Below are 56,884 nucleotides of genomic sequence, written 5' to 3'. Positions count from 1 at the left end.
CGCAAGGCCGCGTTCAAGGTGCCGCTGGCGGACGTGGCGAGCCCCGACAACCTCGCGCCGCGGGCGGGCAACGTCTTCACGACGAGCGCCGAATCCGGCGACATCCAGGTCGGCTTCGCCGGCCAGGGCGGGCGCGGCATCCTGAAGGCCGGCGCGCTCGAACAGTCCAACGTCGATGTCAGCACCGAGCTGACCACGATGATCGAGTCGCAGACGGTCTACACCGCCAATTCCAAGGTGTTCATGACCGGCAACGAACTGCTCGAAACTCTGATGAACCTGAAGCGCTGACGCGGACCATCGTCGCATCCGGGGGCGCCGGCCCGACACCGGCGCCCCCGTCTCGTATCGCGTCCCAGGAACCGACCGATGGGTCTCACCCTCGCGCTCAACACCGCGCGCGCCTCGCTGCTCGCGAACTCGAACCAGATCGCCGTCTCCGCGCGCAACGTCGCGGGAGCGAACGATCCCGGCTATTCGCGCAAGATCGCGACGCTGGTCGCCGGCAGCGCGGGCGGCGCCACGGTGACGATCACCCGCGCGGGCGACCCGGCGCTCTATGCCCGGACGCTCAACGCCTCGTCCGACGCCGCCCGCAGCGACGCCCTTCTCACCGGGCTGACGAAGCTCGCGCAGACCGTCGGCGACACCGAGGACCCGACCGCGCCGGCCGCGCGCCTCACGGCGCTCCAGGCGGCGCTCCAGGCCGCCGCCAACCAGCCCGACAACGCGCAGCTCGCCCGTGACGCGGTCGAGTCGGCCAAGGCCCTGGCGGGAAGCCTGAACCAGGCGGCGGACGCGGTCCACGCCGTGCGGGCGGAGGCCGATGCCGGCATCAACGCTTCGGTCAGCCGCATCAACGACCTTCTCGTCCGGTTCGATGCCGCCAACCGCGCCGTCACCAAGGCCACGGCCCTGGGCGGCGACTCCACCGACGCGCTGGACGACCGCGACCGCATCCTGACCGCGCTGTCCCAGGAGATCGGCGTGACGGCGGTTGCCCGCGAGGGCGGCGACATGGCGCTCTACACCGATGGCGGCGTGACCCTGTTCGAGCGCGGGCCCCGCTCGGTCGCATTCTCGGCCACCACCGTCTTTGCCGCGGGCACCGTCGGCGGCGGCGTGACGATCGACGGCGTGCCGGTGACCGGGGCCGCCTCGCCGATGCCGCTCGGCTCCGGGCGGATCGCCGGGCTCGCAGCCCTGCGCGACGGTGCGGCGGTCCGTTACGAGGCGCAGCTCGACGCCCTGGCCGGCGGCCTGATCGACGCCTTCGCCGAGACCGACTTCTCGTTGATCGATGAGGGTCCGCGGGCCGGCCTGTTCACCGCGGGCGGCCGCGCGCTGCTACCCACGGGCGCCGGACGCAGCGGCCTCGCGGCCTCGATTTCGGTCAACGCGGCGGTCGATCCGGCCCGGGGCGGCTCGGTCGCCCTGCTGCGCAGCGGCGGCATGAACGGCAGCGACTACATCGACCCTGCGGCGGGCGAAGACGCAGCCTATGCGGGCCGCCTTCGCGGCCTTCTCACCGGGCTGTCGGCGGCCCGGCCCGTCGATCCGTCGCTGGGCCTCGACACCTCCGCCGGCCTGCCCGACCTCGCCGCGGCCTCCGCGGGGTGGCTCGAAGCGCAGCGCAAGGAGGCCTCGACCGACGCCTCCTACCAGAGGACCCTTCTGACACGCGCCAATGAGGCGCTCTCGAACGTCGCGGGCGTGAACGGCGACGACGAGACCGCTCTCGCCCTGCAGTTGGAGCGCTCCTACAGCGCGTCGGCCAAGCTCCTCTCGGTCGTCAACGACCTCCTTAAGACCCTCTTCGACGCGGTGCGGTGATACGGCCATGATGACGACCGGCTTCATCTCGAGCCTCAACCTCTGGAACGCGCCGCGCACCGGCGCCTCACGGCTCCAAAGCGAACTCGCGACCGCGACCAAGGAGATAGCCACCGGCCGCTTCGCCGATGTCGGCGCGACGCTCGGCGGCGGTGTCGCCGGGGCCTTCAGCCTGCGGCGGCAAAGCGCCGTGCTGGCCTCGCTGACGCAGAGCAACACCGCGGCCACGTCCCGGCTCGCGGCGACGCAGGGCGCTCTCAACGAGATTCGCTCGGTCGCCGACGCGGCACTCAACGAGCTCACCGCGCTCCCCGCCAACCAGCGTGCGAAGACGCTCGTGACCTCCGCCCCCGGCCGCCTCGCGGCGCTGGCGGGGGCACTCAACACCAGCGCGAACGGTCAGTTCGTGTTCGGCGGCACGAACAGCGGAACGGCACCGCTGACACCCTACGAGGGCAGCCCGATCTCCGCCGCCAAGACGGCCGTCGATGACCTCTTCACGAATTTCTTCAACGTCGCACCGGGCTCTGCGGCGGCCTCCGAGATCACGCCGAACCAGCTCAAGGTCTTCCTCGACGGACCGCTCACCGGCCTGTTCACCGAGGTGAACTGGGGCCGGACATGGTCGGGCGCGTCGAGCCGAACCCTCGACAGCCAGATCTCGCTCACCGAGACCGTCACCACTTCGGTCACCGCCAACGCCGAGCCCTTCCGCAAACTCGGCATGGCCTACGTCATCGCCTCGGGGCTCGGCCTGTCCGGCCTCTCGCAGGAGGCGCAGAACGTGGCGACGAGCAAGGTCATGGAGCTTCTGGGCCAAGTCAGCGGGAGCCTCACGACGGTGCAGGCCGATCTCGGCCGCGTCCAGAGCCAGATCACGGAGGCGAACACACGCATGGCCAAGCAGACCGCGCTGCTAACCGGACAGATTCGGGATCTGGAGAGCGTCGATCCCGCCGAAGCCAAGAGCCGGGTCGATGCCATCACGACCCAGATGCAGATGTCCTACGGGCTGACCGCGCAGTTGCGCAGCCTCAGCCTGATCAACTTCATCTCCTGAACGCCCGCTTTTTTGAAACCGAGTACGGAGCGTCGGCCCCGATGTACCGCCTGTCCTATGCCGAGATCATGGAAGACGCGCCCGACCTCGGTCGCGAGCGCGAGCGCGACGCCTTCGACCGGGCGCTCGGCCAACTCCGCACGGCCGAAGCGCGGGGATCCGCAGCCGGTTCGGCGCGGAGCGCCGCGGTCGGCTCGATCCAGGATCTCTGGAACGTGCTGATCGCCGACTTGCTCGACCCCGAAAACGCCTTGCCCGAGGGTCTGCGCTCCGACCTCGTGGCGATCGGCCTGTGGAACATGCGCGAGGCCGGCGAAGTGCTGAGCGCACCCGAGCGCAGCCTCGCGGCCTTGATCGAGGTCAACACCTCGATCCGCGACGGATTGCAGTAGGGGGCGGGCCATGACGCGCGAAACCGGCCGGGCCGCGGCCCGCACCATGCACCTGAGCCTGAAAGCGGGCGAGCGCGTCTACATCAACGGCGCGGTGGTGCGCGTCGATCGCAAGGTCGCGCTCGAACTGATGAACGACGCCACCTTCCTGCTGGAGGGCCATGTCCTCCAGGCGGAGGAGGCGACGACGCCCCTGCGCCAGCTCTACTTCGCGGCGCAGACCATGCTGATCGCCCCGGCCCAAGCCGGCCCGGCGCGGTCGCTCTATGGCCGGATCGAGGACGGCATCCTGGCCGTGACGACCGAGCCGGCGATCCGGGACGGGTTGACGGCGGCGCACGCCCTCGTCGAGGCGGGCCGGGCCTTCGAGGCGCTGAAACTGATCCGCGGCCTCTACGCGACGGAGTCCACTTTGCTCGGCCCCTCGGCTCCCCTCCCCGAGGTACCACCCGCCGCCCTCGTGCCATCCGCCCGCTCCGGCCAACGCCGCCGGCCGCGGACCCGGCCGGCCCTCTCCTCCGACAAGGCCTGAACTTCCATGGACGTCAGCAGCACCGGCACGAATACCGGCACCACCAGCACGACCACCGCTGCGGCGGCGAAGGCGGCCACCTCGGTCGCCTCCAAGATGAACGCCGACACCTTCCTGACGCTGCTGATGGCCCAGCTTCAGAACCAGGATCCGACGAAGCCGATGGACTCGACGGAATATGTCGGCCAGCTCGCCACCTTCTCGCAGGTCGAGCAGGCCACCAAGACCAACCAGAAGCTCGACTCGCTGCTGACCTCGAGCTTCCTGAATCAGGCGGACGCGATCATCGGGCGGAACCTCACCTCGGCGGACGGCCTGACGTCCGGCACGGTACAGTCGGTTCGGGTCACCGGCGACGGCGTGATGGCCAAGCTCACCGACGGCCGCGAGATGCTGCTCGCCTCCGGCATCTCGATCAGCTAGAGCATCAGCCTGAAAGGCGGCCGCTGGCCGTCGGAAAAGCTGATGAAAAACAAGGGCCTAACGCATCGGCTCGAGCGGTGGGTTTCGGCCTTCGGAAAAAAGACGATGCGCCCTCTGAAGGCCGTCCCATGAACGAGGTCGACGCCCTCGAACTCGTCCGCTCCGCGATCTGGACGGTGCTGGTCGCCGCCGGCCCCTCCGTCGGCGCGGCGATGCTGGTCGGCATCGCGGTCGCCCTGCTTCAGGCGCTGACGCAGATCCAGGAGGTGACGCTCACCTTCGTCCCGAAGATCGTCGCGATCCTCCTGGTGATGCTGGTGACCGGCACCTTCGTCGGCTCGCAGATCTACGCCTTCGCCGAGATGACCTACGGCCGGATCGCGACGGGGTTCTGAGGCCAAGCCGCGTCATCAGAACCGTGTCCCGCCCGAGAAACGGAAGGCCTGCGTCTGGTCCTTGCCGACCCGGCCGTAATAGGTGCCGTCCGCCCCGTAGACACGGGTGCCCTCGTCCTTGGTGAGCGCGTAGGCGTAATCGAAGCGGATCGGCCCGAGCGGCGAGTTCCACAGGATCGAGGCGCCGATGGAGGAGCGGATCGTCGCCTTGTCGCGCACGTTCACGCATTCGGGCTCCACGCTGATCGCGCCGGCGCTGTAGCTGCAGCCGCCGGTCGGGCTGGTGCCGTTGATGAAGCCGTCGCCGTTCACATCGAAGCTGCGCTTGCCCTTGTAACCGAGCAGCGTGCCCGCATCGGAGAACAGGGCGCCCTTCAGGCCGAGATCCTTCGGGATGCCGGGCAGCGGGAACTGCACCTCCAGCGTGCCGCCGAAATAGGTCGAGCCGCCGAGTGCGTTGGAGCGCGCGTCGCCGGTGCCGACGTCGCGCGGGCCGATCCCGTTGACGGCAAAACCGCGCACCAATGACGGACCGAGAAAGAACTGGTCGGTGACGCGCAACGGGTTGCCGTCGGTCGCTCCCATATGGCCGCCCTGGAACTTGACGAAGCCGACCACGTCCTCGCCGAACTCCCGGTAGGCTCGGGCCTCGCCCGTCAACCGGTAGAAGTTCGAATCGCCTCCGAGACCGGCGATCTCGGGCTTCAGCTCGGCGTAGAAGCCGTTCTTCGGTGCCTGCAGGTTGTCGAGCGTGGAATAGGCCAGGGTCGCGCCGACGAGCGAGGTCAGCGTCGAGCCCTGCGCCGACTTGATGGCGATCGAGGCCTCGCCGTCATAGGTGCAGGCGGGATAGGCCGCCTGTCCCGCGGCATTGACCGCAGTGTAGCCGCTGATGGGGCTCGAGCAGTCGTTGTAGGGCTGGCTCAGCGTATTCGGCACCTTCAGGTCGGTGTTATAGATCGAGTAGCGGAAGGTGACGCCGAACTCATCCGTCACCGGCAGGCCGAGACGCAGTTGCGTGCCGACGACCGTGGTCTCGTAGCGCGAGTACCGCGCGAGGTTGCTGTACTTGTAGAAGCCGTCGATGCCGGCCGCCATACGGTAGCCGAGGAAGTACGGCTCGGTGAAAGAGAGATCGACACCGCGGGCATACTCGCCCGCCTGCACCGCGAGGCGCACGTACTGGCCGCGGCCGAGGAAGTTCGACTCGGAGACCGAGACCTCGCCGATGATGCCGTCCTGGGTGGAGTAGCCGCCCGCCACCGAGAACGAGCCCGTGGGCTGATCCTCGACGTCGATGTTCACCACCACCCGGTCCGGCGCCGAGCCCGGCTCGTTGGAGAAGCGCACCTTCTTGAAGAAGCCCAGTCCGTTCAGCCGGCGCTCGGCGCGGTCCACCAGCACGCGGTTGTAGGCATCGCCCTCGGTCAGATCGAGCTCGCGGCGGATGACGTAGTCGCGGGTGCGGGTGTTGCCGCGGATGTTGATGCGCTCGACGTAGACGCGCGGTCCGTCCTCGACCACGAAGCCGAGGGCGACCTGATGCGTGGCGCGGTCGCGCTGGCCGGTGGGACGCACCTGGGCGAACGGGTAGCCCTGGCGGTTGACCTCGTTGGTGACGCCGACGAGGGTCTTCTCGACATCCTCGGCGTTGTAGACGTCGCCGACCTGAGCGCGGATCTGTCCGTCGAGGGCCTCGCGGTCGATGCCGGCGATGCGCGGATCCACGGCCACCGCGCCGACGGTGTATTGCTCACCTTCCTCGACGGTGACGTTGATGACCCAGCCGGCATCCTCACCGGTCTCGACGTAGCGGGCGTCGGCGTTGACGACGCGGAAGTCGGCGTAGCCGTTCTTGAGGTAGTACCGGCGGACGATGTCGAGGTCGGCGGAGATGCGGTCGGGATCGTAGACGTCGGAGGTCTTGATGAACGAGAGGAAGTTCATCTCGGACGAGGACATCAGCCCCTTAAGGGTCGATTCCGAGTAGGCGCTGTTGCCAATGAAGTGGATCTCGCGGATGCCGGTCTTATCGCCCTCGTCGATGGCGAAGACGACGTCGGAGCGTCCGCTGGGCAGGTCGACGAGACGGTAGCTGACCTTGGCGGTGCCGCGGCCCGAACGCTTGTAGACGTCGCGGATGCGCTCGACATCCGCCGCGACCTGGGCGGGATCGAGGGGCGCGGCGCCCCGCGTGACGATGGCGGCTTCGAGCGTCGCCTTCTCGACTTTCTTGTTGCCCTCGAAGACGACACGGCCGGTCACGGCCTTCTCCCGCACCCGTACCAGCGTCCGGTCGCCGTCACGGGTCACCGAAACGTCCGAGAAGTAGCCGCTCGCCAGCAACTCGCGCCGCGCGTCGGCCGGGGCATTCTCGACGATGGCGCGGATCACCGCCGCATCGACCCGGCGGTTCCCCTCGACGGTGAATTCGGCGGCCTGCGCTTCAGCGGCCAGGGGCGCAACCGCTGCTGCGAGGAAAAGGCAACGGCGGAAACAGAGGGATCGGGGCACGGACAGGCTCAGGCAGGCCGGAGCGACCGCGCTCCTCACGCGATATTCGTGGGAATTTTTCACACGTCAACGCGACAAGCCCCGTCGGCGTGCGGCGGAGCACCCAGCTCAACGGAGCCGAGACGGACAGGCTTGACGGTAGGGGAAACGGTTGGGACCGGGCGGAGGAAGCTGTCGAGACTTGACCGCCCGGTCCCGCGCGAAGGCCTCGACCTTGGGAAGGACAAAAGCTTCGACAGAGAAGACCTTAGCACTCAGAGCGGACAACGGCAGCACCCGATTCGATGCCCTGCCATGCGGCGGATGACGGCAGGCTTCGAGAGTCACGGTTAAGAGCGGCTGCTGACCCTCGCCTACCCTTGCCCGCGGGCACCCATCCCCGCGCAAGCTTGTCGCGCCACAACCGCCTCGACCTTGAGGGAATCGGTTCACGTCATGGCGGTGAGCGAAGCGCTCGTCCTGGAAAAGCGGTCGCGGCGCGACTTCGGCTTCGCGGCCGGCATCGTCGCGATCCTGGCGGTGCTGTTCCTACCGGTGCCGGCGGTGCTGATCGATGTCGGGCTTGCCTTCTCGATCGCGCTGTCGGTGCTGATCCTGATGGTGGCGCTCTGGATTCAGAAGCCGCTCGAATTCTCCGCCTTTCCCACCGTGCTGCTGATCGCGACGCTGCTGCGGCTGGCGCTCGGCATCGCCACCACGCGGCTGATCCTGGCCAACGGCCAGAAGGGCGTGGACGCCGCCGGCCACGTCATCCAGGGCTTCTCGCAATTCGTGATGAGCGGCGATTTCGTCATCGGAATCGTCGTCTTCGTGATCCTCATCACGGTCAACTTCCTCGTCATCACCAAGGGTGCGACCCGTATCGCGGAGGTGGGCGCCCGCTTCACCCTCGACGCCATCCCCGGCAAGCAGATGGCGATCGACGCCGATCTCAATGCCGGGCTGATCGACGACAAGGAGGCGCAGCGCCGCCGACGGGAGCTGGAGGAGGAGTCGGCGTTCTTCGGCTCGATGGACGGCGCCTCGAAATTCGTGCGCGGCGAGGCGGTGGCCTCGCTCATCGTCATCTTCGTCAACGTGTTCGGCGGCGTCATCATCGGCACCACCCGCCACGGCATGCCGCTCGGCCAGGCCGCCGACGTCTTCGTCAAGCTGTCCGTCGGCGACGGCCTGGTCTCGCAGATCCCGGCCCTGATCGTCTCGCTGGCGGCCGGCCTCCTCGTCTCCAAGGGCGGCACCCGCGGCGCGACCGAGGAAGCCGTGCTCGGCCAGCTCAGCGCCTATCCCCGCGCGCTGATCGTCGCCGCCGCCTTGATGCTGATGTTCGCCATCGTCCCCGGCCTGCCGTTCCTGCCCTTCGTCACGCTCGCGGGCCTGATGGGCTTCGTGGCGATCACCATTCCGAGGCGCCAAGCGGCCCGGGCCGCCGCCGCGGCAGCCCAGGTGAAGCGGGAGGAGGAGAGCAAGCAGGCCGAGACCAAAGAGTCGGTCAAGGAGCAGCTGCGCACGCCGGAGATCGAGCTCTGCCTCGGCCGTCAGGTCGCCGCGCAGATCCAGGGCAACCACGCCGAACTGCACCACCGGGTCGCCAAGATGCGCCGCAAGTTCGCGCGCCAGTACGGCTTCGTCGTGCCCGACATCAAGCTCACCGACAGCCTCAACCTGCCGCCCAAGACCTACCAGATCCGCATCCACGGCACGGTCGCCGCGACCCAGGAGATGCGGCCCGGCGAGTTGCTCGTCGTCGTCGGCGACGGTCCGCGCCCCGATGTGCCGTCCGAGGAGGTGCGCGAGCCCGCCTTCGGCATGAAGGCGCTGTGGATCGTCGACGCCTATGCCGGGGAGGTGCGCCGCTCCGGCTTCGAGGCGATCGACGGCGCCTCGGTGCTGCTCACCCACCTCTCCGAGGTGATCCGCAACAACCTGCCCCAGTTCCTGTCCTACAAGGACATGCGGGCGCTGCTCGACCGGCTCGACCCCGAATACAAGCGGCTGATCGATGAGATCTGCCCGTCGCAGATCTCACATTCGGGCCTCCAGGCGGTGCTGAAGCTGCTGCTCTCCGAGCGGGTCTCGATCCGCAACCTGCACCTGATCCTGGAGGCGGTGGCCGAGATCAGCCCGCATGCCCGCCGCGCCGAGCAGATCGCCGAGCACGTGCGGATGCGCGTCGCCCAGCAGATCTGCGGCGATCTGGCCGAGGACGGGGTGCTGCACGTGCTGCGGCTCGGCGCCAACTGGGATCTGACCTTCCACCAGAGCCTGAAGCGCGACGCCAAGGGTGAAGTCATCGAGTTCGACATCGACCCGCGCCTCGTGGAGCAGTTCGGCCTTGAGGCCGGCGAGGCCATCCGCGAGCGGATGCGGCAGGTCCACGGATTCGCCCTCGTCACCGCCCCCGACGCCCGGCCCTACGTGCGGATGATCATCGAGCGAATCTTCCCGACTCTGCCCGTGCTCTCGCATCTGGAAATCGCCCGCGGCGTCGAGTTGAAATCACTGGGCACGATCTCGTGATTCCGGGCTTCGGCAGCTTGTTCGGCGGAGAGGCCTTCCTCGGCGTCTTCCTGATCTTCTGCCGGATCGGCGGCTGCCTCCTGATCGTGCCCGGCTTCTCCAGCCCGCGCGTGCCGGCGCAGGTGCGGCTCCTCATCGCCGGCGGCGTCTCGCTCGCCGTCACGCCGCTGCTGCTGCCGCTGTTCCAGACCAAGCTCTCGGGCCAGGCGCCGACCGAAACGCTGACCTGGGTCGCCAGCGAGACGATCACCGGGCTGCTCATCGGCCTGCTCGGGCGCATCTTCATCTTCGTGCTGGAAACCGTGATGAACGCGGTCTCGACCATGGTCGGCTTCGGCTCGATGCCGGGCACGCCGGTCGAGGGGACCGACGCCATCCCCGCGGTCGAATCGCTGATCGTCTTCGCCGCGGTCGCGCTGATGTTCGCCGCCGACCTGCACTGGGAGCTGTTTCGCGGCCTTGTCGATTCCTACGGCCGCATCCCGCCGGGCGAGGGCTTCGGGACGCAGACTGCGCTGGTGCGTATTGCCGACCAGATCGGCGAAGCCTTCACCCTCGCCCTGCGGATCGCCGCCCCCTTCATCATCTACGCGGTGGCGGTGAACCTCGCGGCGGGCTTCGTGAACAAGCTCACGCCGACGATTCCGGTCTACTTCGTTGCCACGCCCTTCGTGATGTTCGGTGCGCTGCTGCTGCTCTATTACCTGTCGAGCGAGTTCATGACGCAGTTCCTCTCCGGCTACGTCGCTTGGCTTCGCAAAGGCTGAGCGTCATGTCCGCCGCCGACATCGCCAAGCGCCTGAAGCGCGCCGAGCGCCTCACCGCCGTGCAGGAGCAGATGCGCCGCGCCGCCGAGTGGCAGCTCGCCGAGACCCGGCGCAATGCCGAGGCGGTCGAGGCGGACCGGGCGGCCTTGCTCGCGGCGGTCGGGTCCTCGGCGCACGGCCACCTGTTCCTGGAAGCCGCCAACCGCCGCCTGCGCGGGCTCGCCGCGCGGGCGACCGAACTCGAACGCATCGCTGCCTCCCAGGCGGACGACGTGCGCGAGCAGGGCCTTGCGCAGAAGCGCGCGGAGCTGAGCGCAGAGCGGATCGAGACGCTGCTCGGCCGGGAACGCGACCGGATCGACGCGATGGAGCGGCTCGACGGCCTCGCCCAGCGCCGCGATGCAAGCCTCCCGTAAGCCAGCGGATCTAGGATCGATCCATCCTCAGCGGCGTGCGCCCGGTTCGCGCCGCATCAAGGTTTGACGGCGCGATGAGCATCACCCCCCCTTCCGACATCGTGATGGACGTGGCGCGCGCCGCTGACCCGGCCCGCTATCAGGAGGCCGCGGCCAAGCTGTCGCAGCCCGGCGACCCGACCGCCTTCGCCAGCGCCGCCGACGAGGCCGCGCGCGAGGTGGGCCTGACCACGCACATGCCCCTCGACGTCCACGGGGCGCTGACAGGCCTGAAGAACGAGACCGCCCGGACCGGCTCCGCCGACCCTTACCGGAAGTTCGAGGGGCAGGTGATCCAGCAATTCGTCGAGGCGATGCTGCCCAAGGCCGAGACCGTCTTCGGCAAGGGCAATGCTGGCGGCATCTGGAAGTCGATGCTCGCCGAGCAGCTCGGCCAGCAGATCGCGCAGACCGGCGGCATCGGCATCGCCCGCATGCTGAACGCCGCCCGCCCCGCCAACACCCCGGTCACGCCCACGGGCACCGGCGTCGCGGGTAAGGTCTGACCCTCATGCTCCTCGAATCCCTGAAGCGGCTGGAGGCCACCGTCGAGGCCGAGACCGAGGCGCTCCATGCCAACACGGCCCTCGATCTCGACGCGGTCAACCGGGCCAAGAGCCGGAGCCTCCTCGAACTCACCCGCCTCGCCCGCGGCCTCGACGTGGCGACCCTCGACGCCGAGACCGGGATCGTGCTGGCGCGCCTGCGCGACAAGCTGATCCGCAATCAGGAGGCCGTCGCCCTGCATCTGCGGGCGGTGGAGGAGGTCGGCGAGACGCTGCAGGCCAGCCTTCAGGCGGCCGAGTCCGACGGCACCTATTCGGCCCGCTTGTCCGCACATTTGGGACGCGATTGAGCCATGCGCGTCCTCGTCTCCGGCCTGTGGATCTGCGCCGTCACCATCGCCTCCTGCTACGCGGCGGTGACCTTCGGCGGCGGGTTCTTCTCGAAATCGACCGAGCCCTATCTCGAAGGGCTGCAATATCAGAAGCTCGCGCCCATCAACATTCCGATGGTCGCCGAGGGCAAGGTGCAGGGTTACGTCATCGCCGTGCTGGTCTTCACCGCCGACGCCAAGCTGATGCACACGCTCCCCGTCGCCCCCAACGCCTTCGTGGTCGATGAGGCCTTCCGCCAGATCTACGGCGACACGACCATCGATTTCCGCAAGCTCGCCCGCTACGATATCAACGGCCGGCTGGCCCAGATCCGCGCCCGGGTGAACGAGCGCCTCGGCTCCGACGTGGTGAAGGACGTGCTGGTCGACGAGCTGAACTTCGTGGCCAAGCGCGAGGTGCGCTCGTAACCGCGCACGGGATCGCTCCGCTCGCCGTGATCGGTTGAACTGACCGCCGCGTCGAACTTGCGGTCGGCGTTGACCGCGCTCCGGCACCCGCTCATCCTGCCGCCGCCATGACCTGCTTCACCGGCCTCTCCGCTTTTCCGATCACCCCCGCCGCCCCCGACGGACGCGTGGATACGGCGGCGTTGCGCGCGCTGGTCGCCCCGCTCGCCGTCGCGGGCGTGGACTCGGTCGGGCTGCTCGGCAGCACCGGCACCTACGCCTATCTCTCCCGCGCGGAGCGCCGCCGGGCGCTCGATGCGGCTCTCGACGAGGCCGGTGGCCGAGTGCCGGTCATCGTCGGAATCGGGGCTTTGCGCACCGACGAGGCCGTGGCCTTGGCGCAGGACGCGCGGGCGGCGGGCGCCGCCGCCGGGCTCCTGGCCGCCGTCTCCTACACATCGCTGACCGACGAGGAGGTGTTCGAGCATTTCTCCGCGGTCGCGACGCAGGGCGGCCTGCCGATCTGCATCTACGACAATCCCGGCACCACGCATTTCCGGTTCACGCCCTCGCTGGTCGGGCGGCTGGCGCAGGTGCCCGGCATCCGCGCGCTCAAGAGCCCGGCGCCGGATTCCGACGCGGTGGCCGGCCAGCTCGACGCCCTGCGCCGGGCGGTGCCGGCCGAGTTCCGGCTCGGCTACAGCGGCGATTGGAACGCGGCCGAGGCGCTGCTGGCCGGCGGCGAGGCTTGGTACGGCGTCGCGGCCGGGCTGTTTCCGGAACCCTGCCTCGCGATCCTGCAGGCCGCTCAAGCCGGCGAGACCGCGCGGGCACGCGCCCTGAACGCGCGGATGCAGCCGCTCTGGGACCTGTTCAAGGAATTCTCAGGCCTGCGGGTCACTTACGCGGCCGCCCGCCATCTCGGCCTGTGCCGAACCGATCCGCCCCGGCCGATCCTGCCGCTGCCCGAGCCCGTCCGGAATCGGGTGGCCGAGGTCGTGGACCGGCTCGCGCTTGCCTGATCCGGCCGCAGCGGGACACTCGCGCTCGTGCGTCCTTAAAGGTCGATTCACGCAGAACTGTTTGACTCACTCCCAGAGTAAGTTCTGCGTAATCGAGTGCCATGCCCCCATCGGTCGCCGGCGCGCCGGACCTATCCGGCCTCATCGAGCTCTCGCGCGATCCCGCGCTGGATCTGAAGCCCGTGATCCTGCGGGTGCAGACCGACCTGTTCCTGGCCGCTCCGGTCCATGACCGGGCGATCCTCAGGGAGTTCGAATCCCTCGCCGCGGGGCTGATCCCGACGGTGGACGAGGAGACGGCGCGCATCGTCGCCGAGAAGCTCGAGGGATGCCCCGACGTCCCGGACGGCGTGCGCGCCGCGCTCGAAGCCCGCGGCTTTCCCATCGCGCTGCCGCCGGAGCCCGAGACGGAGGCGGAAGCCGACCGGGCGCTCGCCAAAAATCCCGGCGCGCTGATCGGCACCCGCGTACTGGACCGCCTGCTCGCCCGCGCCCGGACGGACGCGGATCTCGCCCGGATCCTGCTCGGCCGGCCCGACATCCCGCCCGCCGACCTCGCGCCGCTCTGGCTCTATGCCGGTCCGGAGCAACGCAGCGCGATCACCCAGGCCGTCGAGGCCACCGCCGCCCTCCGCCCCTGCCCGCCGGCCCCCCGCGCGCTCGCGACGAGTCTCGTCGAGCATTCCCATTCCCGCGACGTGCAGGCCTTCATCACCGCGCTCGGCCAGGGGCTCGGCCTGCCGCCGAACTATCTCGGCGCCGCCGTCGATCCGGTCGCCCGCTACGACCTGCTGACGCTTGCATTGCGCGCGGCGGATCTGCGCGAGGGCGAAGCGGTCTTCGTCTTCCTCACGCTCAACGACAGCGTCGCGCGCTCGGTCGATCGGGTGTTCTCCCTCGTCACGCTGTTTCGCGAGACGAGCCGGGCCACCGCCCGCGACCTGCTCTGCGCGATCTTCGGCGTGCCCGTGATGGAGCGCGCCGCGGGCGAGCACCAGCCGCTGCACGGCCCCGAAGCCAAGCGCGGCAGCATCGCGGCCGAGCGCCTGCGCACGGTGCTCCCGACGCGCCTGCGCCGGACGAGCTGACGCCGCGCCTGAACGCGAGAGCATCGCCCTGGATATCGGATCCAGGACGATGCTCTCGGCACTTGTTTTTGCATCATCTTTTTCCGAAAGCCGGCAACCACCGTTCGGGACGATGCTCTAACCCGCGAGCGGGAGGCCGTGCCGGCCTTCGCGGTCGTCGATCTCGACGATCCAGAGATCGGAATCGAAGCGGATCTCCCGCGCGAGGCGTTCCTCGACATCCGGGGCCGGGGCGGCGGTGAGGATCGGCGTGAAACGGCGATCGCCCGCGTCATCCGCCTCGATCAGCGCCTGGGGCGCCGGGCCGTAGAGGTCGGCGGTGCCGTCGAGACGGTCGATCTTGATGAAAATCGCTCCCGCCTCCGCCGAACCGCGTCGGCGCTGCACGGCGGGGATGTTCTCGCCGTTGAGGCGGCGCAGATGCGCGGAGACCCAGAAATCCGAGCGAAGGCGTGGCATAGGCGGTTCATAGGCGCCGATGGCCGCCGCGTCGATGGCGCGACGTCCCGACGCCCAGCGCTCCGCACGCGCGGCATCTGCGACCCGGAGACGCTTTACCCGCCCGCCTTGGCGGTCATCTCGCGGGTCAGGGCGCGCAGGGTGGGCCCGGCCGCCTCGCCCTTCACCGGCATCTTGCGGTCGCGCTCGAACCGCTCGATCGCCGCCTTCGTGCCGGGTCCCATCAGGCCGTCATCCTTGAGCGGACCGTAGCCGAGCTTGGTCAGGGCGCGCTGCGCCCGGATCACGGTCGGGTCCGGCTTCGGTCCCTCGGACTTGCCCGCCTCCGTCTTCGCCTCGGCCTTCGGGTCGGTCATGGCGGGCCTGGAGGCGGGCTTGCGCTCGGCCTTAGGCGTGACCGAGGCGGTCGTCTCGCCGGATCGGATCATGTCGGCGATGCTGTCGCGGACGGGCGCCGGCACCTCCCGCACGGGGGCGGGCTTGGGCGTCTCGACCGCGCGCACCTCCCGGACCGGTGCCGCTGCGGGCCGCGCGGCCACAGGCTTCGGCTCCACGGTCGGCAGGATCGGGGCCGGGTGCGGTCCGGCCTGGAGGCCCATGGCGTTGACGCAGACATAGACCGCCGCGCCGACGCCGAGGACCGTCCCGAACACGCCGCCGGGATAGCGCCGGCAGACTCGCCCGGCCCCCGTCGCCGCGGACAGGAGAGCGGCCTGCCAGCCGGACGCCGCAGGCCCGCGCGGGGCGGGCTTGCGGCGCGGGGCGGATTTGGCCGGGCCTCGGGCAACGCGCATGTCACCGGGGACCACGATCTCGCGCTGGTCCCGTCTGGCGGGCAGCTCGCGCATCAATTCGCTCCTTTACGTGGAACTAAAGCGCATTCCGACGAAGTGGTCACCGGTTCGTCGAAAGAATGCGCGTTAAAACAAGGCCTAGAGGCGCAGGCCTGATGCAAGCAGGTCGGCGCCTCTCGTGTTTCGCGGGGGTCGGTCACCCGGCGCGGCGCATCGGGGGGGTGGCGGAGAGCGGGGCGGGATCGAACAGGCCGGCCGGCCGCCGGATCGGCTCGGGCGCCGGCTCCGACATAGCCACCACCCGCACCGAGGTCCGGATCGGCGCAGGCTGGGCCTGCGCGGCGCCCTTGGCACCATTGCCTGAACCGTCCCGCGCGCCGGCCGTGGCGGTTTTGGCGCGGCTGCAATCGAGCGGCAGGGTCACGGTGACGGCGGTGCCCTTGCCCGGCGCGCTCTCGACGGAGACCGCGCCGCCATGCAGCCCGGCGAGGCCGCGCACCACCGAGAGGCCGAGCCCGGTGCCCTCGTGGGTGCGCCCGTAGCCGCCGCCGACCTGGAAGAAGGGGTCGCCGAGCCGCGGCAGGTCGGCCTCGGTGATGCCGATGCCGTCGTCGCTCACCACGATGTCGAGATAGGCCCCGCCCCGGCGCACCATCACCTCCACCCGGCCGCCGCGGGGCGTGAACTTCACGGCGTTCGAGATCAGGTTGATGAGCATCTGGCGGCAGGCGCGGGCATCGGCGACGAGGGCGCAGCCGGCGGGCACGGGCGCGCTGGTCAGGGTGATGCCCGAGGCATCAGCCTTGAGCCGCATCAGGTCGCAGCAGCCGCGGATCAGCGCTTCGACATCGACCGGCTCCGGCTGGAAGTCGAAATGCCCGCCGCGAATGCGCGAGATGTCGAGCAGCGTGTTCACCACGTCGAGCAGGTGGCGCCCGGACTGGGCGATGATGCCGGCATATTCGCGGGAGCGCTCCGGCGAGAGGCTCACCGCGCCCTCCCCGCCCAGCACGTCCGAGAAGCCGATGATGGCGTTGAGCGGGGTGCGCAGCTCGTGGCTGACGGTGGCGAGGAAGTGGGTCTTCACCTCGTCGGCACGCTCGGCCTCGGCACGGGCGCGGTCGAGTTCCTGCGCGTGGCGGCGGTGCTCGGACACGTCGCGGGTCACGGCGACGACGGTCGAGCCGTTGGCGCCGGCCAGCCCCGCCTCGATCCGGTGGGCCCGCATCTCGGCGAAGATCGTGCGGCTGCCGTCGCCGCGGGCTGCGTCGAGGTGCAGGCGGAACGGCACCGTGGCCGGCGCGCCGTGGGCGGCGACGTCGCTGATCGCCTGGAGCAGGGCCGGACGGTCGCCGATATGCACCCGGTCGAGCAGGCCGTGTCCGCGCAGGCGGCTCGCCTCGGCCCCGACGAAGCGGGCGGCCGAGCCGCTCGCCTCCAGCACGCGGCCGTTGGCGTCGTGCCAGGTCACGAGGTCGTCGATGGCCGAGAGCAGCAGGCGGTCGCGGGCCTCGTTGTCCTGCATCCGGGCGCGCCACTCGCCCTCGCGGCGCATGTGCTCCATCGCCTGCGCCGCGATGTGGCCGATCGCGGTCACGGCGAAGACCGGCATGACGATCGCGTTGGGCCAAGCAAGCGTGAGGCTTCCCACCGGCAGGTAGCCGCTCAGCGCGATGGCGAAGGCGCCGACGACGGCGATGACGGAGGCCGCGATCGTCGCCCGGCGCGAGCCGGAGATCATCGCCTCCAGCGGAACCGCGACGAGCCAGATGGAAGCGGCCGAACTCGCCCCGCCGGTGAGCGCGGCGAGGCAGACGACGATGCCGGTCAGGCCGAGCGAGGACAGGGCATGCGCGACCCATAGCGAGCCGGTGCGCGACAGGATGACGGCCGCCAGAAGCGGGAGGAACAGGCTGGCGATGGCGATCGCTTCGAGGCCGCTCGGGACACCGCGCCAGACGAGGTAGGGCGGCAGGCCCGCCATCATCACGGCGCCGGTGGCGAGCCGCGAGATCAGGAACCGCTCGTGGCGGAAGCGCACCCCCGGCTCGGCCAGCGCGGAGGCATGAACCAGCCCCGCGAGGCGGGAATCGAACAGGGAGGCAAGGGCACCGTCTTTACGCAACACCACCACGCACAGCGCAAGCCTTGACCCGGAACACGGGTGTCTTGCGCCCCTCGACTGCTCGTTACGATCTCGAGGAAACCGTCGCAGAGGCGGTTTAAGCGAGGATGAAAAGGGTCGCTCACTTGCCGCCGACCGCCGAGCCCGCCGCCCCGGTTCGAGGCGCCGATCCCCGCTTTTCACAAGGCCCGAGCGGGGGCGGAAGCGCCGCGCCGCAGAGGGTGGACAGGGGGCCGAGAGGGCGTGCGCCCTAGTGAAAAACGCTTCGTTCACCACGTCGGCGGTTTCGGTTCATCCGGTTCATCCGGCGGTGCCGCCGGGATGGCAGGATCGGGCGATCGACCTTCCGTCGGCCCTGCCGGCGAAGCCGTGCCCCCTGGAACCGGACCGATGTCGTTTCTCTTGCGCGCCGCTCTCGTGATCGGCGCACTCTCCTATCTCGCACTTCAGCGCCAGGGCGGCCCCGATCCGGCCCGGCCGCGAGCCGCCGGGACCGGGATCGTATCGGGCGACGCGATGGATCGCCTGACCACGGGCGGCATCGGCGCGCTCGTGGAGGCCGTGAATGCGCTGCCGCCCGAGGCGCGGGAGGACATGGTGCGGGCCGGGGCGGCCGCCGTCGCCCGGCACGTGAGCGGACAAGTCACGGGGCAGGCCGCATCCCCGCGGCCCTCCGCCGACACGCTCTCGGCCAGCGACCGCCAGCCATCATGGCGGGGACCCGCATCGCCCTGAGCGCGGTTCTGGCCCCACGAGGCGGTGCTCCTATAACGGACGGACGCCACCGGCCGGGGAGGAGCGACGATGTTCGGCTTCGGGAACGAGTACGAGGGCTTGGCCTTCTGGCTGCCGCTGGTCTGGGCCGGCCTGCTGGCGCTGGCGGTGGCGATGTACGTCGTCATCGACGGGTTCGACCTCGGCGTCGGCATCCTCTTCACCGCCGCGCGGCCCGGGAACTGGCGCGACCGGATGATGCTCTCGGTGGCGCCGATCTGGGACGGCAACGAGACCTGGCTCGTGCTCGGCGGCGGCGGGCTGTTCGCGGTGTTCTCGCTGGCCTACGCGATCCTGCTGCCGGCGCTCTACCTGCCGATCATCCTGATGCTGATCGCGCTGATCTTCCGCGGCGTCGCCTTCGAATTCCGCTTCAAGGCCGAGCGCTCGCAGGTGGTGTGGGACAACGCGTTCCACTACGGCTCGCTGGTCGCCACCTTCGCGCAGGGCATGGTGCTCGGCGCCTTCGTCCAGGGCTTCCAGACGGAAGGCCGGGGTTTCTCAGGCGGCACGCTCGACTGGCTCACCCCCTTCAGCGTCATGACCGGCATCGGCCTCGTCTGCGGCTACGGGCTGCTCGGCGCGACATGGTGCGTGATGAAGACCTCGGGCGAGCTGGAGATCTGGTCGCGGATCAAGGCGCGGCAGTTCCTGATCGGCACCGTCCTCTCGATGGCGGTCGTCAGCGCCTGGGTGCCGTTCCTCGGGCTGCATATCCAGTGGCGCTGGCTCTCCTGGCCGAACGTGCTGTTCGTGGCGCCCGTGCCGCTGCTGACGGCGTTCGTGTGCTGGCGGATCTGGCGGGCGATCGAGGACGGGCGCGAGGTGGCACCCTTCCTCCTCTCGATCGCCCTGTTCCTGCTCGGCTTCCTCGGGCTGGCGATCAGCCTGTTCCCGTACATCGTGCCGCCCAAGCTCACGATCTGGCAGGCGGCCAACGCCACCTCGGCGCTGCAATTCGCCCTCGTCGGCTACGCGGTGGTGATGCCGCTGACGCTGGCCTACACGGCCTACGCCTACTGGGTCTTCCGGGGGAAGATCGAGGAGAACCCGAACGCGGCGAGCTACCATTGAGCGCCCGGCGCCTCCTCTGGTTCGCCGCCCTCTACGGCCTGAGCCTCCTCGCCTTCACGGCGCTGGTCTATTTCATCCGCGCCATTGCGCGGTGAGACGAGCACCGGCTCAAAAGCAGAGGAGAAACGCTCCCCGCAGCCAGAGCCCCACCCCCTCGCGGGCCCACAGGAGCGCTCCGGCGAGCGTCAGCGCGCCGAGAAGGGCGAGAACGACGAGTTCGTCCCGAACGCTCATACCGGCCTCGCCCGCTGCGCCAGGGGCACGTCGCGGATCGGCAGGTTGAGGAGACCGGCCAGGAGCGCGATGCCGATGGAGAGGGTCCAGGCCGCGTCGTAGGAACCGGTCTGGGCGAAGATGAAGCCCGCACCCCACGCGCCGAAGAAGGCGCCGACCTGATGGCTCATGAAGACGATGCCGAACAGGGTCGAGAGGTAGCGCACGCCGAAGATCTGCCCGACGAGGCCGCTCGTCAGCGGGACGGTGCCGAGCCAGAGGAAACCGATGGCGCAGGCAAACAGCGTCGCGGTGAGCGGGGTGAAGGGCAGGACGACGAACAAAGCCATCACCGCCGCGCGGGCGAAGTAGATCCACGACAGCACGTACTTCTTGCGCAGCCGGTCCGCGGCGACTCCGAAGGCGTAGGAGCCGAGGATGTTGAACAGGCCGATCAGGGCCAGCGCGCGGGCGCCGATCCCCGGATCGAGGCCGGCATCGGTCAGCACGGCCGGCAGGTGGGTCGAGACGAAGGCGATGTGGAAGCCGCAGACGAAGAAGCCGGCATTGAGGAGCCAGTAGCCGCGATGCCCCGCCGCCTGCCGAAGAGCGGCGCCGAGCGGGATCGCATCCGGTGCCGCGGTCGCCGGCACCGCGCCGGAGGCGGCCTTCCGGGCGATGCCGAGGGCGAGCGGCAGCATCAGAGCCGCGAGCCCGGCGCCCGCGAGCAGCGCCCCGCGCCAGCCGAGGCCGTCCACGGCGATCTGGGTGGCCGGGACGAGCAGGAACTGCCCGACCGAGCCGCCCGCCGTGACGATGCCCGCCGCCGCACCCCGCCGTCCGGTCGGCATCAGCGGCACGACCGCGCCGAGCACGACGACGAAGGTGACGCCGGTCATGGCCAGCCCGAGCAGAAAGCCGAGCGTGACGGTGAGGCCGAGCGCCGAGGAGACGAAGGCCGCCAGCGCGAGCGCGAGGGCATAGAGGAGGCCGCCCGCGGCGGCGACGCGTCCGGGCCCGTAGCGGTCCGCCAGCGCCCCCACGAAGGGCTGGGCGAGCCCGAAGATCAGGTTCTGCACGGCCATGGCGAGGCCGAAGCTCTCGCGCCCGACGCCGAGATCCAACTCGACCGGCCGCATGAACAGGCCGAACCCCTGGCGGATGCCCATGGCGATGGTCACGATGACCGCGCCGCAGGCGAGCGCGATCCACGGGGCGGGTCGATGAAGGGACGAGGAGGCGATCACGGTCACGGATCCGGGGGAGTGTCGGCCCGGATGATAGCCCGCATCCCAGGCTTCGCAGAACCGGGCCGTGCCGCATACCCGATCACACGAGGGCAAGGACATGAGGGCAAGCGCGGGCGATGGGGCTCGAACGTGTCGCCTGGGTCACCCGTCAGCCCCGTTCGCGTTCCCCCACCATTGCATGCGTAGCCTTGCCGGCCCCCGCTCCGCTAAGGTCCGCCTCATGATGGATGATTTCCGGCAGGCGGCGAACGGTTCGCGATGACGGCGCAGGGACCGGACAGGCCGGGCGAGGACGGGACCGAGACGCGGGCCGCAGCGCGCGAAGCCGCGCGGGCGGCCGCCTTGCTGGCGCGCCAGCTCGGCCGTCTCGCCGGGAGCGCGGGACGCAGCGCTTGGCGCAGCGGAGCCGCCGCCGCCAGGGAGGCCGCGAAGGGGGCTAAGCCGGTCCTCGCGCGCACCACGGACCGCCTTCGCTCGGACGGTCCACCGGCCACACCCGTCGCGCCCCCGGCGCCGGTGGACCGGTCGGACACACAAAGCCAGCCCTTCACCCACCCCTCCGCTCGCCCACCCCGCCGCCGTCGGCCCTGGGTGATCGGATTGGCCGTCGTGATCGGCCTGCCGCTGGTGATCCTGGCCGGATACGTCTTCGTCGCCTTCGCCTCCCTGCCGCCGCTCGGCGGGGTGGCGCCGGAAGCCAACCAGCGCGCGCTCGTGGTCGAGTCCGAGAGCGGGCGCGCGTTCGCCACCCGTGGCGCGTTCCAGGGCGAACGGCTGACCGAGAAGACCCTGCCGCCCCGGCTGGCCCAAGCCATTGTCGCGATCGAGGACCGGCGTTTCTACAGCCATTGGGGCATCGACCTGCGCGGCATGGCCCGCGCCGTCTGGCGCAACGCGACCGGCGGCGGTGTGCGCGAGGGCGGCTCGACCATCACTCAGCAATACGCCCGGCTTACCTCGCTCACCCAGGAGAAGACGCTCAAGCGCAAGATTCAAGAAGCCTTCCTGGCGCTGCGCTTGGAGAGCACGCTGACGAAGCCCGAGATCCTCGTCGGCTACCTCAACACCGCCTATTTCGGGGCCGGCGCCTACGGAGCGGACGCGGCGGCACGGCGCTATTTCGGGCATGGCGCCGAGAAGCTGACCCTGCCGGAGGCAGCGATGCTGGCGGGCCTCGTCCGCGCGCCCTCGCAGCTCGCCCCGACCCGCAATTTCGGCGGCGCCAAGGAGCGGGCCGACCTCGTGCTCCAGGCCATGGTCGAGACCGGCGCGATCAGCGGGGCCGAGGCCGACAAGGCGCGGGCGGAGAAGCTCACCCTGCACACGCCGCCCGAGACGCCACCGGGCACCAACTACTTCCTCGATGCGGTATCGGGCGACGTGAAGCGGCTGACCGAGGCGGCCGGCGACGTCACCGTGCGCTCGACCCTCAACCTCGACCTCCAGAGCCTCGCCGAAGGCGTGCTCGCCCGCCGCCTGGACGGCGAGGGGGACAAGAAGAAGGTCGGCCAGGGCGCGCTGATCGCGATGGCGCCCGACGGGGCGATCCTCGCCATGGTGGGGGGCCGCGACTACGAGGACAGCCAGTTCAACCGCGCGACCCAGGCCAAGCGTCAGGCCGGCTCACTGTTCAAGCTGTTCGTGTACCTAGCCGCCTACGGCAAGGGCTTCTTCCCCGACAGCGTGCTCGTGGATCGCCCGACCCAGATCGGCGAGTGGGAGCCGCAGAACTCGAACAACCGCTTCCGCGGCGCCCTGCCGCTGCGCCAGGCCTTCGCGCTCTCGGTCAACACCATCGCGGCACAGCTCGGCGAGGAGGTCGGCCTGCCCGCGATCATCGCCGAGGCCCGCCGCCTCGGGGTGCAGTCGGATCTGCCCGAGGTGCCGAGCCTCGCGCTGGGCTCGGCCGACGTTTCGCTTCTCGAAATGACCCGCGCCTATGCCGGCGTGCTCGGCCCCGGCGTGCCGGTGGAGCCCTATCTCGTCCGCACGATCCGGGGGAACACGCCGCAGCCGCTCTATCAGCGCGCCGCGCCGAAGCCCGGTGCGGCGATGGACGGGCAGGTCCAGTCGATGATGCTCGACTCGCTCCAGGCGGTGGTGGAATCCGGGACCGGCAAGGCCGCGCGGGTCAACGGCCTCGCGGTCGGCGGCAAGACCGGCACCAGCCAGGACTATCGCGACGGGTGGTTCGTCGGGCTGACCCCGGACATGATCGTCGGCGTCTGGGTCGGCAACGACGACAACACGCCGATGAACAAAGTGACCGGCGGCGACATCCCGGCCCGCGTCTTCCACGATTTCGTGGAGCGGGCGCAGAAGGTCTTGAAGGGCCGCAAACGCCCGACCCCTTCCGCCGCACGGGCCGAGCCGACCCCGGCCGCCGCCGTGGCGCCGGCCCCGACGCCGGCCGCGGGCGAAGTCCGCGGCGTGCCCGAGGTGGTCGATACCGGCACGCTGGCGATCCGCGGCCGCAAGGTGCGGCTGCTCGGCGTCGTCGGCGAGGGCGGCGCGCTCGCCCGCCAACTCGCACGCTACCTGCGCCGCCGCGAGGTGATCTGCTCCGGCGATCCGGCCTCCGTGCGCTGCCGCCTGGACGGCGACGACCTCGCCTCGCTGATCGTGACCGCGGGTGGGGCGCGGGCCGCCGAGGACGCGCCGAGCGACCTCGTCGAGGCCGAGGATCAGGCTCGGGCCGAACGCGCCGGGCTGTGGCAGCGCGAGCGTTAGGACGAGCGCCCTCCGTCAGTCGAGGCAGCCCGTAGCGAAGGATGTCCACCGCCCGATAAACGGATCGGGAGGGCAAAAACACGCAAGACGCCCAGCGGTTCCTCCAAGATTACGAATATTCCCAATGTCGATCTAGAGTAATACGCATCACGCGATCGTGAATTGACGAAAGTTGGGTAACTTCGAGAAGCCTTACGCCGAGCAACGTCCGATTAAGGTGTCGCCTTCAGCAACCGACCCACGAAACACACGTGGGACGACATCGATGAAGCTAATCGACAATGCCGGGATCCTGGTGAAGGTCGCGGTTCCCCTGGCCCTGATGGCGGCCACGACCGTCGGAGTCATCGTCTACGCCCGAGGTGCCCTGCACAGCGTCACTGAGCAGACCCAGCAGGTCATCGACGTGCAGGCGGCGCGCCAGGAGAACATCCTCAAGGCACAGCTCAAGATCAACGAGGCTGCGATCCACAACAGGACCACCATCATCGAGACCCGTCCCGAGGTGATGGCGCGATACAAGGCCAGCCAGGAAGCGGCCGCCTCCGCCGCCTACACGGCCATCGACAACCTCATCGGCCTCGCGGACACATCGGAACGCCGGGCAACCAACCAGCAGATCCGGGAGACGGCGGAGACGTTCTTCGGCCATCTTGCCCGCTCGACCGAATTCGGCCTCGTCAACAACACCCAGGCCGCGCTCAAGGTCGTGCAGGAGGACTCCGCGCCGATCCGCGAGAAACTGAACGAACTCGTCCTCGCCCGCGTCGCCTTGATCGGCAGGGAGATGCAGGCGAAGAAGCAGGCCGCCGCCGACGAGGCGAGCCGCACGATCACCCATCTCATGGTGGGCTCCGGTCTCGCCCTGCTCGTGGCCATGGCGCTCGCCGGCAGCATCGTCGCCTTCGGCATTGTCCGTCCGCTCGGTCGGCTCGTTACGGTCCTGCGGCGGATGGCGCAGGGTGACATCGACGCCAGCATCGCGGAGGCGAAGCGGGGCGACGAGATCGGCGCGGTCGGCCGCGCCGTCGAGGGCATCCGGGAGATGGTCGCGCAGAAGGCCGCCGAGCAGGCCGAGATGCGCCGCATCGCCGACGAGGCCGCCGCCGCCGAGCGCAAGCGGACGATGATCGAGTTGGCCGACCGCTTCGAGACGGCCGTGGGCGGCATCGTCGGCATGGTCTCGTCCTCCGCGACCGAGCTTCAGGCCACCGCCTCGACCATGACCGCGACGGCGACCGAGACCGCCACCCAGGCGACCACCGTCGCCGCCGCGGCGGAAGAGGCCGCGACCAACGTCAACACCGTGGCCTCCGCCGCCGAGGAACTCGGCAGCTCGGTCGCCGAGATCGGCCGGCAGGTCGCGGGCTCCACCGAGCTGGCGCAGGCCGCCGTCACGCAATCGGACCGGACCGCGCATCTCGTGCAGGAACTGAACTCTGCCATGGGCCGCATCGGCGACGTGGTCGGGCTGATCTCTTCCATCGCCGGACAGACCAACCTTCTGGCGCTGAACGCCACCATCGAGGCCGCCCGTGCCGGCGAGGCCGGCCGCGGCTTCGCGGTGGTCGCGGCCGAGGTCAAGGAACTCGCCAACCAGACCGCCCGAGCGACCGGAGAGATCTCGGCGCAGATCGGGCAGATCCAGGGCGTGACCGGTCAGGCGGTCGCGGCGATCGGCGACATCGCCGGCCGCATCCGCGACATCGACACGATGGCGACCGCCATCGCCGCGGCGGTGGAGCAGCAGGGCGCGGCGACGCAGGAGATCGTCCGCAACGTCGCCCAGGCCTCGACCGGCACGTCGGAGGTGACGGGCAACATCGCGGGTGTGGCGGGTGCGGCCGAGGAGACGGGCGCGGCGGCAAGCCAAGTGCTCGGCGCCGCGGGCGAGCTGTCGCGTCAGTCCGAGTCCCTGCGCGCCCAGGTCTCGCAGTTCCTCGCCACGGTGCGGGCGGCGTAGGCTCCCACCGGGATCCCAAAGGGATCATTCCTTTAGCGGGGTGCCGGGGCGGCGCCCCGGCTTCCCTTCCAGGGCTCTGCCCAGGACCCGCGAAGGGGCGGGCTCGCCCTTTCGAAACCCCAAAATCCTACCGGAACGGCGGTTCGTCGAAGCTGCGGAGCTTCCTCGAATGCAGGCCCGCCCGGTCGGCGCGCAGGGTATCGAGCGTGGCGAGCCCGATCTTGAGATGCTCGGCCACCGCCCGCTCGTAGAAGGCGTTGGCCGCGCCCGGCAGCTTGATCTCGCCGTGCAGCGGCTTGTCGGACACGCAGAGCAGCGTGCCGTAGGGTACCCGCAGGCGATACCCTTGAGCGGCGATGGTGCCGCTCTCCATGTCCACCGCGATCGCCCGCGAGAGGTTGATGCGCCGCCGCTCCTGGCTGAAGCGAAGCTCCCAGTTGCGGTCGTCGTAGGTCACGACCGTGCCGGTGCGCAGGCGCTGCTTCAGCGCGTCGGCCCGCTCGCCGGTGACGGCCGCCGCCGCCGCTTGCAGGGCGATCTGCACTTCGGCCAAAGCCGGCACCGGAATCTCCGGCGGCACGAGGTCGTCGAGGATGCGGTCGCGGCGCAGGTATCCGTGGGCGAGCACGTAGTCGCCGATGGTCTGCGACTGGCGCAATCCGCCGCAATGCCCGACCATCAGCCAGCAATGCGGGCGCAGCACCGCGAGGTGGTCGGTGATGGTCTTCGCATTGGAGGGGCCGACGCCGATATTGACGAGCGTCGTGCCCTGGGGCGCCCCGTCCGGCCCACGGCCGACGAGGTGGTAGGCCGGCATCTGGTACTTGTGCCAGGGTGAGGCGGCGATCAGCGCCGCCGGATCGGCCGAGGCGGCCTCGGCCTGCTCCACCACGATCCCGCCGGGCAGCACAAGCCGCTCCCCCTCCCCCGCCGCCAGACGCTCCAGCCCGTGACGGACGAAGCCATCGACGTAGCGGTGATAGTTGGTGAGCAGGATCCAGGGCTGGATCTCGCGCCAGTCCGAGCCGGTGTAATGCACGAGCCGGCGCAGGGAGTAATCGGTGCGCACCCCGTCGAACAGGGCGAGCGGGCGCGGATCGCCCGCATTCTCCAGCCACAGACCGTCGGCGACCTCGTCGCCCACCACCGAGAGGAGCGGCGTCGGGAACAGGGTGGCGAGATCGCTGGTGCTGACCCCGCTGCCGCCGAGATCGGTGCCGGGCTCGACGATGTAGGGGTAGGGAATCTCCTGGCCTGACAGGCCGACTTCGATGCTGGCACCGTAATCGCGCACGAGCGGCCGCAACTGCTCCAGGAGATAGGCGCGGAAATAGCCGGGCTGCGTCACCGTGGTGGCATAGAGGCCGGGCGCCTGGAACTTGGCGGTGGCCCGGTTGAGCCGCGGCAGCGGCCCCGCGGGCTGGTAGGTCAGGCGCAGCTCAGGGTAGCGGAACTGGAGCCGTTCGGTCGCGTCCGGCGGGATGCGGTGTTCGAGGTAGCGCGCCAGGGCCGCCTGGAGCGCCTGGGTCGCGCCCGCATGCAGCGCCTCGAGCCGATCCACGGCCGTCTCCGCGTCGGCGACGGCCTCCATCGGCCGCAACTCGTCGATGACCATGTGCCCTCCCCGCTGACCGCAAGACGTCTACACCGCGCGACGCAGCGAGACGAGCGAGCGGCCTTGCAAGGGCTCTGCCTGCCTTGCAGAGCCGCTGCGCCGGAGCGACAAGGCATGCGTCGCCAAACGGGGAAGCGAAAGCGGATGAACGAGGATGTCGAGCGGCGCCCCGGCGAGGAGGCGATCCCGCTGCCCGCCGACTACGATGCCGGCCTCTACTTCATCGGCCGGGTGCGCACGCCGTGGAAAGACCGAAGCGAGTGCCCCAAGAACGGCACACAGACGGACACGGTCTGCACCCTCGAAGTCGATGCCGTCTACCGGCCCGCGCTCCAGAACCTGGAGGGCGCCACGCACCTGATCGTGCTCTATTGGATGGACCGGGCCGCGCGCGACCTCGTGCGCCAGCAGCCGCGCCACGCGCCGGGCAGCCGCGGCACCTTTTCGCTGCGCTCGCCCGCCCGCCCGAACCCCATCGCGCTCGCCGTGGTCGAGCGGCTCGACATCGCCGACGGCACCGTCCGCGTGCGCGGGCTCGACTGCATCGACGGCACGCCGCTGCTCGACATCAAGCCCTACTTCGCCTCGACCGACAGCCGGCCGGAGGCGCGGGTCGATCGCGCCGGCACGGAGAAGCCGACGGCGTCCTGATCCGGCGGGATCGGACCTCCTACCCCTGCGTCTTCCCCTGCCCCGCCGCTCCGGTTCCCGGCGCCGCGGTCAACCGGGCCAGGGCGCGCAAATAGATCGGCTTGACGTGGGTCTTGTAGGTCCGGCGGGCGACGCCGCGACCATGCCGGAACCACGTCTCCGACAGGGCCGTCAACCGGCCGCGCAGGGAGCCGCCGGGGGAGACGTCGATCAGGAGATCGGCGATCGCGCGGCGGTCCGGCCAGATCTGCGCCAGCGCTGCCGAGGTGTCCCGGTTGCAGGAATCGATGGTGTCGATGGTCCCGTCCGCGAACACCGTCTCGGTCATCGCCTCCATCAGCAGCGAGCCGGGCCCCCATTTCGCGTAAGCCTCGTCATAGGCCATCTTCCAGCCGAAGGCCGTGCGGCCGGATCGCAGCCAGATGTTCATCGCGATGGCCCGGCCGTCGAGACGCAGGGCCTCGACGCCGGCGCAGCCGTCCCGCGCCAACCCGGCGATCATCGACTGGGCGAAGGCGCAGAGCGGCGGCGCGTTGCGGATCGCCCGTCCGCGCCGACTCTTGCGGCCCTTCCAGCCCGCGGCCTCCAGATCGAGAAATTCCTGGAATGCCGTGCTGACCTCCTCCGGCTTGCGGATGCTGACGTGACGCAACTCGCCCTGCTCCGCGAGCCGCTTGCGATGCCGCCGCAACTCCGCACGCCGCTTCGAGGAGCTGGATGAGACCGGCGCAGTCTGTCCCGCGACCGGCGCATCGAGCCGGGCGCGCTGCCGGCGCTCGATCTCGACGATTCGGAACCCCCGCCGGCCGGCCGCGCCGACGAGGGCGGCGTAGACCGCCCCGTCCATCGCGATCTGGTTGGCGCAGATTAGCTTCGGCAAGGCAGGATGCTCGGCGACGGCATCGAGCATCGCCGACAGGGCCTCGACCGCATGGTCGCGATCGAGCACCGGCGAGCCGAGGAAGGTCAGCGAATTGCACGGGGCTTCGAGGGTCTGGATCGGCAGGCGCGACGAGGGCCGCCCGGTCACGAGGAGCCAGACACCGATCAGCTCGGCCTCTTCCCCGTTGCGGCGGGACCAGGCGAGGAGAACGTGCAACGGCGTCTCGGTCGCCGTGTACATCGCACCCGCGACGGCGGGCTCCATGAACACGTTCGGCTCGGTGCAGCGCCGGACCAGCCGGCGCCATTCCGCGGCGAGGGAGCGAAAGCGCGGCGCGGTCGCCACTTCGACGGAAAGGGCCGGCCGCTGCGAGACCGCATCGGGCACAAACGACGGGGGGGCGGGCTCAGCCGCAGGCAGGCTCGCGAAGTCGCCGCTCGAATCCATGGACGGCCCCTCTTCCTCGGTCTCGTCGCTGCGCCGGCCCTGCATCCGCAGGCCGGCTTACGCGGTGGTCACATCGTTGCCCGCCGAGAACGACAGCAAAGCCGCGCGCAAAGCACGCGCCTTTGAGGGGGATATCCCGATGCGCAGACCGGCCCTGATCGGACGCGAGGTCGCTCTCCGGCGGATCGGGGCGCGCCTCACAGGAGCTGCCCGCCGGCGAGACGGTAGCGGCCGATCGCGCTCTGGAACGCCGCCCAGCCCGAAATCGCCGGATCGCGGACGATGTAGCGGAGATAGGCCCGCTCGGCGCGGTTCAGGCGCCAGGGCGTGAGCAGGTTCCCGCACAGGCGGCGCGGCGAACGAAGCTTGAGCGTGTCGGAAGCGGCAGGGCCTCCCTCCCCCTGACGCAGGCGGCAGCCGAGGGTGACGAAGTTCAGGCCCGCCAGCATCGCCACCTCCATGTGGTACCAGAAGCGCGGGTTGCATTCGATGAAGGCGATCTCGCCATCGGGCCGGCGCCGGATATCGAAACCGATCACCCCGTCGTAGCGGAAATGCGCGACGAGCCGGCTTGCATGCGCATCGATGTCCGGAACACGGATCTCCTCCAGCTTGGTGAGGGTCCGGCGATAGGAGAACGACGCGAAGATCTTTCCAGCTTCACAGAGATAGAACGCGCTCAACTCCTCGCCCGGCACGTAGGCCTGACAGATGATCGGTGCGTAGTTTAGATGCTCGGGAAGTTCTTCGGCGGAATCGATCCGCCGCACGCCGTAGCCGCCCGACATGGCCGCCGGCTTCAGGATCAGGGGAAATCCGAAGCGGGCGAGGTCCGGATCGCGGCGCAGATCCGCCATCGTCTCGAACCGCCGCGTCAGGGGGACGGGAAGATCGAGGTCGGCGCAAACGCCGGCGAAGCGCCATTTGTCGTCGAGGGCGTCGAAGGTGTGCTGATCCGGCACGGGATAGTACGGCGCCCCGATCTCGGCGCCGTGGGCCGCCAGAAGACGCGTCGTCCGGCTGCAACTCGGGAGCACCATATCGATCTTGTGGACGGCGCAAAGTCGGCGAATATCGGCAAGATCCGATTGCCGAATATTGGCAAAATCTCCTATAAAATCAATAAAAATCTCGCAAAATCGCGAGCGCTTCAAGAGATACGCATCATTTGCACCTAAAACATAGACTTCATCAAAGCATTCGCCCGCACATCGCAAAACTCGATATTGGATGCGCGGGCCATTGGCTAAGACAAGCGCGCGCTTCATCACAATGCCTCATGTCCGACCAATCCCCAGACAACCAGAGAACGGACTAATATTTGATCTTCGATTGGCGGTCTTGGAGCATCTATGTTTACGCGCAATGCATCGTCAACAACCAATCGCCAGCAAACTCAACTTTTCATAATAGTTCTATACTGATGGGCGGTCCGGAAAAATCGGATTAGGACCGAATTGCCGCTTCTAGATTTTTTCGAACTCGACGAGCGGCCGGGCGATGGTCCCGTCTCAGCGCTGCGCCAGCCTCTCCAGGGTCAGCGGGTCGGGCCGTCCCTCGAAGAACGTCGCGAGTGCGCGGGTAAAATCCGGATCGTTCGGATCGGCCTGCGCGAACAGAGTCATGGAGGAACGGAACTTCATGTCGTCGGGCGCGCCGAACAGGGCGTGGGCCGAGCGGTCCTCCCAGGCATTCGCAGCCCGCGTGCAGGTCCGCAGCCGTTCGCCGAGCATCGGGTGGGCGAGATAGGCCCGCGCCTCGGCCAGCGAGCCGATCGCATAGCGCCGGGCCATCGGGCTGGAGCCGAGCCCGGCGATCTGGGGAAAGATGAACCACATCCAGTGGCTCCGCTTGCGCCCATTCTTCAGCTCCGCGAGCGCGCCCTCGTAGAGGCCGTCCTGTGCTTCCACGAAGCGGTTCAGGTCGAACGCGTCGTCCGGCATCGTCTCTGTCCTGTGGCGACGTCTCCGTGGCTGGGCAAACCGGGTGCGCGGACCGGCGTTCCTCAGGCAGCGGCCGCCATCGCTTCGAAGACGAGGGCATGGCGCGCGGCCAGGGCGTCGACATCGCTGCCGTAGCCGCCGCCGATCACGGCGCAGAGCGGAATCCGCTGCGCCCGCGCAAGGCCGACCACGTACCGGTCGCGGGCGAGCAATCCCGCATCGGTGAGGCAGAGGCGGCCGAGCCGGTCGTCGCGATGCGGATCGACGCCGGCATTGTAGAAAATGAGGTCCGGCGCGAAGTTCTGCACCAGCGCGGGCAGGCGCGCCTCCAGCACGGCAAGGTATTCCGCATCGTCGAGCCCGTCGGGCAGGCCGATATCGAGGTCGCCCGGCACCTTGTCGTGCGGATAGTTGCGCTCGCAGTGGATCGAGAGCGTGAACAGGTCGGGCTCGCGGGTGAGACAATCGGCGGTGCCGTCGCCCTGATGCACGTCGAGATCGACGATCAGCGCCCGGGTGATCGCACCCGCGCGTCTCAGGGCGAGGGCGGCTACCGCCACGTCGTTGAACACGCAGAAGCCCGCCCCGCCGGCCCGGCGGGCGTGGTGGCTGCCGCCGGCCGTGCTGCCGGCGAGCCCATGGCTCAGCGCAAGGCGCGCAGCGCGCAGCGTCCCCCCGGCCGAGGCGCAGGCGCGGGTGGCGACGGACTCCGTCACGGGCAGGCCGATCGCCCGCTCGATCGCCCGAGGCACCTGCGCCGTGAGCACCGCGGCGACATAGGCCGGATCGTGCGCACCCGACAGCAGGGCCGCGTCGGCGGGCTCCGGCGTGACGAAGCCGTCCGGCACGAGGCCGCGGGCGCGCAGGGTTTCGGCGAGCCGGCCGTATTTGCGCATCGGAAAGCGGTGGCCCTCCGGCAATTCGGCCTCGTAGGCCGGATGAAACACGATCGGGATCAAGGGAACGGCCCGGAACGGCGTTTGAAGTGTCACACGCCTGATAAGGCGGCGCTGCTAGGGGCGTGATGGGACGCGCCGTCGCGCCCAAAGACACCCTCGACGGGAGACGCCGCGCATGATCGCCCTGCCGGAGAGCGGCGCGCTCGCCGCCCTCGCGCTCTGCGCGGTTCTCGTCGCCGTCAACCTCGCGAGCCTCGCGGTGGCGGCCCTGCGCATCGGGCGCAAAAGTCGAGACAAGCACCACGACGAGAGCACGCCATCCGCCTTCCCGGCGGGCGCCCCCGTCTCGGTGGTGCGGCCCCTGCGCGGCCTGGAGGCGTTCAGCGAAGAGACGCTGCTCGCGAGCTTCCGGCTCGATTATCCCGCCTACGAGTTGATCTTCTGCGTGGCGGAGGCCGGCGACCCGATCCTGCCGCTGCTGGAGCGGATGCGGGCGGCGCACCCGCAGACCCCGTCGCGAGTGATCCTCGGCGACGAGCGCATCGGCGGCAATCCGAAGCTCAACAACTGCGTGCGGGGCTGGGATGCCGCCCGGCACGATTGGGTGATCCTCGCCGATTCCAACGTTCTGATGCCGCCCGACTACATTCAGCAGATGCAGGCGGCGTGGCGGACCAGCAGCGGCCTCGTTTGCTCGACGCCGATCGGCGCACGTCCGGAGAACTTCTTCGCCGAAGTGGAATGCGCCTTCCTCAACACCCTGCAGGCGCGCTGGCAATATGCCGGCGAGGCGCTGGGCCTCGGCTTCGCCCAGGGTAAGAGCATGCTCTGGAACAAGCCCTTCCTCGAAGCGCAGGGCGGCATCCGCGCGCTGAACGCCGAGATCGCCGAGGACGCCGCCGCGACCAAGCTCGTGCGCGCGGCGGGCAGGCGGGTGCATCTCGTCGCCGCGCCCTTCCAGCAGCCGCTCGGTCATCGCGCCCTGTCGGAGGTCTGGTCGCGGCAGGTGCGCTGGGCGCGGCTGCGCCGGGTCACTTTCCCGCTGTTCTTCGCCCCCGAGATCGGCATCGGCGCCCTGCTGCCGCTGGTGCTGACCGGCCTCGTGGCGGGGACGATGGAGGTCGCGGTCTGGCTCGTCGGAGCCGGCGTGCTCTGGTACGGGGCGGAGATCGCGCTGGCCGCGCGCGCCGGCTGGCACCGCTCGCCGCGGATGCTCGCCGCCCTCCTCGTCCGCGACGCCCTTCTGCCGGCGATCTGGGCGAGCGCCTGGGCCCGCACCGCCATCGTCTGGCGCGGAAATGCCATGGACATTCGCACCCGCGACGCGGCCTCGCTGGAAACGGGGCCGAGCGCCGCCTGACCGCCGCGGCCTTCATGAAGGGACGGCAGGGCGCAGCCTCCGCGCGGACGTGACGCGGCGCTGACGGGCGAATGGATGCGCCCGACCCGGCGACCGCCTGCGGCCGTGATCGCGGGCCTTTCTCGGCATCTGCGCGTATCGCGGCGACCCATGCCGCAGCGTTCTTCGCCGCGGCGATTTCTGCCGGAATATCCTCGGCCACAGAATCTGCGTAACCCGGCGGCCATCGCCATCACTTGCGACAGCAACCCGATACCCCGAGAAACAGTTCTTACCAATCCATCATATCGCTGAATTAGAACCAACAATACGATCATTTATACTTTAAAATATTCGACACTCACGGTTCAGTTACCGAAATATCCGCGCGCCACCTATCGGGAAGAAGCCTGTTGCCAACGGGGCTTGCGACTCGCGTTGAGCGGCAGATCTGTTAAAAAAGCAGTAAGCACGCGAATTCGCCGTGTGGTCAGGGGAAACACATTGCGATGGCTTGGATGCCGTTCCGAAACGTGCTGCCGACGTCATCCGCCTCACGCGACCGGGACGCAGAGCAACAGCCGCGCAACCCGCAGCCGGCCCCCTCGCCGCGGCTGCCGAAGGCGGTCGTCCCCGACCTGATGGAGGGTGGCAGGCGCTCCCGCTCGGCGCCCGAGTCCGCTCCGACGAACCTCGACGCCATCGGCCAAAGGGACGAGGTCGTCCGGCAGCGCATCGACGCGATGCTCGGTCGCCTGGACGACCTGCGAAGCCTGCAGGACGACTTCGCGCTGATCCTGCAACCGCTGGCGAGCATCAGCAGCGAGCTGTCCAAGGCCAGCGTGCGGATCGCCGAACTTGAGAACACGCTGACCCAGGAAGTCGGCGCCAACGGCAACCTGCGCGACGAGGTGGCCGATCTCTCCGCGAAGCTGTCGCGGATGAACAGCGAACTCGCGGATTCCCAGGTTCACGCGAAGCGAACCCTGGAAAGCCTGCGCGAGCGCGATGGGGCGGTCGAGGCGCACCAGATCGATCTGCGCGACAAGGTCTCGGCGATCGAGAACCTGGAGCGCCAGCTCTTTTCCGAAGTCGAGCAGAACAAGGCGCTGACGAGCGAGAGCCGGGCACTGCGGCAGGAAGCGCAGGCCGCCGACAGCGCCCTGGCGCGTTCCGAGCACGAGCTGAACAACGTCCGCGAGCGGAACAGCCTGCTGGAGGTCGAGGGACGCCGGCTCCAGCTCCTGAGCGAGGAGCAGGCGACGCAACTCGCGGATCTGGATGCCCGCCACCGCGACCTGACGAGCACCGCCGAAGCCGACCGGCAGCGCCTGCGTATCGTCGAGACCCAACTCGCAACGGAAATTTCCGTAAGGGAGCGGAACGAGGCGCAGCACGAAACGGAGCTGTCCGCGCTCCGAAACGACCGCGCCAGCCTCGCGATGAAACTCGAAGCCGCCCTGAACAGGGCGACCTCGACGGAACAGTTGCTGGTGCAGGCTCGCAACCAGTTGCGGGACAAGGACGAGGAATTCCGTTCGGTCGATCGCAATTTCAAGGAGGCGACCATCGCGCGCAGTACGCTGGAGCGCCGCCTCGAAGCCCTGCAAGCCGACCTTTCGCGCCAGACCGAGCGGTTCTTGGAGATCCAGCGCATTCGCGGCGAACTCGACAGCCGCTGCGACATGCTCAACAAGGCTCTCGCGGCCAAGGATGCGGCGATCGAGCAGACGACGAACCGCAACGCGGTTCTGAACGACCGCATCGAGCACCTGACCCACCGGCACGAGGCCACCCGCGCCGATCTCGACGCCTCGAACCGCAGATTGATGGAGGAATTGCAGAACGAGCGCTCGGAGCGCGCGTTGCTGCAAGGTGCCCTCGACATCGCGCGCGAAAGCCGGGTCACACTGCAGAAGCAGCACGATGCCCTGAAACGCTCGGGCCGCCCGTGGCGGGAGCAGGTGAACGAAGAGCTCGACGAAGAGACCGCGCATGCCTCGACCGACGAGGTGAGCAACGTTCGGCCGTTCAGCTCCACGGGCAAGTCGGCCTAATTCGCCGTTCCTCGGCAAAGAAGACTCGGAAGGACGTTTGAATGTCAGAACAGGCCGTGAAAGACGCCGCCCCTTCCTCCGGCAATTCCATTCTCATGCGGGCTTGGCAGGCCAACGTGACGCGACCGGGAGACAAGATCATCAATTTCTCGCCAGCCACCTCCGACACCGCATCTGCCTCCGACGGGGGCGCGGCCTCGCTGCCGCAGCGTGATTGGGTCTCCGCGATCGACCTCGTGCAGGAAGCCGCCGAAGCGATCCGGATCAGCGAAGAGCGCGCCGTCGATCTCGAGAACCAGCTCCGCAGCGTCATCAGCCAAGCTGAGGACGAGGTGCGGCAGCTCCAGAAGACGCTCGCCTCGAACCAGCTTCTGCTGAGCCAGGCCGAGGACCGCGCCCGCCGCGCCGAGGCGCGCGCTAAGGAGGCGGAAACCTGGCTAGTCCGCATCTACGATGCCGTGTTCACGGCCTTCGGTTCGAAGAACAAGCCCGTCCCCGCGGAAACCGGCGACAGCGGTCAGGACGCGCCGTAAGGCGTGAACGCGTTCCGATGGACCTCGACAGCCCATATCCGAGCACCAGTGAGAGCGGCCTGCCGATCCGGCCCTCCGAGTGGGCCATGTTCGATCTCGATGTCAGGCTCGACGACGCATTGGGTCTGGTGAAGCAGGCTGCGGACACGATCCATGATTTGCAGCGCTGGAAGGAGATGATCGAGCCGCAGGCGATGAATCTGATCCAGAGCGTGCAGCAGGAGCGTGTCCGGTGGCAATCGGAACGATCGGCGCTGATGAAAGAAATCAGCGAGTGCCGGCTGACGATCACCGCGACGAAGATGGCGTTGCGAACGGCGTTGTCGGAACAGGAGATCCTGTCGCAGCGCTGTCATGAGGCGAAAGCGGCGGCGGCCTCGTCCGAGACGCGCGCCTGCGCGGCGGAGGAGCTGCTCGCCTTCATCTACAAAACCTTCAACGTCGAGCTGAGCGAACATCCGGCATCAGGACGCATCGCTCACATGCCCTTCGATCCGGCCGGCCAGCGGCCCTCGCCCAAGTGACAGCCGTCGGCTCTTGGCGCGCCCCGTTGCCGGCCCAGAAGGGCTGAGCGGCGCCTGACGAGCGCCGCGGGCACGCAAGCGGCAACGCTCTTGCTTGGCCCCCTGCCCCATAGGCCCCGTTCGGACGCCGTCTTTTGGGCCGGGACCGCGGAGTTGCACGATGCCGACGCCTTCGACCACGCTCGATAAGAGCCTCAACGCCTTCCATCTCTGGGGCATCGCCGTCGGGCTCGTGATCTCGGGCGAGTATTTCGGGTGGAGCTATGGCTGGGCTCAAGCAGGCACCCTGGGCTTCCTCGTCACCACGCTGTGCGTGGCCGCGATGTATGTCGCCTTCATCTTCAGCTTCACCGAACTCACCACCGCGATCCCACAGGCCGGCGGCCCGTTCGCCTATGCGCTCCGCGCCTTCGGGCCTACGGGGGCGGCGGTGGCCGGCTACGCCACGCTGATCGAGTTCGTGTTCGCGCCGCCCGCGATCTCGCTCGCCATCGGCGCCTATCTCAACGTCCAGTATCCGGGGCTCGACCCGAAGCACGCCGCGCTCGGCGCCTACCTGCTGTTCATGGGCCTCAACATCGTCGGCGTGCGCATCGCCGCCACCTTCGAGCTGTGCGTCACCGTGCTGGCGGTGGCCGAGCTTCTGGTCTTCATGGGCGTCGTCGCTCCGGCCTTCCGCCTCGACAACTTCACGGCCGGCGGCTGGGCCGGAGAGGACAGGTTCGGTTCGGCGGCCATCGGCGGCATCTTCGCCGCAATCCCCTTCGCGATCTGGTTCTTCCTCGCCATCGAGGGTGTGGCCATGGCCGCCGAGGAAGCAAAAGACCCCAAGCGCACCATCCCCATCGCCTACATCACCGGCGTGCTGACACTCACCGCACTCGCCTTCGGGGTAATGCTGTTCGCGGGCGCCGCCGGGGATTGGAAGAGCCTGTCCGATCTCAACGATCCCCTGCCCCAGGCGATGAAGCGGGTGGTGGGCGAGTCGAGTGGCTGGCTGCACATGCTGGTCTGGCTCGGCCTGTTCGGCCTCGTCGCCTCGTTCCACGGCATCATCATGGGTTATGCCCGGCAGATCTTCGCACTCGCCCGCGCCGGCTTCCTGCCCGCCGTCTTCGCGCGGGTGCATCCGCGCTTCCAGACGCCGCACATCGCGACGCTGGCCGGCGGCGGCGTCGGCATCGCCGCGATCTACAGCGACAACCTCATCAACGTCGCCGGCCAGTCGCTCACCGCCAGCATCGTGACGATGGCGGTGTTCGGCGCGCTCACCATGTACGTCACCAGCATGGCCGCGCTGTTCCGCCTGCGCCGAGCCGAGCCGGATCTGGCCCGGCCCTATCGGGCGCCGCTCTATCCCTACGCTCCGGCCTTCGCGCTCGGGATGGCGGTCATTTGCCTCGTGGCGCTCGTAGCCTACAACCCGCTGATCTTCGCGATCTTCGCCGCTGTGATGGGTGTGGCCGTGCTACTGGTGCGGCTCGTGGCCAAGCCTGCGGCTCCGGCGACGGTTTCCGCCCTCGATCCGGCGATCTAGAGCATCGGCTTTTCCGAAAGCCGGTGACCACCTTTCGGGACGATGCTTTAAGTCCGACCCCATGAACATCGCCATCCTCGAGACCGGCCATCCGCCCGAGCGGCTCGGCGGGCGCTTTCCCTCCTACGGCGCGATGGTCGAGGCGCTGATCGGCGACGGTCACGCCTTCACGGGATTCGACGTGACGGCAGGCCGCTGGCCCGAGGCGCCGGAGGCGTTCGACGCCTTCGTCATCACCGGCTCGCCCGCCTCGGTCTACGACGCGACCCCTTGGGTCGAAGATCTGCTGGCCTTCCTGCGCGGCCTCGACCGCTCGAAGAAGCTCGTCGGCCTCTGCTTCGGGCATCAGGCCCTGGCGCAGGCCTTCGGCGGGCGAGTGGAGCGGTCGCAGCGCGGCTGGGGCCTGGGGCTTCACGCCTACGAGGTGTTGGAGCGCGCGCCCTTCATGGACAGCTCTGACACGATCGCCATCCCCGTAAGTCATCAGGATCAGGTCGTGGCCTTGCCGCCCGGCGTGCGGGTGCTCGCAGGCAGCAGGTTCACGCCCTACGGCGTGCTCGCCTGGAGCGACCGCCCCGTCCTCTCCTTCCAATGCCACCCGGAATTCGCCCCGGACTATGCCCGCGCGCTCACAGACGGACACAGAGCGGGGGCGAGTGACCCGGCTTTGGTTCCGGCAGCTTTGGCCTCGCTGGAAGCGCCGCATGACAGCGCTCGCGTGGCCGGCTGGATCCGGCGCTTCCTGAACGCGTAGGCCTGTCCCGGCATCAATGTGGGGGTGCTGGTGCGGGTAGAGGGAATCGAACCCCCACGCCTTTCGGCTGGCGATTTTGAGTCGCCCGCGTCTACCAATTCCGCCATACCCGCGACGCACGCGCCTCTTGGCACAAGCCGGGGCGACGGGCCAGAGCGAATCTTTCCCGCATCGGATGTGACCCTCGCCTCCGTGGCGCATCTGTGCTGAAAGGGCACCGCTCGCCCCACCCCAACGAGGCCCCATGATCCGCCGGCTCTACGAGTGGATACTCGCGCTCGCCGCCAAGCCGTCCGCGCCCTGGGCGCTCGGAGCGGTGGCCTTCGCCGAGAGTTCGTTCTTTCCCGTCCCGCCGGACGCGATGCTGGTGCCGATGGCGGTGAGCCGGCCGGACCGGGTGTGGCTCTACGCGACCATCGCGACCGTTGCCTCGGTGCTCGGGGGGCTGCTCGGCTACGCCATCGGCGCGCTGCTGTTCGATTCGGTCGGGCTGTGGCTGTTCAACCTCTATGGGCTCGCCGACAAGGCCGAAACCTTCCAGGCCTCCTACGCCACCTATGGACATTGGGTGATCCTGCTGAAGGGTCTCACCCCGATCCCCTACAAGCTCGTCACCATCACTTCGGGCTTCGCCCATTACTCGCTGTTCTGGTTCACGCTGCTCTCGGTCGTCACCCGCGGTGCGCGCTTCTTCCTGCTGGCGTGGCTGCTCGGGCGCTACGGCATCGGCATCCGCGCGGTGCTCGACCGGCACCTCAACGTGGTGGCGGGGCTGTTCGTGGCGGTCGTGATTCTCGGCTTCGTCGCCTTCAAGGTGATGCTGTGAGCCGCATCCCCCTGCGCGCAGCCGCGTTGATCGTCGCGTTCGGCGCCGCTCTGACCGTCGGCGGCGCCCTCGTGTTCGAGCACGGCCTCGGCTACGTGCCGTGCAAGCTCTGCCTGACGGAGCGGGTGCCCTACTACCTCGCTGTGCCGCTCGCGCTCTGCGCCGTCCTGCTCCCGCCGCGGCTCGCGCGCTTCGTCCTCGGCCTCGTGGCCCTGGTGCTGATCTACGGCGCCGGCCTCGGCGTGTATCACGCGGGCGCGGAATGGGGGTTCTGGCCCGGCCCCAGCGATTGCGGCGGCGGGTCCGGCGCCGGACCGGCAGACGTGTCCGACTTCCTGAAGAACCTCGAAACCGTGCGGCCGGTGGATTGTACGGCCGCCGCGTGGCGCTTCCTCGGCGTCTCGCTCGCCGGCTGGAACGCGCTGATCGCTGCCGGCCTCGGCCTTCTCGCCGCCGCGGCCGCGCTCCTCGCTCAGCCGTCGAGGGGCCCGCACCAGCCGGGCAGGTAGCCGGCATCCGGCGCCTTGGCGAGGCGCAGCGCCCGCTCGAGCGCCTGGGTGAAATCCTTCTCGATCAGCTTCCGCTTCAGGTTGCGCCGCAGGTAATCGGCCCACAGGAACTCGCTGAACGGCGTCGTGTCCTTGGCAAACCCGCCGGCCCGGCGCAGCTCACCCGCGAGGCTGCGGAACGGGTCGTCGGCAAGATCCGCGATCGCCTTCGGGACGTCGTCGAAGCCGACCCGCTTGCCGCCTGCGTCGTAGGGGTGGACCCAGGCCTTGTGGTCGGCCACCGTCCAGAAGGCATCCTTGTCGAGCTTGTGCAGGTCGGCGACCACGGTCACCAGCACGTTCTCCTCGCCCTCTTCCTGCAGGGCGCGGGCGAGGTGGTGGTGGTCGATGACGAAGTGCTTCTTCTTCGGCCCCAGCAGCACCGGGATCATATGCGAGCCGAGAAAGGCCGCCTTCTTCTCGGGGTCGTGCGCCCGCCAGCGGCGGCGCTTCTCCTCGACCTCGCGGTAGCCCACCGTGATCTGCGTCGGGCGTAAGTCCGCAATTGGCACGGAGATGAGCAGGGGTTCGCGCGATGCCATGAAGTCTCCCGTTCGTTTCGAGCGCGCCCGGAGTCGGGCCGGATCAGACATGCCGTCCGATTCACCCTCCGAAACGCGGAAGCCGGCTTCGTACAACGTTGCAGATGGTCGGCAACGGGGCCGGCAGCTCACGGAACATCAGTCGATGCGGAGCGGAACGCCTTTCGCCCGGTGCCGGACACATAAGTCAAGCCTCACATATCCGTGAGTCTGGATTTCGGCTTTCTCATCCCAAATCTGAAAGTGCCGCGGGGAAAGAGGCGGCATCGGTATTTTCATGCCGTTGTCCCGGGCACGTGTTTGCCCGAAAACACAACAGACGCGCATCGCGTTGCCGGGTGATTATCCGGCAGAAAGCCTCGTTCCGGAAGCCGGCGGCCGATTTTCGGGACGATGATCGAGCCCGGCACCAGGACCACAGGCATGTCAATCGTCCAGACCGGCAGCGAAATCTCGGCCTGCCCGCGCCCGCACGCACCTCGGCCCTTGATCGGCCTCGACCTGCTCCGCTTCGGCGCGGCCTGCCTCGTCGTGCTGTATCACCTCGCCTGCACCGCCTGGATGGTCCCGTCGAGCGAGGCGGCAGTCCTGGTCGGGCAGCCGATCCCGTTTCCGGCGCTTCTGTTCCTGAGTGCCCAGGGCTGGGTCGGCGTGCCGATGTTCTTCGTGATCTCGGGCTACGTCATCGCCTATTCCGCCTCCCACGCGAGCGCATCGCGCTTTCTCAGCGGACGAATCTTGCGCCTCGTGCCGGGCATCTGGTTCTGCGCCAGCGTCTCCTTCGGGCTCGCGCTGCTCTTCGACCCGGAAGCCAACTGGGTCCTGTTCGAGCGCTACGTCCGCACCCTCGTCCTGTTTCCGGTCCCGCGCTGGATCGACGGCGTCTACTGGACGCTCGGGATCGAGATCATGTTCTACGCTCTGGTCTATGCTCTGCTGTTCCTGAACCGATTCGAACGGCTGGAAACGGTGATCCTGGCGGTGGGCGTCATCAGCGCGCTCGCGTGGTGCCTCGCGGCGACGCCGCTCTGGCCCGACCTCGACCGGATCATCAGCACGCGGATCGCCAAGCTCACCCTGCTCACCCATGGCTGCCATTTCGCCATCGGCGTGCTGCTGTGGAGCGCGGTGCGCAACGGCCTGACGGCGCCACGCCTTGCCGGCCTCGCCGTCTGCCTGACGGGGGGCCTCCTGCAGATCCGCTACGATGCCGGCTTCGTCGGCGCCCTGCTCGGCGTCGACGGGAGCCCCGCGACGCCCTGGCTCCTCTACGCCGTGTTCATGCTCCTGTTCTGCCTCTCGATCCGCGCGAACACCGCGCTGACCGAAGCCCTCCCCAGACTCGGGCGGCGGTTCCGCGATCTCGGCCTCGCGACCTATCCGCTCTACCTGCTGCACACCTTCGTCGGCGGCGTGGCGATGCGCTTCCTGTCCGCCTACGGACTGCCGCCGGCCGCGATCCTCGCGGGCGGCATCGGGGTGGCCATCGGAACGTCCCTCCTGGTGTCGCGGCGGATCGAGCCGCCCTTGCGCGCGGGTCTCGGACGCGCCCTCCAGATCGTCGGCGCACGGCTCCGCAGTCGCGTGCCGACGCCCAAGGTGCTCACCCGCTGAGGAGCAACCGGCGCCGGGATGCCGGCCGCTCAGCTCTCGCCGTAGCCGCCCATGGCGCAGACCGTGGCCCATTCCGCCTCCGTCACCGGCTGCACCGAGAGGCGGGAATTGGTGACGAGGGCCATGTCCTTGAGCGCCGTCGCCGCCTTGATCGCATCGAGGGTCACCGGGCGCGGCATCGGCGCCAGCGCCCTCACATCGACCATGCCGAAACGGCCGCTCTCGTCGGTGTGGTCGGGATGATAGGGCTTGATGACCTCAACGATGCCGACGACGGCCTTGCCCTCGTTGGAATGGTAGAAGAAGCCGCGCTCGCCGACCTGCATCGCCTGCATCTGCTTCTTGGCGAGGTGGTTGCGCACCCCGTTCCAGAAGGTGCCGCCCTCCCCCGCTTCGACCTGCTGGTCCCAGGACCAGGTCGAGGGTTCGGACTTGAACAGCCAGTAGGCCATGGCGCGGGACGGCTCCGTCGGGAAAGGCGCCCTCGCTTATCGAAAATCCGGCCGCGCTTGAAGGGCGCGCACCGCTTCGCTTTCAACCCATCGGCGGATGCTCACGCCGTCTCCGCCTTGAGTGGCCGCGAGAGCAGGCGGGTCATCGCCGCATCAACCGTCAGCGCTCCGGCGACCACAGCGGCGACGGCCTCGGCCACAGGCATCTCGACCTCCCGCGCCCTTGCGAGATCGACCAGCGCCTGCGCGGTGAAGGCGCCTTCCACGAGCTTGCCGCCTGCGGCCTCCTCGGGCGAGGCGCCCTTCCCCAGCCGCTCGCCGAAGGCGAAGTTGCGCGATTGCGGCGAGGAGGCGGTGAGCACGAGATCCCCTAAGCCCGACAGCCCCATCAGCGTCTCCGCCCGGCCGCCATAGGCACGGGCAAAGCGCATCAGCTCGGCGAAGGCGCGGGCGATCAGCGCGGCGCGGGCGCTCTCGCCGAGACCGCGGCCCGCGACGATGCCGGCGGCGATCGCGAGCACGTTCTTGCCCGCTCCGCCGACCTCGACGCCGCGCACGTCGTCGGTGTGGTAGAGCCGGAAGGCCGGCCCTGAGAGCAAACCGGCCAGATGCGCCGCCAGCGCCCCGTCCGTCGCGGCGAGCGTCACCGCCGTGGGCAGGCCGCGGGCGACGTCGGTGGCGAAGCTCGGCCCCGACAGCACCGCCACCGGCGAACCAGCCGGCAGAACGTCTGTCGCCACTGCGCTCATGAAGGCGTCGCTTCCCCGCTCGATCCCCTTGGCGCAGAGCACCAGAGCGGCACCGGGCGCCAGCGAGGGTGCGAGCGCGGCCAGCACGCCGCGCAGGGTCTGTGCCGGCACAACGAGCAGCACCGTACCGGCCTGCCCCAGCGCGGCGGCCTCGGCCGTGGCGCGCACGCCCGGATGCAGGACGACACCGGGCAGGTAACGCGCGTTGGCGCGGGCCTGCTCCATCTGCGCCGCGGCTTCCGGATTGCGCATCCAGAGCGTGACCGGGCGTCCGGCCGCGGCGGCAGCGTTGGCCAAGGCCGTGCCCCAGGATCCGCCGCCGACGACGGCGACGCTCTCGTCCTGCCGCTGTGTGCCTGACTTCATGTCTGCCTCCACCGGGAACTCGCTGCGGACCCGCTGCCACATCGTCAGGTCCGCGATAACGACCTGTCGGCGCAAGAGCGAGCACCGATCCGCGATCGTCCGGTGGCGGGGCTCCATCCCACCGGAATGCACCCGCTCGACGGCGTCGAAAGCGAACCTCGGAACTGAACCGTGACAGCCGCGACGGGCCGCAGAGTTTGGTGCTGTGTCCGAGGCCGGAAGATCTTCGTCATACAACCTCAAGCAAGTCCGGCATTCATCCTCGCGGGTTGCGTGAACTCAATCCTTGTGTCCAAGTTCCATATGTCTGCCGGCCCGATTTCCATCAATGCATGATTTCAGCAGACCCGAATTTAGTCAAAATTTATATTCATTCATCGAATGACCCTCAAATCCACGTGATTGTCAATTTTTACACGCTTCGTATCAGCACGCACTGGGTATAATTTGCGATATTAACTTTCAATTAAACAGTTTATGTCAAAAGTCTTTCATCCGGCCACGTCATGCCTGGAGCGCATAGCCTTGGCAATCTTCCACTCTGAGCAGAATTCCATCCTTGCTGCTGTCGACCGTGCTCAAGGTCGCATCGAGTTCTCGATGAACGGCACCATCACGGATGCGAACGCCAACTTCCTCGCCCTTGTGGGCTACACTCTCGACGAGGTGCTCGGTCGCCCGCATGCGATGTTGATCCCGCCGGAACAGCGCGAGAGTTCGGAATACAAGGCATTCTGGGAGTCTTTGCGCCGCGGCGAGCTCCAAGCCCGCGAGTTCCGCCGCATCGGGAAGAACGGCCGCTCGATCTGGATTCAAGCCTCCTACAACCCGATTTTCGACCGACGCGGGCAGCCCTACAAGGTGGTGAAACTCGCCACCGACATCACGGCCCAGACGGAACGCAACGCGAGTTATGAGGGGCAGATCGCCGCGATCAACCGGTCTCAGGCGGTGATCCATTTCGGGCTCGACGGCACGATCACGGATGCCAACGCGAACTTCCTCGATGCGCTGGGTTACCGGCTGGACGAGATCCGCGGCCGGCATCACAGCCTCTTCGTCGATCCCGAGGAAGTGAAGGGCGCGGCCTATGCCGAGTTCTGGCGGTCGCTCGCGAATGGCACCTATCAGGCCGGCGAGTTCCGGCGGCTCGCCAAGGGCGGGCGCGAGATCTGGATCTACGGCACCTACAATCCGGTTCTCGACGGCGAAGGGCGTCCCTGCGCGGTGGTGAAGTTCGCCAACGACGTCACCCAAGCCGTGGCCGACCGTATTCGGCGCGCGAACGGGCAGCGTGCCATCGAGTCCGATCTTGGCACCATCACCGGTGCGATGTCGCATGTCAGCCGTCAGGCCACCGACACGGCGGCCGCGGTCGCCGTCACCTCCGACAACGTCCAATCGGTTGCCGCGGGCGCCGAGGAATTCGCGGCTTCAATCGCGGAGTTGAGCCGTCACGCCTCGCAGGCCAAGGCCGCCGCCGACGCGGCCGTGAGCCGCGCCGAAGAGGCCGGCGGGATTGTGAGCGGACTGACCGCCACCGCCGAACGCATCGGAGAGGTCGTCTCCGTGATCCGCTCGATCGCCGACCAGACCAACCTGCTCGCCCTGAACGCCACCATCGAGGCGGCCCGCGCCGGAGCGGCCGGCCGCGGCTTCGCGGTGGTCGCCACCGAGGTGAAGGCGCTGGCGAGCCAATCCTCGCGCGCCACCGAGGATATCGGCCAGCAGATCGCCGCCGTGCAGGATTCCTCGGCCCGGGCCGTCGAGGCGATCCGTGCCATCGTCTCGACCATCACGGATCTCAGCGAGATCTCGATGAGCGTCTCCTCTGCCGTAACCGAGCAGGCGGCGGTCACGCAGGAGATCGCGAGCAACATGCAGACCGCGGCGCGCAGCGTGGACGCCGTGCGCCGCAACGCCGACGGCATCGCGCAGGCGGCGAACGAGGTTGATCTCTCCGTGCAGAAGGTGACCGCCTCCGCCCGCGCGCTCGTCTGATCCGGGAAAGCCCGGCCTCAGGCGGCCGGGGCGGCCTCGGCGAAGGGCCAGCGGGCGCGGGCCGGCACGGTGAGATCGTCCACGAGGCCGAGGCGCAGGCGCTCCAGCCCGGCCCAGGCGATCATCGCGCCGTTGTCGCCGCACAGCGGTAGCGGCGGCGCGACGAAGCTCATTCCCACTTCGCCGGCCTGCGCGGCGAGCGCCCGGCGGATCGCTCCGTTGGCAGCCACGCCGCCTGCCGCGACCAGAGCCGTCGGATGCCCGGCGACACCGGCGAAGGCGCGCAGGGCCACGCGCACGCGGTCCACGATCACGTCCACCACCGCCGCCTGGAAGCTCGCGCAGAGATCGGCCACGTCCTGCGAGGCCAGCGGCTCGAGCCGCTCGGCCTCGATGCGCAGGGCCGTCTTGAGGCCCGACAGCGAGAAATCCGCCTGCCGCCGCCCGATCATCGGCCGGGGCAGCGCGAACCGCTCCGGATTGCCGCTCAGCGCCTGCCGCTCCACCTCGGGGCCGCCGGGATAGCCCAGCCCCAGAAGCTTGGCGACCTTGTCGAAGGCCTCGCCGATGGCATCGTCGATGGTGGTGCCGAGCCTGACGTAATCGCCCACTCCCTTCACCGCGACGAGCTGCGTGTGCCCGCCGGAGGCGAGCAGCAGCAGGTAGGGGAAAGCGAGCCCGTCGGTGAGCCGCGGCGTCAGCGCGTGCGCTTCGAGATGGTTGACCGCCAGCAGCGGCTTGCGCGCGACGAGGGCCAGGGTCTTGGCCGTGACGAGACCGATCAGCACACCGCCGATCAGGCCGGGCCCGGCAGCGACTGCGATCCCGTCGATCTCCTTCAGCGTCGTCCCCGCCCGCTGGAGCGCCCGGGCGATCAGCCGATCGAGTACCTCGACATGGGCGCGGGCGGCGATCTCGGGCACGACGCCGCCATAGGCCGCGTGCTCGGCGATCTGGCTCAGCACCTCGTTGGCGAGGATCCGTCCGCGCTCGCCCTCACCGAGGGTCACGACGGCGGCGGCGGTCTCGTCGCAGGTGGTCTCGATGCCGAGGATCTTCATGAGGGTCACGCTGACGTCCACGCACCGTTGCGTGCCGGGGGCCGGCCCGCCTACTCCATCTCTCGCGAAAGCTCGGTCATACCGGTCGCGGCAACACGTCTACGACGAAACCGCCGACGGATACAGGTGAAGCTCAACGCCGACGGATGCTGTGGATGGCGTGAGGGAGAGGGGCACATGCGGATCTGGGTGTCGCGGCCTGAGCCGGGCGCAAGCCGCACGGCACGGCGGCTGGCCGAACTCGGCCATGCGGCGCTGGTGGCACCTGTGCTGCGGATCGCACCGAGCGATGGGCCGCTACCCACCGGCCGGTTCGACGGTCTGATCCTGACGAGCGCCAATGCCGCCGCGCCGCTCGCCGCAGCCGGTCTTCCCGAGGCACCGGTCTTTGCCGTCGGGACCCGCACCGCCGAGCGGGCGGCACGGGCGGGCCTGCGCTCCGTGCACTGTGCCGAGGGGGACGCCGTCAGCTTGGCTCGGCTCGTCGCAGCCCAGGTGAGGCCGGGCGGCACCCTCCTCCACGCGGCCGGCGAGGACCGCAAGGCCGAGCCCGCCGCGAGCCTCACGACCGCGGGCTACCGCGTCACGACCTGGACGGCCTACGCCGCTGTGGCCGAGGCGACTCTGCCGGAACCGGCGGCACGGGCACTGATGGGACGGGACGGCGCGCCGCCCCTCGTCGCGGCGCTGCATTTTTCGCGACGGAGCGCCGAAATCGCGGTGCATTTGTCCGGCAAAGCCGGTCTGAGCGGAGCGTTTCGGGCGCTGGCGCATTACTGCCTGTCCCCCGATGTGGCCTTGGGACTGGTCGAGCTCGGCGTCGCGGCCCATTTTGTAGCGGCGCGCCCGAGCGAGGAGGCTCTCCTTGCCGGTCTCGCGGCTTCGGACTGAACGGCCTCGTCGCGCCTGCGTGATGGGGACGCGAGAGCGTGTCGGAGCGTCGGAGATGGAACCCGGGAAGCGGTTCCGATGGATGACGGCGCCGGTTCGCTCTTCTATGGGGGCACACTGCGCCGGTGCGGCGGCTGAATGGAGCGAACGCCCGTGACTTCACCCAAGGACGGCGCCAGGGATGGTGCCAAGTCGCCGGAGCCAGGCAAGTCGCCGGAGCAGGCCAGGGAAGCGGCCAAGGACGTGACGAAGGATTCGTCCCGGCCCGCCGACAAGGCGATGGGCAAGCCGGCCGAGCCGTCCGCAGCGGTCTCCACCACGAAGGTCGAGCCGGCCAAGTCGGGTCCGGCCGCGTCGGAGCCGGTCAAGTCCGAGCCCGCAAAGCCGGGGCCGACCGGCAGCAGCGCCCTGCCCGGTGGCAATGCGACCGGCTCGTCCGCGCGCCTACAAGACGTTCGCGCAGACGCGCCGTCGAAGCCGGGTGCCACCGGCAGCAGCGCGGTCCCTCCCTCGACCGCCGCCTCGATCAGCGCAGGAACGATGTCCAACAAGCCCACGGAGCCCGGAAAGCCGTCCGGCGCTGCTGCCGTTGCCGCCGGCACACCGGCAGGTGCTGCACCGTTGAAGCCGGGGCCCACCGGCAGCAGCGCGATTCCGCCGAATCCGACCGGGGCCAAGACCACCGATGCCAAGCCGGACGTGCCCGTCAAGGCCGGCACCACCGGCAGCAGCACGGTGAAGCCGGAGGCGCCGACCTCCGGAAATGCCACCGCCGGCAGCGCCAAGCCGGATGCGGCCTCCGGAGCCAAGCCGGGAGCAGCGCCGGGTGCCACGCGGGTGACGGAGACGGCCTCGCTGACCGATGGCCCGATCCTCGACCTCAAGGCCAAGCGCCTCTCCGACGCGGCGGACGCCACCAAGCCGGGCGCGAAGCCCGAGCCCGGCAAGGAGAGCGTGGGCACATCCGCTTCAGCCAAGGATGCAGCCAAGGAACCGTCGAAGGAAACCGCGAAGGCCGCACCGGCCCGCGGTGGCGCGGGCTTCGGCTCCATGGCCGCCTCGGGCTTGCTGGGCGGCCTGATTGGTGCCGGCCTTCTCTACGGCGTCACCACCTATCAGCGGGGCGCCGATCCGCGCCTCGCGACCCTCGACAAGTCCCTGGCGGGCCTGGCCACGAAGGATGCCGTGACGGGTCTCGACAAGCGCCTCGCTGCCAACGAGCAAGCGCTCAAGCCCCTGCCCGACGCGGTCGCCCGGGCGGAAACTGCGGCCAAGACCGCCGCCGACCGCGCCAACGAAGCGCTGCAGAAGGCGGGCGCTGCCCCTGCCAATGCGCCTTCGGCCGACGGTTCGGCCCCGGCGCCGGCCATCCCCGCCGACATCACGGCCCGTCTCGATGCCCTCGACCAGCGCGTCTCGGCGCTGCAGGAAGAGCCCGGCCGCGACGGCACGGCCGAGGTGAAGACCGCGCAGACGGTGGATCCGGCCGCCCTCGCCGCCCTCGACGATCGGCTCAAGGCACTCGAAGCGAACGGCACCAAGAGCGCCTCTTCCGATCTCTCGGACAAGATCATGGCGCTGCAGGCGGACGTCGCGTCCCGTGCCAAGGCGGACGAAGCGGCCGAGGCCGCCCTCGGCAAGCGCGTGGACGAGGTGCAGAAGGCGCTGGACGGTCGCATCGCCGCCGCGACCCAGACCGTGCAGGAGGCGACGCAGGCGAGCAAGCAGGCCGCCGACGCCGCGCAGAGCCGCGCCGACGAAGCCGTGAAGGGCCTGGAGCGCAAGCTTCAGGAACAGTCGGACCGGATCGCCGGCCTCGACAAGGCGGTCGATCAGAGCGCCAAGCAATCCACGGTGCAGTCGGCCCTTCGCATCGTCGCGGCCGACCGGATCACCTCGGCACTTGAGGCGGGCCAACCCTACCCGGATGCGCTCGCCAGCCTACGCAACCTCGAACCGGCGGATTCCAAGCGCCTCGACGCTCTCGGCCCCTTCGCCGACAAAGGCGCGCCGACCGCGGCAAGTCTTGCGGCGGAGTTCCGCCGGATCTCCGAGAAGATCGCCGAGGCCAAGCGCGCGGCCCAGGCCAAGTCCGTTGCCGAGACCGGCAGCGTGGGCGATCGTCTGATGAACATGGCAAGTTCCCTGGTGCAGGTGAAGCGCGCCGACGAACCCGCCGCGGGCGGCCCCCAGGCCGCAACCGGCGGCACGGTGTCGACCGCGCAGGTTCAGGCGGCGCTCGACCGTGGCGACCTCGCCGAGGCGGCCAAGGCCTACGCCGCCCTGCCCGAGGAGGCGCGGGCGCAGGGTGGCGATTTCGGAACACGGCTCGCGGCGCGCACCGAGGCAGGCCGCGCGGCACAGACGCTGCTGGCCGATGCCTTCACCGGCCTTCCGCCAGCACGCTGACGGCCAGGACCGGCATCGATGACGACGAACCCGCTGCGCCCCGCGCGGCGTTCCCCCCTTCCACTTTGCCCGGGCCGCGTGCGCCCGCTCCCCGTGCTTTCAAGGAGGCCCTGACCCATGTGGCGCGCCCTCGTCTTCCTGGCCCTCCTGGCCGTCGCCGCCTACGGCGCAGTGTGGATCGCCGACCATCCGGGCACCGTGACCGTCGTCTGGAACGGCTACGAGATCGGGATGAGCCTCGCCATTGCCCTTACCGGCGTACTGGTGGCCGCGATCGTCCTCGGCCTGATCTGGGCGGTCGTGACCGGTGTGATCGGCCTGCCCGCCAGCATCAGCCGCTCGACCCGCGAGCGCCGCCGCAACAAGGGCCTCGCCTCGCTCTCGCGCGGCATGATCGCCGTCGGCTCCGGTGACCCGCTGGCCGCTCGCCGCCACGCGGGCGACGCCGAGCGCCTGCTCGGCAGCCAGCCGCTGACGCTCCTCCTCAAGGCCCAGGCGGCCCAGATTTCCGGAGACCGGGACGCAGCCGAGCGCGCCTTCCAGCGCATGGCGGACGATCCCGAGACCCGCGTGCTGGGTCTGCGCGGCCTGTTCGTCGAGGCCCGCCGCCGTGACGACGACGGTGCCGCCCGCGCCTACGCCACCGAGGCCGCCCGTCTCGCGCCGAGCGTCACCTGGGCGAACGAGGCCGTGCTGGAGGCGCAATGCGCCGACGGCGAGTGGTCCGCGGCGACTGAGACCGTGGAGCGCCGCGCGGCGCTGGGGCTGATGGACAAGCACGCCGCCCGCCGCCAGCGCGCGGTGCTGCTCACCGCAGCCGCCCAGCGCCACGAGGCGGGCGAGCCCGACACCGCCGCCGAGCAGGCGCTCAGAGCCGTCAAGCTTGCCCCCGACCTCGTGCCCGCCGCCGTCATCGCCGGCCGGTTGCTCGCCCGGCGCAACGATCTGCGCAAGGCCGCCAAGATCGTGGAGGCCGCCTGGAAGGCGACTCCGCATCCGGAACTCGCCAAGGTCTACCTCAACCTGCGCACGGGCGACTCCGCCCGCGACCGGCTGGCCCGCGCCGAGAATCTGGCCAAGCTCTCGTCCTGGGAGCCGGAATCGCGTCTGGTCATCGCCCAGGCGGCGACCGAGGCCAAGGATTTCGGCCGCGCCCGGGAGGCGCTGGCGCCCTTGGCCGACGACCGGCCGACGGCGCGCGTCTGCCGGATGATGGCGCGGATCGAGGCCGCCGAGCACGGTGCCGAGAGCGGACGCTCGCGCGAGTGGCTCGCCCGTGCCGCCCGCGCCCCGCGTGACCCGGCCTGGGTCGCCGACGGCATCATCTCCGAGCGGTGGGCGCCGGTCTCGCCGGTCTCCGGCCGCCTCGACGCCTTCGTATGGAAGACTCCGCCCGAGATCCTGGCCGGCCCCGAGGACGATGACGCCCCTGCTCCGGCTGACGCCGAGCCTGCCGCCCCGGTCGCGATCCCCACCGCGCCCGTACCGGCTCCGGTCACCACGGACAGCCCGGCCCCGTCTACGCCCGGCTTCCTCCAGACCGGTGCAGGCACCCCCTCGGTCCTGCCGACGCCCGCCCCGGTCAATGGCCCCACCGGCCCGTCAACCGCTCCGCAAGCCGCCACGGCGGACCGCCCGCGCCGCATCGCCTGAAGCCGCACGCCGCCCGGACCGGAGCCGGGCGGCGCACAACGCGTGCGTCTGTGGCATTCTTCGCCTTGCCAGACGTCCACGCCCCGGCTACAGACCCGCACCTGCCGCAAGAGACCACCGCCCGCGCCTAGCGCCCGCGTCGGTCCCCGGCCGGTTCCGGAGGGGTGGCCGAGTGGTTGAAGGCGCACGCCTGGAAAGTGTGTATACGGGAAACCGTATCGCGGGTTCGAATCCCGCTCCCTCCGCCAGATACCTGTAAACCACTGCAAGCAGACGGTTTTCTGCTTTCGATCCCAGCCCACGCGTTGACACTGTGTCACCTTGGCTTTCGGGAGTAAGCCAAGGGTGCGCTGCGCCGTGTACCTGCGATGTCGCCGAGATCGCAGGTACGTCCGCCTGCAGGTTTCAGCTCAGGCACTCGCCACAATCGGTCAGCACCATGTCAGAACCCTCGACACTACGAGCAAAGCTGTAGACCTCGCGAGCGACTTTGGATCGCGCTCTCACGGCTGCGGAAGTGGATCGGCGCGCAGACTGATTTAGCCGGTTGGTGGCCTCCCTAAACGGCGGGCCTCACGGCAAGGGAACGTTCACCGAACGATGGGGAGAAACACCGGCCCTGCCCGACCGGCGACATCATGCTCATCGCTGACGGCGACGAGCATCAGCCTCTGGCAGGCTGCAACGCCACAGACATCGACGAGCGGTCGCTGTAGGAGCTGGTGAAACGATTCGGCCGAGGCATGAGAAAGCTCCAGCTCACGCTCTTCGAGGAGGTCTCCGCGCATCTGCCGCTCTTTGACGGCTTGCCAGAGGGCGCCATCGAACGCCTCGCTGCCGGCGGCTACGGGCGCGGACTGTTGACGGCGTCGCTCCGGGCCCGGCTGCGCAAGGCCGGCTTCGCCGACATGGCCGCGCTGGCGCTCGCGTCGCCGGTTGACCTTATGGCCGTGCGTAAGATCGGCCCGGTGCGGGTCAGCGCCATCCGGGCCCATCTGCTCGATGAACTGGCGCGGCTGGTTCCTGGCACGAGAGACGACCACGACAGAAAGGCGACCGACCGGCGGCGCCTGGAGCGGCTGCGCGCCATGCCGGGCGGACGGTTCGACGGCGCGGGCGAGACCTTCGCCGATCTGGCCTTGAAGCACTGTGCCGATATCAAGGCAGAACTCGATATCCCAGCGGCTCACCTCGACCGGATTGCCGCAGCTCTCATCTTAGCGCTCTTGCCGGAACAGCCGCTGGTGCCGTCCGTTGCGGCTGCACCCGAGGTCGAAGCGGCACGAGAAGCAAGGTGCGCGCGCGAGCGCGCCGAGCAGCTGCGGGAGCAAGACCGCCAATGGGACGAAGCCGCTCCTGAGGCTGACGTACTGCCGGGGCGGGCGCTCCGGTAGGGGGTGCCGCGAACCGTTTCACAGCAAGCGTTGATCGACCGGCTCGACCGTGAGGCTCGATACGGCGGGTAAGGCTTCTACCGAAAATCCTTCGGGAACGAGGCCGCGAACCAAGCGACAGCCTGCCAGCAGCCATAGACCAGCATGCCGATGAGCAAGCCGCCGATCGCAAGCCGAAGCCGGAACGCATCACCGCGCCGAGATGGTTGCTTCGGTTGCCGCCTCTCCATCACCGTCCCTCCCACGAGCGCACTCGAGCGCATCCTGCGCTACACCACGCGGACGGAGGAACGGATACTCATGGGCGCTTGGATACTACCCGCTCGTATCTGGCGGCAGGGCCTCACGACGCAAGGCGATGTGAACGTGATACACTCATGGGCATCAGCGTCGCCGTCACCATGGCGTCAGCTCTCAGCGCAGCCCGCCGCCTCGAGCCTCCCGATCAGCCCTGCGACACGCCCGATAATCTCGGGAAATACGGGCTATTGCTGCGGTTCAGAGCGGGAGCGGTCGGTCTCACTTGTGAGCCGCCCGGTGCCTTCCGGGGCGAGAAATACGGATCGTAGTCGCTCCAAGACGCAGACTTTGCAGCATCGGGCTTGCGGGCGACCGGCTTCGTAGCGGTTCTCGTCATGAAGGCCTGTCCATTGGTTTGAACAGGCCTTTTAGGGGAAAAAGGTTAACCCCACTGTTACCAAAATGGCACGAACGCGCAGGTTGGGATCGAGCGATCAGGCAGAGTTCTTCGCACCAGCATCGCAATGATGTCAGCAGCTCGCGGCGGCCGAACAGCGTTCGTAAGACGCGATGAATGCATCCGCCTCGTGTCGTTGCAAGCCCGTGACGACAAGCCCTTCCGTCGAAACCGTCCAGAGACCATCAGCATTCTGCGAGAGGACAAGTTTCGTCATCGATACCCCCTTGGTCCGACCGATCCGACATGTGTTCCAGGCGGTGGTTGCGCAGATGGGCGGCAGCTTACGAATACGGCTCCGGCAGCACACCTAACCTTTCCGAGAATTACTCTTTCGAGGCATGGGTTACCCGCGGCGCCCTGGTACCTCCCACTGCGGAGAACACCCCGCCAGAAACCGGTTATGAACGGAGGCAAGATGAGACTGGGAGATCCGGCCTCGAGGCAGACGTCGTCGAAAGTGAGTGCATGGCCCGCAAGCGTCTCCGCCCCACGACCGAGAGCCTGATCGAGGCCGCCGGCCGTCTCGGCCTGTCCCCGGCAGAGATCGATCTCGAGGCGCTGCGCGTCCACCTCGAACTTCCGGAGTTCGGGGCGGCGGTCGAGGACGAGCGTGTGGCGCACGCTCTGCGGGAGATGAAGACAGCGCGTGCCTTCGTCGAGACCGGCATTCCGGCCCTCAAGCGAGCGGTCCCCGCCCTCAGGGCGGTGGTGGCCAAGGACCGGAGCATCCGGTGGAGCGTCCGGGTCGGCATCCCGCTGCTCGATGCGGGCCGCATGGACTTGCGTATCGATGCGGGACCGGACCCGATCACAGCCGAAATCCTCCAAGGCATGGCGGCGCGGAACGATCCGACGCGTCGGCTTGAAGAACTGCGCGCCGCCGTGGCGGAAACGGCAGCCCAGACCACGCGCGACCTGCGCAAGCCGACCGATCGGCTCAGATCTCAGATCCTCGTCGATCTTCGCGAGGTGGGTGCCGATGCGGCGGCCTATCTTGAGCATATGGATCGCTCGTTGCGCTCCCGCCCGTTCAACTTCGGTCCGAGGCTGGCCCGTTCCCTTGCGGATGCTCTGACGCCGGTCCGCCAACGTGCAAAAGCCGTGGCGCGCGAGGGCTCACGCCTGCGACGCCTTCGGGATCAAGTCGGTTTCGGTGCCTATATCGAGAAATTCGCCGTAGCCCGCCGGCTGAACCGGCGCATCCTCTTCCACATGGGCCCGACGAATTCGGGAAAGACCTATGCAGCTCTACAGGCGCTGAGCGCGGCCACGACCGGCGCCTACCTGGCACCGCTGCGTCTTCTGGCGTTGGAAAACTACGAGGCGCTGCGCGAGCGCGGCCTTCGGGCCGGCATGGTCACGGGCGAGGAAGTGCTGGGCGAGCTCGAACCGACCCATACGGCCCGAACGATCGAGACGGCCGACCTCACCCGTCCGATCGACGTCGCGGTCATCGACGAAATCCAGATGCTCTCGGATCCGGACCGCGGCTGGGCCTGGACGAACGCCCTGTTCGGTGTTCCTGCCAAGACCGTCATCGTCTGCGGATCGGACGATGCGCTCTCCTACGTCCGCCGCGCCGCCGAGGCTGCCAACGAGTCGCTCGAAGTCATCAACTTCGAACGCAAATCGCCGCTCGTGCTTTTCGACGAACCCGTCCCCCTGGAGAAGGTCGAGCCGGGTGATGCCGTGGTGGCCTTCTCCCGCCGGGCCGTACACGAGAATCGTGAAATCCTGGTCGCTCGCGGCCATCGGGTGGCAACGATCTACGGCGCCCTGTCGCCGGAGGTCCGCCGCGCCGAGGCCGCACGGTTCCGGTCCGGCGAGGCCAACGTTCTGGTGACGACGGATGCGATCGGCATGGGCCTCAATCTGGGTCCCTTGAAGCGGATCGTCTTCTCGACCGTGCGCAAGTGGGACGGCGTCCAGGAGCGCGTGCTCACCAATTCCGAGATCCGGCAGATTGCCGGTCGGGCCGGGCGCTACGGGCATCAGGACGTCGGCTATGTGGCGGCGACCGAACCGACCGCAGTCGAGCCGATCCGAACAGCCTTGGCCGGCGCACCGACGGCACCGGCGGCCGACACGCGCTTCTACGTACGCCCCGATCTGAGTGCCATCCGATCCGTGGCCGAGGAGATGCGGACGCCGAGCCTCTATGAAGTGATGACGCATTTCGCGCGCGCCACTTTCTACGCCGGCTCGCCATTCCAGCCGTCGGCTCTTGAAGAGGTTCTCGAGATCGCACGGGCCATCGATCGCGCGCGGCTTCCGATCGAGGAAAAGTTCATCTTCTCCGTCTGTCCGATCAATCGGCGGGACGAGATCGCGATGGGTATGCTGGAGCGCTGGAGCCAAGTTCGCGCGGCTGGGACAACCGTGCCCGCCCTGCGAGCGAGCGTCACCGGCGAACTCGATTATCAGGAGCGGACCGTGAAACTCGCCAGCGCCTATCTATGGCTGGCGCGGCGTTTTCCCGAAACCTTCGACGACATCGAGGCGACCCGGCATATGCGTCGTTACGCCAACGATGCGATCGAGCATCACTTGCGGCAGACAGCGACGCGCAAGGCGGAGCGTCGGGGACGGCAGGCCGGGGGAACGCGGTAACCTCGTTTTGGCGGGATCGGACTCAGCTCGGATGAGCAGGTGACCCCGCCGCTCAGCCGATTTGTCGGCGCCAAGTTTCGAAAGCACGCGAAGCCCCCTCCCCCGCCGGAGGAGACACGGCGCACTTGGCCATAACGCAACGAAGCCCGCGACCGGCTGGGGTCTGCGGGCTGAGTGTCGGCTGTTCTAGTGTGTATATGTTGGTTGCGGGGGCTGGATTT

The 56,884-nt window shown here is 69.1% G+C and carries 50 protein-coding genes and 3 tRNA genes (2 of these 53 running past the window's edge); 36 read left to right on the top strand and 17 right to left on the bottom strand.

All coding sequences use genetic code 11. The features are described from left to right. From J2W78_RS01645 to fliQ, 7 genes are all read left to right on the top strand, one after another. A protein-coding gene (locus tag J2W78_RS01645) for a flagellar hook protein FlgE (RefSeq protein WP_253367442.1) crosses the window boundary here: on the top strand, positions 1-291 show its 3' portion. It extends 921 nt beyond the left edge of the window; 291 of the gene's 1,212 nt are visible here — the last part of the coding sequence; its start codon lies off the left edge, out of view; it ends in the stop codon at positions 289-291. A gap of 78 nt (positions 292-369) precedes the next feature. After that, a complete protein-coding gene (gene flgK / locus J2W78_RS01640) occupies positions 370-1,833 on the top strand; it encodes a flagellar hook-associated protein FlgK (RefSeq protein WP_253367440.1) in 1,464 nt (487 codons plus the stop codon). Positions 1,834-1,840: 7 nt separating this feature from the next. After that, entirely contained in the window at positions 1,841-2,893 is a 1,053-nt protein-coding gene (locus tag J2W78_RS01635; RefSeq protein WP_253367437.1) for a flagellar hook-associated family protein, read from the top strand. A 41-nt stretch (positions 2,894-2,934) separates the two neighbouring features. Next, the gene (gene flaF, locus J2W78_RS01630) at positions 2,935-3,285 is read left to right on the top strand and encodes a flagellar biosynthesis regulator FlaF (RefSeq protein ID WP_253367435.1); all 351 of its coding nucleotides are present in this window, start codon (positions 2,935-2,937) and stop codon (positions 3,283-3,285) included. 46 nt (positions 3,286-3,331) lie between these two features. Continuing rightward, complete coding sequence (gene flbT, locus J2W78_RS01625; RefSeq protein ID WP_437178564.1) at positions 3,332-3,817, top strand: flagellar biosynthesis repressor FlbT; 486 nt, start codon at positions 3,332-3,334, stop codon at positions 3,815-3,817. 6 nt (positions 3,818-3,823) lie between these two features. Next, entirely contained in the window at positions 3,824-4,240 is a 417-nt protein-coding gene (gene flgD, locus J2W78_RS01620) for a flagellar hook assembly protein FlgD (protein ID WP_253367431.1), read from the top strand. Positions 4,241-4,368: 128 nt separating this feature from the next. Then, on the top strand, positions 4,369-4,635 hold the full coding sequence (fliQ, locus tag J2W78_RS01615) for a flagellar biosynthesis protein FliQ (RefSeq protein ID WP_110350743.1): 267 nt from the start codon (positions 4,369-4,371) through the stop codon (positions 4,633-4,635). A gap of 15 nt (positions 4,636-4,650) precedes the next feature. On the opposite strand, the gene bamA is transcribed toward fliQ, so the two are convergent. Then, positions 4,651-7,092, bottom strand: a complete 2,442-nt coding sequence (gene bamA, locus J2W78_RS01610; RefSeq protein ID WP_253373942.1) for an outer membrane protein assembly factor BamA — start codon at positions 7,090-7,092, stop codon at positions 4,651-4,653. A 492-nt stretch (positions 7,093-7,584) separates the two neighbouring features. On the opposite strand from bamA, the gene flhA reads away from it, so the two are divergent. From flhA to J2W78_RS01570, 8 genes are all read left to right on the top strand, one after another. Further along, the gene (gene flhA / locus J2W78_RS01605) at positions 7,585-9,666 is read left to right on the top strand and encodes a flagellar biosynthesis protein FlhA (RefSeq protein ID WP_253367429.1); all 2,082 of its coding nucleotides are present in this window, start codon (positions 7,585-7,587) and stop codon (positions 9,664-9,666) included. After that, positions 9,663-10,433, top strand: coding sequence for a flagellar biosynthesis protein FliR (gene fliR, locus J2W78_RS01600; protein WP_253367427.1), 771 nt, complete (start codon positions 9,663-9,665; stop codon positions 10,431-10,433). The genes flhA and fliR overlap by 4 nt, the downstream gene beginning before the upstream one ends. Positions 10,434-10,438: 5 nt before the next feature. Beyond that, on the top strand, positions 10,439-10,849 hold the full coding sequence (locus J2W78_RS01595) for a hypothetical protein (RefSeq protein WP_253367426.1): 411 nt from the start codon (positions 10,439-10,441) through the stop codon (positions 10,847-10,849). A gap of 74 nt (positions 10,850-10,923) precedes the next feature. Next, complete coding sequence (locus J2W78_RS01590) at positions 10,924-11,394, top strand: rod-binding protein (RefSeq protein ID WP_253367424.1); 471 nt, start codon at positions 10,924-10,926, stop codon at positions 11,392-11,394. A 5-nt stretch (positions 11,395-11,399) separates the two neighbouring features. After that, positions 11,400-11,744 (top strand): flagellar protein FlgN, encoded by a 345-nt coding sequence (locus J2W78_RS01585; RefSeq protein WP_253367422.1) that lies wholly within the window; start codon positions 11,400-11,402, stop codon positions 11,742-11,744. Positions 11,745-11,747: 3 nt separating this feature from the next. Next, complete coding sequence (locus J2W78_RS01580) at positions 11,748-12,194, top strand: hypothetical protein (RefSeq protein ID WP_253367420.1); 447 nt, start codon at positions 11,748-11,750, stop codon at positions 12,192-12,194. Between the two features lie 107 nt (positions 12,195-12,301). After that, the gene (locus J2W78_RS01575) at positions 12,302-13,195 is read left to right on the top strand and encodes a dihydrodipicolinate synthase family protein (protein WP_253367418.1); all 894 of its coding nucleotides are present in this window, start codon (positions 12,302-12,304) and stop codon (positions 13,193-13,195) included. Positions 13,196-13,296: 101 nt separating this feature from the next. Further along, positions 13,297-14,283, top strand: coding sequence for a DUF2336 domain-containing protein (locus tag J2W78_RS01570; protein WP_253367416.1), 987 nt, complete (start codon positions 13,297-13,299; stop codon positions 14,281-14,283). Positions 14,284-14,400: 117 nt separating this feature from the next. On the opposite strand, the gene J2W78_RS01565 is transcribed toward J2W78_RS01570, so the two are convergent. The 3 genes from J2W78_RS01565 to J2W78_RS01555 form a co-directional block, all read right to left on the bottom strand. Next, positions 14,401-14,742, bottom strand: coding sequence for a DUF1491 family protein (locus tag J2W78_RS01565; protein WP_253367414.1), 342 nt, complete (start codon positions 14,740-14,742; stop codon positions 14,401-14,403). A 95-nt stretch (positions 14,743-14,837) separates the two neighbouring features. Continuing rightward, positions 14,838-15,590: a peptidoglycan-binding domain-containing protein gene (locus J2W78_RS01560; protein WP_253367412.1), complete on the bottom strand. Its 753-nt coding sequence runs from the start codon at positions 15,588-15,590 to the stop codon at positions 14,838-14,840. Positions 15,591-15,732: 142 nt separating this feature from the next. Further along, on the bottom strand, positions 15,733-17,670 hold the full coding sequence (locus J2W78_RS01555) for a PAS domain-containing sensor histidine kinase (protein WP_253367410.1): 1,938 nt from the start codon (positions 17,668-17,670) through the stop codon (positions 15,733-15,735). Positions 17,671-18,051: 381 nt separating this feature from the next. Between J2W78_RS01555 and J2W78_RS01550 the strand changes: the two genes are divergently transcribed. Together J2W78_RS01550 and cydB are read left to right on the top strand one after the other, a co-directional pair. Then, the gene (locus J2W78_RS01550; protein WP_253367409.1) at positions 18,052-18,396 is read left to right on the top strand and encodes a hypothetical protein; all 345 of its coding nucleotides are present in this window, start codon (positions 18,052-18,054) and stop codon (positions 18,394-18,396) included. Between the two features lie 69 nt (positions 18,397-18,465). After that, positions 18,466-19,509: a cytochrome d ubiquinol oxidase subunit II gene (gene cydB / locus J2W78_RS01545; RefSeq protein ID WP_253367407.1), complete on the top strand. Its 1,044-nt coding sequence runs from the start codon at positions 18,466-18,468 to the stop codon at positions 19,507-19,509. Positions 19,510-19,617: 108 nt separating this feature from the next. Here cydB and J2W78_RS24685 read toward each other — a convergent pair whose 3' ends face one another. Together J2W78_RS24685 and J2W78_RS01540 are read right to left on the bottom strand one after the other, a co-directional pair. Then, entirely contained in the window at positions 19,618-19,743 is a 126-nt protein-coding gene (locus J2W78_RS24685) for a hypothetical protein (RefSeq protein WP_301288501.1), read from the bottom strand. After that, entirely contained in the window at positions 19,740-20,969 is a 1,230-nt protein-coding gene (locus J2W78_RS01540) for an MFS transporter (protein WP_253367405.1), read from the bottom strand. Before J2W78_RS01540 ends, J2W78_RS24685 begins: the two co-directional genes overlap by 4 nt. Before the next feature lie 261 nt (positions 20,970-21,230). On the opposite strand from J2W78_RS01540, the gene J2W78_RS01535 reads away from it, so the two are divergent. After that, positions 21,231-23,702: a PBP1A family penicillin-binding protein gene (locus J2W78_RS01535; RefSeq protein WP_253367403.1), complete on the top strand. Its 2,472-nt coding sequence runs from the start codon at positions 21,231-21,233 to the stop codon at positions 23,700-23,702. A gap of 265 nt (positions 23,703-23,967) precedes the next feature. Continuing rightward, a complete protein-coding gene (locus J2W78_RS01530; RefSeq protein ID WP_253367400.1) occupies positions 23,968-25,665 on the top strand; it encodes a methyl-accepting chemotaxis protein in 1,698 nt (565 codons plus the stop codon). A 127-nt stretch (positions 25,666-25,792) separates the two neighbouring features. On the opposite strand, the gene J2W78_RS01525 is transcribed toward J2W78_RS01530, so the two are convergent. Further along, a complete protein-coding gene (locus J2W78_RS01525; RefSeq protein WP_253367399.1) occupies positions 25,793-27,280 on the bottom strand; it encodes an AMP nucleosidase in 1,488 nt (495 codons plus the stop codon). A gap of 144 nt (positions 27,281-27,424) precedes the next feature. Between J2W78_RS01525 and tsaA the strand changes: the two genes are divergently transcribed. Then, on the top strand, positions 27,425-27,931 hold the full coding sequence (gene tsaA, locus J2W78_RS01520) for a tRNA (N6-threonylcarbamoyladenosine(37)-N6)-methyltransferase TrmO (protein WP_253367396.1): 507 nt from the start codon (positions 27,425-27,427) through the stop codon (positions 27,929-27,931). 19 nt (positions 27,932-27,950) lie between these two features. Here the strand turns inward: tsaA and J2W78_RS01515 are convergent, their stop codons facing one another. The 4 genes from J2W78_RS01515 to J2W78_RS01500 all read right to left on the bottom strand — a co-directional run bounded on the left by J2W78_RS01515 (position 27,951) and on the right by J2W78_RS01500 (position 32,163). Then, on the bottom strand, positions 27,951-29,261 hold the full coding sequence (locus J2W78_RS01515; protein ID WP_253367394.1) for a GNAT family N-acetyltransferase: 1,311 nt from the start codon (positions 29,259-29,261) through the stop codon (positions 27,951-27,953). A gap of 197 nt (positions 29,262-29,458) precedes the next feature. Then, positions 29,459-30,529, bottom strand: a complete 1,071-nt coding sequence (locus tag J2W78_RS01510) for an ATP-grasp domain-containing protein (RefSeq protein WP_253367392.1) — start codon at positions 30,527-30,529, stop codon at positions 29,459-29,461. Positions 30,530-30,772: 243 nt separating this feature from the next. Continuing rightward, positions 30,773-31,204 (bottom strand): DUF1810 domain-containing protein, encoded by a 432-nt coding sequence (locus J2W78_RS01505; protein WP_253367390.1) that lies wholly within the window; start codon positions 31,202-31,204, stop codon positions 30,773-30,775. Between the two features lie 62 nt (positions 31,205-31,266). Then, the gene (locus tag J2W78_RS01500; protein WP_253367388.1) at positions 31,267-32,163 is read right to left on the bottom strand and encodes a histone deacetylase family protein; all 897 of its coding nucleotides are present in this window, start codon (positions 32,161-32,163) and stop codon (positions 31,267-31,269) included. 115 nt (positions 32,164-32,278) lie between these two features. Between J2W78_RS01500 and J2W78_RS01495 the strand changes: the two genes are divergently transcribed. From J2W78_RS01495 to J2W78_RS01470, 6 genes are all read left to right on the top strand, one after another. Further along, positions 32,279-33,463: a ceramide glucosyltransferase gene (locus tag J2W78_RS01495; RefSeq protein ID WP_253367386.1), complete on the top strand. Its 1,185-nt coding sequence runs from the start codon at positions 32,279-32,281 to the stop codon at positions 33,461-33,463. Positions 33,464-33,960: 497 nt separating this feature from the next. Next, a complete protein-coding gene (locus J2W78_RS01490; protein WP_253367384.1) occupies positions 33,961-35,499 on the top strand; it encodes a chromosome partitioning protein ParA in 1,539 nt (512 codons plus the stop codon). Between the two features lie 41 nt (positions 35,500-35,540). Beyond that, positions 35,541-36,032: a TolC family protein gene (locus J2W78_RS01485; protein ID WP_253367382.1), complete on the top strand. Its 492-nt coding sequence runs from the start codon at positions 35,541-35,543 to the stop codon at positions 36,030-36,032. Positions 36,033-36,049: 17 nt separating this feature from the next. Continuing rightward, positions 36,050-36,556, top strand: coding sequence for a hypothetical protein (locus tag J2W78_RS01480; RefSeq protein ID WP_253367380.1), 507 nt, complete (start codon positions 36,050-36,052; stop codon positions 36,554-36,556). 160 nt (positions 36,557-36,716) lie between these two features. Next, positions 36,717-38,093, top strand: coding sequence for an ethanolamine permease (eat, locus tag J2W78_RS01475; protein ID WP_253367378.1), 1,377 nt, complete (start codon positions 36,717-36,719; stop codon positions 38,091-38,093). Between the two features lie 61 nt (positions 38,094-38,154). Beyond that, positions 38,155-38,847: a glutamine amidotransferase-related protein gene (locus tag J2W78_RS01470; RefSeq protein ID WP_253367376.1), complete on the top strand. Its 693-nt coding sequence runs from the start codon at positions 38,155-38,157 to the stop codon at positions 38,845-38,847. Positions 38,848-38,875: 28 nt separating this feature from the next. Here the strand turns inward: J2W78_RS01470 and J2W78_RS01465 are convergent. Next, a tRNA-Leu gene (locus tag J2W78_RS01465) sits at positions 38,876-38,960 on the bottom strand. 131 nt (positions 38,961-39,091) lie between these two features. Here J2W78_RS01465 and J2W78_RS01460 point away from each other — a divergent pair. Then, the gene (locus J2W78_RS01460) at positions 39,092-39,673 is read left to right on the top strand and encodes a YqaA family protein (RefSeq protein ID WP_253367374.1); all 582 of its coding nucleotides are present in this window, start codon (positions 39,092-39,094) and stop codon (positions 39,671-39,673) included. Next, complete coding sequence (locus tag J2W78_RS01455) at positions 39,670-40,182, top strand: disulfide bond formation protein B (protein WP_253367372.1); 513 nt, start codon at positions 39,670-39,672, stop codon at positions 40,180-40,182. The genes J2W78_RS01460 and J2W78_RS01455 overlap by 4 nt, the downstream gene beginning before the upstream one ends. Here J2W78_RS01455 and J2W78_RS01450 read toward each other — a convergent pair. Then, positions 40,146-40,763, bottom strand: a complete 618-nt coding sequence (locus J2W78_RS01450; protein WP_253367371.1) for a ParB-like protein — start codon at positions 40,761-40,763, stop codon at positions 40,146-40,148. The two genes, J2W78_RS01455 and J2W78_RS01450, sit on opposite strands and share 37 nt — an antisense overlap. A gap of 423 nt (positions 40,764-41,186) precedes the next feature. On the opposite strand from J2W78_RS01450, the gene J2W78_RS01445 reads away from it, so the two are divergent. Continuing rightward, positions 41,187-42,377, top strand: a complete 1,191-nt coding sequence (locus J2W78_RS01445; protein ID WP_253367369.1) for an acyltransferase family protein — start codon at positions 41,187-41,189, stop codon at positions 42,375-42,377. Positions 42,378-42,406: 29 nt separating this feature from the next. Here the strand turns inward: J2W78_RS01445 and J2W78_RS01440 are convergent, their stop codons facing one another. Then, positions 42,407-42,829: an EVE domain-containing protein gene (locus J2W78_RS01440; RefSeq protein WP_253367367.1), complete on the bottom strand. Its 423-nt coding sequence runs from the start codon at positions 42,827-42,829 to the stop codon at positions 42,407-42,409. Between the two features lie 101 nt (positions 42,830-42,930). Next, the gene (locus J2W78_RS01435) at positions 42,931-43,944 is read right to left on the bottom strand and encodes an NAD(P)H-dependent glycerol-3-phosphate dehydrogenase (RefSeq protein ID WP_253367365.1); all 1,014 of its coding nucleotides are present in this window, start codon (positions 43,942-43,944) and stop codon (positions 42,931-42,933) included. A 525-nt stretch (positions 43,945-44,469) separates the two neighbouring features. On the opposite strand from J2W78_RS01435, the gene J2W78_RS01430 reads away from it, so the two are divergent. After that, positions 44,470-45,945 (top strand): methyl-accepting chemotaxis protein, encoded by a 1,476-nt coding sequence (locus tag J2W78_RS01430; RefSeq protein ID WP_253367363.1) that lies wholly within the window; start codon positions 44,470-44,472, stop codon positions 45,943-45,945. A 17-nt stretch (positions 45,946-45,962) separates the two neighbouring features. Here J2W78_RS01430 and tsaD read toward each other — a convergent pair whose 3' ends face one another. Continuing rightward, positions 45,963-47,006, bottom strand: coding sequence for a tRNA (adenosine(37)-N6)-threonylcarbamoyltransferase complex transferase subunit TsaD (gene tsaD / locus J2W78_RS01425; protein WP_253373941.1), 1,044 nt, complete (start codon positions 47,004-47,006; stop codon positions 45,963-45,965). A 177-nt stretch (positions 47,007-47,183) separates the two neighbouring features. Here tsaD and J2W78_RS01420 point away from each other — a divergent pair, with 177 nt between their 5' ends. The 6 genes from J2W78_RS01420 to J2W78_RS01395 all read left to right on the top strand — a co-directional run bounded on the left by J2W78_RS01420 (position 47,184) and on the right by J2W78_RS01395 (position 56,663). Beyond that, positions 47,184-47,897, top strand: a complete 714-nt coding sequence (locus J2W78_RS01420; RefSeq protein WP_253367361.1) for a uroporphyrinogen-III synthase — start codon at positions 47,184-47,186, stop codon at positions 47,895-47,897. A 153-nt stretch (positions 47,898-48,050) separates the two neighbouring features. Further along, a complete protein-coding gene (locus J2W78_RS01415) occupies positions 48,051-50,306 on the top strand; it encodes a hypothetical protein (protein WP_253367359.1) in 2,256 nt (751 codons plus the stop codon). Positions 50,307-50,423: 117 nt separating this feature from the next. After that, entirely contained in the window at positions 50,424-51,959 is a 1,536-nt protein-coding gene (locus J2W78_RS01410; protein ID WP_253367358.1) for a heme biosynthesis HemY N-terminal domain-containing protein, read from the top strand. A 158-nt stretch (positions 51,960-52,117) separates the two neighbouring features. Then, positions 52,118-52,207 (top strand) — tRNA-Ser (locus J2W78_RS01405). Between the two features lie 495 nt (positions 52,208-52,702). Beyond that, positions 52,703-53,353, top strand: a complete 651-nt coding sequence (locus J2W78_RS01400; protein WP_253367356.1) for a hypothetical protein — start codon at positions 52,703-52,705, stop codon at positions 53,351-53,353. Positions 53,354-54,518: 1,165 nt separating this feature from the next. Then, positions 54,519-56,663, top strand: coding sequence for a helicase-related protein (locus tag J2W78_RS01395; RefSeq protein WP_253373940.1), 2,145 nt, complete (start codon positions 54,519-54,521; stop codon positions 56,661-56,663). Between the two features lie 201 nt (positions 56,664-56,864). Here J2W78_RS01395 and J2W78_RS01390 read toward each other — a convergent pair. Continuing rightward, positions 56,865-56,884 (bottom strand) — tRNA-Met (locus J2W78_RS01390) (it continues 57 nt past the right edge of the window).

This window comes from Methylorubrum extorquens, assembly GCF_024169925.1.
GTDB lineage: Bacteria > Pseudomonadota > Alphaproteobacteria > Rhizobiales > Beijerinckiaceae > Methylobacterium > Methylobacterium extorquens_A.
Note: the sequence above shows the minus strand (reverse complement) of the source record. Positions and strands in the feature narration are given on the sequence as shown.

Coding starts and splice junctions, on each gene's coding strand:
- flgK (WP_253367440.1), top strand. CDS start 370: ATGGGTCTCACCCTCGCGCTCAACACCGCGCGCGCCTCGCTGCTCGCG.
- J2W78_RS01635 (WP_253367437.1), top strand. CDS start 1,841: ATGATGACGACCGGCTTCATCTCGAGCCTCAACCTCTGGAACGCGCCG.
- flaF (WP_253367435.1), top strand. CDS start 2,935: ATGTACCGCCTGTCCTATGCCGAGATCATGGAAGACGCGCCCGACCTC.
- flbT (WP_437178564.1), top strand. CDS start 3,332: ATGCACCTGAGCCTGAAAGCGGGCGAGCGCGTCTACATCAACGGCGCG.
- flgD (WP_253367431.1), top strand. CDS start 3,824: ATGGACGTCAGCAGCACCGGCACGAATACCGGCACCACCAGCACGACC.
- fliQ (WP_110350743.1), top strand. CDS start 4,369: ATGAACGAGGTCGACGCCCTCGAACTCGTCCGCTCCGCGATCTGGACG.
- flhA (WP_253367429.1), top strand. CDS start 7,585: ATGGCGGTGAGCGAAGCGCTCGTCCTGGAAAAGCGGTCGCGGCGCGAC.
- J2W78_RS01595 (WP_253367426.1), top strand. CDS start 10,439: ATGTCCGCCGCCGACATCGCCAAGCGCCTGAAGCGCGCCGAGCGCCTC.
- J2W78_RS01590 (WP_253367424.1), top strand. CDS start 10,924: ATGAGCATCACCCCCCCTTCCGACATCGTGATGGACGTGGCGCGCGCC.
- J2W78_RS01585 (WP_253367422.1), top strand. CDS start 11,400: ATGCTCCTCGAATCCCTGAAGCGGCTGGAGGCCACCGTCGAGGCCGAG.
- J2W78_RS01580 (WP_253367420.1), top strand. CDS start 11,748: ATGCGCGTCCTCGTCTCCGGCCTGTGGATCTGCGCCGTCACCATCGCC.
- J2W78_RS01575 (WP_253367418.1), top strand. CDS start 12,302: ATGACCTGCTTCACCGGCCTCTCCGCTTTTCCGATCACCCCCGCCGCC.
- J2W78_RS01570 (WP_253367416.1), top strand. CDS start 13,297: ATGCCCCCATCGGTCGCCGGCGCGCCGGACCTATCCGGCCTCATCGAG.
- J2W78_RS01565 (WP_253367414.1), bottom strand. CDS start 14,742: ATGCCACGCCTTCGCTCGGATTTCTGGGTCTCCGCGCATCTGCGCCGC.
- J2W78_RS01560 (WP_253367412.1), bottom strand. CDS start 15,590: ATGCGCGAGCTGCCCGCCAGACGGGACCAGCGCGAGATCGTGGTCCCC.
- J2W78_RS01550 (WP_253367409.1), top strand. CDS start 18,052: ATGTCGTTTCTCTTGCGCGCCGCTCTCGTGATCGGCGCACTCTCCTAT.
- cydB (WP_253367407.1), top strand. CDS start 18,466: ATGTTCGGCTTCGGGAACGAGTACGAGGGCTTGGCCTTCTGGCTGCCG.
- J2W78_RS24685 (WP_301288501.1), bottom strand. CDS start 19,743: ATGAGCGTTCGGGACGAACTCGTCGTTCTCGCCCTTCTCGGCGCGCTG.
- J2W78_RS01535 (WP_253367403.1), top strand. CDS start 21,231: ATGACGGCGCAGGGACCGGACAGGCCGGGCGAGGACGGGACCGAGACG.
- J2W78_RS01530 (WP_253367400.1), top strand. CDS start 23,968: ATGAAGCTAATCGACAATGCCGGGATCCTGGTGAAGGTCGCGGTTCCC.
- J2W78_RS01525 (WP_253367399.1), bottom strand. CDS start 27,280: ATGGTCATCGACGAGTTGCGGCCGATGGAGGCCGTCGCCGACGCGGAG.
- tsaA (WP_253367396.1), top strand. CDS start 27,425: ATGAACGAGGATGTCGAGCGGCGCCCCGGCGAGGAGGCGATCCCGCTG.
- J2W78_RS01515 (WP_253367394.1), bottom strand. CDS start 29,261: ATGGATTCGAGCGGCGACTTCGCGAGCCTGCCTGCGGCTGAGCCCGCC.
- J2W78_RS01510 (WP_253367392.1), bottom strand. CDS start 30,529: ATGAAGCGCGCGCTTGTCTTAGCCAATGGCCCGCGCATCCAATATCGA.
- J2W78_RS01505 (WP_253367390.1), bottom strand. CDS start 31,204: ATGCCGGACGACGCGTTCGACCTGAACCGCTTCGTGGAAGCACAGGAC.
- J2W78_RS01495 (WP_253367386.1), top strand. CDS start 32,279: ATGATCGCCCTGCCGGAGAGCGGCGCGCTCGCCGCCCTCGCGCTCTGC.
- J2W78_RS01490 (WP_253367384.1), top strand. CDS start 33,961: ATGCCGTTCCGAAACGTGCTGCCGACGTCATCCGCCTCACGCGACCGG.
- J2W78_RS01485 (WP_253367382.1), top strand. CDS start 35,541: ATGTCAGAACAGGCCGTGAAAGACGCCGCCCCTTCCTCCGGCAATTCC.
- J2W78_RS01480 (WP_253367380.1), top strand. CDS start 36,050: ATGGACCTCGACAGCCCATATCCGAGCACCAGTGAGAGCGGCCTGCCG.
- eat (WP_253367378.1), top strand. CDS start 36,717: ATGCCGACGCCTTCGACCACGCTCGATAAGAGCCTCAACGCCTTCCAT.
- J2W78_RS01470 (WP_253367376.1), top strand. CDS start 38,155: ATGAACATCGCCATCCTCGAGACCGGCCATCCGCCCGAGCGGCTCGGC.
- J2W78_RS01460 (WP_253367374.1), top strand. CDS start 39,092: ATGATCCGCCGGCTCTACGAGTGGATACTCGCGCTCGCCGCCAAGCCG.
- J2W78_RS01450 (WP_253367371.1), bottom strand. CDS start 40,763: ATGGCATCGCGCGAACCCCTGCTCATCTCCGTGCCAATTGCGGACTTA.
- J2W78_RS01445 (WP_253367369.1), top strand. CDS start 41,187: ATGTCAATCGTCCAGACCGGCAGCGAAATCTCGGCCTGCCCGCGCCCG.
- J2W78_RS01440 (WP_253367367.1), bottom strand. CDS start 42,829: ATGGCCTACTGGCTGTTCAAGTCCGAACCCTCGACCTGGTCCTGGGAC.
- J2W78_RS01435 (WP_253367365.1), bottom strand. CDS start 43,944: ATGAAGTCAGGCACACAGCGGCAGGACGAGAGCGTCGCCGTCGTCGGC.
- tsaD (WP_253373941.1), bottom strand. CDS start 47,006: ATGAAGATCCTCGGCATCGAGACCACCTGCGACGAGACCGCCGCCGCC.
- J2W78_RS01420 (WP_253367361.1), top strand. CDS start 47,184: ATGCGGATCTGGGTGTCGCGGCCTGAGCCGGGCGCAAGCCGCACGGCA.
- J2W78_RS01410 (WP_253367358.1), top strand. CDS start 50,424: ATGTGGCGCGCCCTCGTCTTCCTGGCCCTCCTGGCCGTCGCCGCCTAC.
- J2W78_RS01400 (WP_253367356.1), top strand. CDS start 52,703: ATGAGAAAGCTCCAGCTCACGCTCTTCGAGGAGGTCTCCGCGCATCTG.
- J2W78_RS01395 (WP_253373940.1), top strand. CDS start 54,519: ATGGCCCGCAAGCGTCTCCGCCCCACGACCGAGAGCCTGATCGAGGCC.